The following is a 55,322-nucleotide window of genomic DNA, read 5'->3' on the forward strand; positions in this document are numbered from 1 at the left end:
ATCTCGGGCAGCGCGGGCACGTCCACCTTTTCGGAGGTGGAGCAGGTGCTGCTCGGGTCGGGGAATGACACGGTCAATGCCTCGGCCCTGACGCAGGATGTCACGCTGGATGCGGGCGCGGGCAATGACAGCATCGCGGGCGGCAGCGGCAACGACCTGCTGGTCGGCGGGGCGGGCAATGACACGGTCGCCGGAAACGGGGGCGACGACACGATCCGCGGCGGGGCGGGCAATGACAGCCTTGCGGGCGGGGCGGGCAGCGACCTGCTGGATTATTCCGACGCCACGGCGGGCGTGTCGGTCGATCTGTCGACCGGAGCGACGGGCGGCGGCGCGCTGGGAGATACGATCGGCGGCTTCGAGAACATCCTTGGCAGCGGGCTGAACGACACGCTGGCGGGCGGGACGGATGCCAATATCCTGTATGGCGGGGCAGGTCGCGACTCGCTGTCGGGGCGGGCGGGCAATGACACGCTGTTCGGCGGGGCCGGTGTGGATACGCTGGTCGGGGACGAGGGCGACGACCTGCTGTCGGGCGACAATGACGGCGACTCGCTGTTCGGCGGGGCAGGCAATGACACGCTGATCGGCGGGCTGGGCCTTGATACCCTGTTCGGGGGCGATGGCGACGACCGCTTCGTCTACGAGCCGGGCTATGGCATCGACACGATCGTGGGGGGCAACGGCGGCGAGACGCTGGGCGACACGATCGACATGAGCGCCTTCACCACCGGGGTCACCTTCACCTCGAGCGGGCCGGGGACCGGATCCGTCACGGCGAGCGGCAACACCGCGAGCTTCAGCGAGATCGAGCGCTATGTGATGGGCTCGGGCAGCGACACGTTCAACGGCGGGGCGGCCAACGACCATGTCGAGGCGGGCGACGGCAATGATACGATCCTGTCGGCGGCCGGCGATGACACGATCTATGGCGGGGCAGGCAACGACCGCGTCACCGCGAGCTTTGGCAATGACGTCGTCTATGGCGAGGGCGGCAATGACACGCTGGGCGGGAACGAGAACAACGACCTGCTTTACGGGGGGGACGGGTTCGACTCGCTGGATGGCGGGGACGGGGACGACACGGCCTATGGCGGGGCCGACAATGACAGCTTCATCGGCGGGATAGGAAACGACCGGCTGTTCGGCGAGGATGGCGACGACAACATCACCGCCAATGCGGGCTTTGACTGGCTGGAAGGCGGGGCGGGCAATGACCGGCTGTCCGGCGGACTGAACAATGACAGCGTCTTTGGCGGCGACGGCAACGACACCGTCGCGGGCAACGAGGACGATGACTGGCTGGAAGGCGGGCTGGGCAATGACTCGCTGGATGGCGGGACGGGGAATGACACGCTTTATGCGGGCGAGGGCAATGACACCCTGAACGCGGGAGCGGGGGCTGACCTTGGCTATGGCGATGTCGGGGATGACCGGTTTCTGGGCAGTTTCGGCAATGACACGTTCTATGGCGGGGACGGGGCCGACACGCTGGCCGGGAACGAGGATGACGACGCGCTCTATGGCGGGACCGGCGCGGATTCGCTGGATGGCGGCAGCGGCAATGACGCGCTTTACGGCGAGGACGGCATCGACACGCTGGTGGGCGGGGCGGGCGATGACGGGCTGTGGGGGGGCGAGGGCAACGATTCCTTCCGCGCCGATGCGGGGGATGACAGCGTCTATGGCGGTATCGGGGACGATCTGGTCTTTGGCAGCGACGGCAGCGATTATGTCGAGGGCGGCGAGGGCAATGACGTCATCAACACGCGCCCGACGGTGGGCGTGCCGGATATCGGCTATCCGGGGGCCTTCGACGGTGACACCGCGCCAGAGGACGACCGCGACACGGTCTATGGCGGGGCGGGCGATGACTTTGTCCTGACGGGGGATGATGCCGACCTTGTCCATGGCGGGGATGGCAACGACACGCTGGATGCGGGGTTCGATGCCGACACGGTCTATGGCGGCGCGGGCAATGATTCCATCGGCGGGCACGAGGGGGCGGACCTGCTGGACGGCGGGGACGGGGACGACATCCTCTATGGCGGCACCCTGCCGGGCGAGACGGATACGACGCTGATCCCCGACGACACGGACCTTGCCCCCGGCAATGACCGCGACACGATCCTTGGCGGGGCGGGCAATGACACGGTCTTTGGCGGTGACGATGCCGATGTGATCGCGGGCGGGGCCGGCGACGACCAGCTTTCGGGCGATATCGACAATGACAGCATCGACGGCGGCGAGGGCGCGGATGCGCTGTCGGGGGGCGATGGCGATGACAGCCTGACCGGCGGGACGGGCAATGACACGCTGAGCGGCGGGGCGGGGCGCGACCGGTTCGTGGTGACGGCGGGCGGGGGCGAGGACAGCATCCTCGACTTCGAGCGGGCGGTTTTCGGGTCGGGCGTCATGGCGACGGACCTGCTGGATGTGTCGGGGCTGGTCGACGCGCAGGGCAATCCGGTCGACTGGGCGGATGTGACCGTGTCCGACGACGGGTCGGGCAATGCGGTGCTGACCTTCCCGATGGGCGAGCGGCTGGTGCTGGTGGGGGTGGCGCCCGCGCAGGTGACGGGCAAGCACAAGCTGGCGCGGATCGGGGTGCCCTGTCTGGCCACGGGCACGCTGGTCCTGACGGACCGGGGCGAGGTGCCGGTGGAGGCGATCCGCGCGGGGGACCGCGTGATGACGCTGGATCACGGGGCGCAGCGGGTGGTCTGGGCGGGGGGGCGGCATCTGGACCGTGCCGCGCTGGAGGCGGAGCCGCTGCTGCGGCCGGTGGTGATCCGCGACGGGGCGCTGGGCAACCGCGGCGACGTGCTGGTGTCGCCCAACCACCTTGTCCTTGTCGAGATCGAGGGGGTGGAGATGCTGGTCAGGGCCAAGCATCTGGCCGAGACGGGCGATCCGCGTTTCCGCATCGCGAAGGGCAAGCGCGAGGTGGGCTATCACCATCTGCTGCTGGAGCGGCACGGGATCATCTTCGCGCAGGGCATGGCGACCGAGAGCCTGTATCCCGGACCCGTGGCGGTGGCCGCGCTGGGGCCCGCGCTGGCGGCCGAGATCGCGGCGGCCTTCCCTTTGCTGGGGCCGGTGCTGGCGGGGCTGGTGGCGGCAGAGGGGCTTTACGGTCCCACCGCAAGACCTGTGGCGCGACGGCGCGACCTGTTTCCCGCCGCGCAGGGCGAGCGGCGGCAGAGGGCGGCCTGAGGCATTCTGACGCCCCTGACGCTGCGATGCGGCAAGAATGTCGGGTCCGGTTGACGTAACGGCAGGCGGATTTCCCGCACGGCAGGCGCGACCTGCCGCTTTGAACGGCGAATGGGTCGCAAACCGGCCTATTTTCCCGCATTGGCGAATGTTACCCGCAGAAGGATACAAGCCGGTTGCATTGCCGGAGTGCTTTGGCTTTAGTCAGGGCAAGACGAGCGGGCAAACCGCCAGAAAGACCGGGGAGAGTGCATGGCCGCTGCCAGCCACAACGACGCATTCGTCGTTTTCGATCACGTACAGAAAAGCTATGACGGCACCTCGCTGGTCGTGAAGGATTTGAACCTGAACATCGGCAAGGGCGAGTTCCTGACGATGCTCGGGCCGTCCGGATCGGGCAAGACGACCTGCCTGATGATGCTGGCCGGGTTCGAGACGGCGACCAACGGGGAAATCCTGCTGGACGGGCGCCCCATAAATCAGGTGCCGCCGCACAAGCGCGGCATCGGGATGGTGTTCCAGAACTACGCGCTGTTCCCGCACATGACGGTGGGGGAAAACCTGTCCTTCCCGCTGGAAGTGCGCGGCATGGGCAAGTCCGAGCGCGAGGCGAAGATCATGCGCGCGCTGGACATGGTCCAGATGGGCAAGTTCGCCAACCGCCGCCCTGCCCAGCTTTCGGGCGGGCAGCAGCAGCGTATCGCGCTGGCCCGCGCGCTGGTGTTCGATCCCAAGCTCGTGCTGATGGACGAACCGCTGGGCGCGCTGGACAAGCAGTTGCGCGAGCATATGCAGTTCGAGATCAAGCACCTGCATGAATCGCTGGGCATCACCGTGGTTTACGTGACCCACGACCAGGGCGAGGCGCTGACCATGTCGGACCGGATCGCGGTGTTCAATGACGGGCGCATCCAGCAGCTTGCCCCGCCGGCGGACCTGTACGAACGGCCCGACAACAGCTTCGTCGCGCAGTTCATCGGCGAGAACAACCGGCTGGAAGGCACGGTCGAGGAGATCAAGGACGGGCGCGCGCTGGTGCGGCTGAACACGGGCGAGCTGATCGATGCGACGCCGGTGAACGTGTCGAACAAGGGTCAGAAGACGCTGGTGTCGATCCGGCCCGAGCGGGTGGAGTTCAAGGCCGAGCTGCTGCCCGCCGATGCCCACCTGATCGAGGCGGAGGTGATCGAGGTCATCTATATGGGCGACCTGTTCCGCACGGTGCTGAAGGTGGCGGGCCATGACGACTTCGTCATCAAGAGCCGCAACACGCTGGGCCAGCGGGTGCTGACCCCCGGCGAAAAGATCAAGATCGGTTGGGCGCCGCAGGATGCGCGCGCGCTGGATCCGGTCTGACGGGATGCCGGGCCGCAAGGCCCGGTTGCCGCGTCCGCAAAAGGGCGCGGCCAACAAGACAGAGCAGTCTGTTCAACATGGGAGCGTTTACGCAATGAAGAAGATCCTGATCCTGACCACCGCCCTGACCGGCATGGCCTTCTCGGCCGCCGCGCAGGAACTGACGGTGATGTCCTGGGGCGGCGCCTATGGCGAGGCCCAGACCGAAGCCCACGTGAAGCCGTGGTCGGCCGCGACCGGCTTTGCCGCCAAGATGACCGACAGCGACAACCCGGCGACCCCGATCAAGGCGATGGTCGAAGCGGGCAACGTCACCATCGACGTCGCCTCGATCGAATATGCCGACGCGATCCGCCTGTGCGACGAAGGCATGCTGGAGCCGATCGACATCAACGCGCTGCCGGCCGGTGCCGATGGCACCCCGGCCGCGGAAGACTTCATTCCGGGCGCCGTGACGGAATGCGCCGTGTCGACCGACATCTGGTCGAACGTCTTTGCCTATGACACCTCGAAGCTGACCGGCACCGTTCCCACGACCGCCGCCGACTTCTTCGATCTGGAGAAATTCCCGGGCAAGCGCGGCCTGAAGAAGGGCCCGAAGGCCGTTCTGGAATTCGCGCTGATCGCCGATGGCGTGCCGGTTGCCGAAGTTTATGACGTGCTGGGCACCCCCGAGGGCGTGGACCGCGCCTTCGCCAAGCTCGACACCATCAAGTCGGAAGTCGTGTGGTGGGAAGCCGGTTCGCAGGCGCCCCAGCTGCTGGCAGATGGCGAAGTCGTCATGACGACCGCCTATAACGGCCGTATCTTCAACGCCGCCATCGCCGAGAACAAGCCCTTCCAGATCGTCTGGGACGGCCAGATCTACGAAAACGAAATGTACGCGATCCCGAAGGGCGCGCCGAACAAGGACAAGGCGCTGGAATTCATCGCCTATGCCACCTCGACCGAAGGTCTGCGCGCGCAGGCGACGTACATCTCCTATGGTCCGGCCCGCAAGTCGGCGCTGAAGGATGAGCTGCTCTACAAGGACGGCAAGACCGTCATGGGGCCGCATCTGCCGACCGCGCCCGAGAACATGACGAACGCGCTGGAAACCTCGGCCGACTTCTGGGTCGACCGCAACGAGGAACTGAACGAGCGCTTCAACGCCTGGCTCGCCCAGTGATCTGATACGGGGGGCGCGGGCATTCCGCGCCCCCTTTTTCTGCCGATTTTCCCAAAGAACAGAGACCGACCGATGGCCGATGTGACCGCTGCCCTCCTGACCACGGCTGACGGGCGCCCGCTGAAGGCCGCGCTGGCCGAGGCGCAATCGCGCGCCCGACGCCGCGCCTTCCTGCTGGTGGCGCCGCTTCTGGCCTTTGTCGTGCTGACCTTCATCATCCCGATCGGGCAGATGCTGGACCGCTCGTTCCACCATGACGGCTTTTCGGCCAATGCGCCGAATCTGGTGGAATGGTTCGACGCCAATCCCGAAGGCACCGTGCCGGACGAGGCCGCCTTTGCCGCGCTGGCCGCCGACATGAAGCTGATGAAGGAAAACAAGACCGCAGGCGAGGCGGGCACGCGCGTGAACTACACGCTGGCCGAGACGCGGTCGCTGATCACCAAGACGGCGCGCGGGGCGGACAAGCTGGCCCCGCCGTTCAAGGAGGCGCTGCTGGCCATCGACGACCGCTGGGACGATCCGGCGGTGTGGCAGGCGATGCGGTCCTCGGCCAGTGCCTATACGGCCGATTTCTACCTGTCCGCGCTGGATATGGAGCGGGCCGAGGATGGCAGCATCCAGCGGGTGGAGGAGCAGGGGCGCATCTATGTCTACCTGTTCTTCAAGACCTTCCTGCTGTCGGGCATCATCACGCTGGTCTGTCTGCTGCTGGCCTTTCCGGTCGCGCATCTGCTGGCGACGCTGCCGATGGCCAAGGCGAACCTTCTGATGATCCTTGTGCTGCTGCCATTCTGGACCTCGCTTCTGGTCCGGACGACAAGCTGGATCGTGCTGTTGCAGGGCGAGGGGGTGGTCAACGACATCCTTCTGTCGCTGGGCTTCATCGGGGACGACGGGCGGTTGAAGATGATCTACAACCAGACCGGCACGATCATCGTGATGACCCACGTGCTGCTGCCCTTCATGATCCTGCCGCTCTATTCCGTGATGCGGGTGATCCCGCCCAGCTATGCCCGCGCCGCGCGGTCGCTGGGCGCCACGAGCTGGACCACCTTCCGCCGTATCTACCTGCCGCAGACGCTGCCGGGGATCGGGGCGGGGTCGCTTCTGGTCTTCATCCTTGCGGTCGGCTACTTCATCACGCCCGCGCTTGTGGGCGGGGCCGACGGGCAGCTGATCTCGAACCTGATCGACTTCCACATGCGGAACTCGAACTGGTCCATGGCGGCGGCGCTGTCGGCGATGCTGCTGGCGGGGGTGCTGGTGCTCTACTGGCTCTATGACCGGCTGATCGGCATCGACAACCTGAAACTCGGCTGAGGATACGCGACAATGGCCCTGCCCATCTATGCAAGCCCGCTGGAGCGCATCTGGCACTACAGCTATCTGGTGATCTGTACGGCGATCTTCGTCTTCCTGATCGCGCCGATCCTTGTGGTGATCCCGCTGTCCTTCAACGCGGAGCCCTATTTCACCTTTACCGAGGCGATGCTGACCTTCGATCCCGTGGGCTATTCGCTGCGCTGGTACGATGCGCTCTTGACGCTGGGGATGCTGGCGCCTGAAGCGGCGCGGGACAATGCCTGGTGGTCGGACATGTGGGCCAATTCCACTTGGGTGCGGGCGGCGAAGAATTCGATCATCATCGGCTTCTGGTCGACGATCCTTGCCACCGTCCTCGGCACGCTGGCGGCGCTGGGGCTTAGCCGGCCGGAGATGCCCTATCGCCGCGTGGTGATGGCGATCCTGATCAGCCCGATGATCGTGCCGATCATCATCATCGCGACGGGTCTGTTCTTCTTCTACTCGAACCCCTGTTCCATCATGGGCTTCGAATGCGGACGGCTGACCAGCACTTATCTGGGGGTGATCCTTGCCCATACCACGCTGGGGATTCCCTTCGTCATCATCACGGTGACGGCCACGCTGTCGGGGTTCGACCAGTCGCTGATCCGCGCCTCGGCCAGCCTTGGCGCGTCGCCGTCGCGGACCTTCTTCAAGGTCATCATGCCGCTGATCCTGCCGGGGGTGGTGTCGGGTGCGCTGTTCGCCTTTGTCACGTCCTTTGACGAGGTGGTGGCGGTGCTGTTCATCGCAGGCCCCGACCAGCAGACCATCCCGCGCCAGATGTGGAACGGCATCCGCGAGGCGATCAGCCCTGCGATCCTTGCCGTGGCGACGATCCTTGTGATCATCTCGATCGCGCTCTTGGCGACGGTGGAGCTGTTGCGGCGGCGGTCGGAGCGGTTGCGGGGCGTGACGCCGCACTGAGCGGGCGTTCCGCCGCAAGGGACAGGGCCGCGCCGGAGGGCGCGGCCTTTTCCATTGGCGGGTCAGGGCAAGGGATCAGGGCAGGGGAACGGGGCGCAGCGGGGCGTCGAGCCGTTCGGACAGACGCGCGCGTTCGGCTGCGAGGTCCGCTTCCGGCGGGGCGGTCCAGCGGGCGGGGTCGGTGATGTAGCCCGCCGCCGCAAGGGCCGCGCCGGTCGCGGGAAAGTCCAGCGTGGCGTAGATTTCCGACATCTGGGCAAGGCGGGCAGTCTCGGTCGCGTAAAGACCGGTGAGGTGGTCGATCACCAGCGGGTCGATCCCGGCGAAGGCGCGGTATTGCGTGGTGAATTCGTGGATCGTGGGGCCGGGCCTGCGGGCGATGATGGCGACGCTGTCGCCCGCGCGCGCGAAGAAGGCGGCAAGGTGCAGGGCGGAGCAGTCGGTGGAGATGACGGTCCGCGCGGCCTTGTAGCGGGCGATCTGGACGGCGATGTCGTGGTCCTGCGGGTGGAAGACCTCATACCCTTCGGCGGCGAGGGCGGCTTCGATCCTGTCCTCGGCCAGTATCCGGCCGCGTTTGGAGAAGAGCCGCGTGCGCGAGATGTAGAGGCGTTCGGGGCCCTCGGCGGCGATGTCGCTGCCGAAGGCGCGGCGCATGTAGGCATGGTATTCCGGACGGCCCGCGATCATGGGACCGGTGCCGAAGCCCTGTTCGGGGATCACGAGGCGGTCCACGGTCACGGTGTCGACCGGCGCCTCGACCGGAACGCGGACGCCCGCGCAGGCCAGCCACGGCTGGGTGGGGCCGGTCAGGCGGCGGGTCTTGCCGTCGGTCGGCTTGGGGTGGAAGATCACGCCGTCGATCTTTTCGGGCAGGTCGAAGCCCCAGAGCCGTGCGGTGGATTCGCACAGGAAATGGCCGAAATGGGCATAGAGCATCCCGCCGAAGAGCCATGTGCCCGACAGGTGCCGCGTGGCGGCCGGGGGCGGGGCGGGGGGCGGCGTGGTGACGCGCTGGCGGCCGTCGCGGCTGCATTGGGCAAGGGGCACGGCATTCCCCGCCGCGTCGAAGACGCCGGCGGGGCGGCTGACGCCCTTGGTCTTTCCCTCGACCAGCGACACCACCGTGGCGCCGTCTACCACCAGATGCGACAGGGGCATGGTCACGCGCGTGTCTTTGCCGGAGTGACGCAGGTTTCCTCCGGCAGGCGGACGGTGGCGACCTGCACGTCGCAGTTCTTCTTCGGTGTCCGGTTTGACGGCGAGACAATGCGGGAAAGGGCGATGGCCCTGCCCCGCAGGGGGCCGAAGGTCCGGCCGGTGCGACAGCCCAACGCGAGATGCCCGTCGATCGGATGTGCGGCGTGGGGGCCGTCGGGAAAACGGGCGCTTTTCTGGCCCGCGGCACGGATAAACATGGTGATCGTCCCTGTGGTCGGTTTCGCCCGATTTGTTGCGGGGCAGGTTGGCAGGACGGTCCGCCTGCGTCAATGGCGGCAGGGGTCAGGGCAGGATCTGGAGCCAGACCCAGATGGTGCCGATGGACAGCGCGGTGGCCACCAGCACGGTCGAGGCCGCGACGCGTTTGGCGACGCCGTAGAGGCTGGCAAAGATATAGGCGTTCACCCCGGGCGCCATGGCTGCGGTCATCACGGCAGAGCGTAGCCCGTCCGTGTCGAGGCCGAGGGCGAAGCGGCCCAGCAGGTAGGCCAGCGCGGGGTGCAGCACGAGCGAGCAGCCGCAAAGCAGCGCGATGATGCGGAAGTCGCCATCGGGGCGATAGCGCAACAGGACGCCGCCCAGCCCGAAGAGCGCGGTGGGAATCGCGGTGGCGGCGACAAGGCCGATGGCGGACCATGCCACGGCGGGCAGGGGAAGGCCCGTCAGGTTGACGACGAAACCCGCCGTGATGCCAATGACCAGCGGTTGCGCGAAGATTGCCCTGACGATCTGGCGCATCAGGGCGGCACCCGACAGCCCCGTGCCCCGCGCGCGTGCCCATTCCATCAGCGCGATCCCGAAGCCGTAGAACAGCGGCGAATGGATCGAGATGATGGCGAAGTTGCCCGCAAGGGCCGCAGTGCCATAGGCGCGTTCGGTGATCGGCACGCCGAGCAGGAGCGAGTTCGAGAAGAGTGCCACGAAACCGATTGCGGTGGCATCGGTCACGGGTCGGCGGAAGATCAGGATGGCCGCGCCGAAGGCCGCGAAGAACGAGGTGAAGGCGGCGGTGTAGAAGGACAGGAACAGCGCGGGCTGGAAGGTCGCGGCAAGGTCGAGCCGCGCGATGGAGGAGAACAGCAGGGTCGGGGCCGCGAAGTTCTGGGCATAGCGCATCAGCGCGTCCACCGCGCCTTCGTCAAAGAGCCGCGCGCGGGCGGCGGCATAGCCGAAGCCGATGACAAGGAAGACCGGCAGGATGACGTCGAGCAGGGCTTCCACGTGCGTCAGGCCAGATTGTCGTAGGTGATCACCATGCCGTCATGGGCGGGCCGGATATGGGGTGGCAGTTCGGCCGAAAGCTCTGCGAAGTCGAGGTCGTGGTGCATGTTGGTGATGACCGCGCGGGCGGGGCGGGCGCGGGCGATCCAGTCCAGCGTCAGGGCAAGGTGGGCATGGGTCGGGTGCGGCTTGCGGCGCAGCGCGTCGACCACCCAGCAGTCGAGGCCCGACAGGTGGGGCCAGCTTGACTCCGGGATGTCCACCGCATCGGGCAGATAGGCGAGCGGGCCGATGCGGAAGCCCAGCGCGTCCATGCTGCCGTGATTGGCGCTGAACGGGGTCAGGCGGATGGTGCCGCCAGCGCCTGCGATGTCGATATCCCCTTCGATCGCGTTGAGGTCGAGGATGGGCGGATAGGGGCTGCCTGCGGGCTGGACGAAGGCATAGCCGAAGCGGGCGATGAGCGCGTCCTGCGTGGGGCTGTCGGCCCAGACGGGCAGGCGGCGGCGGATGTTGAAGACGATCTGGCGCAGGTCGTCGAGGCCGTGGACGTGGTCGGCATGGGAATGGGTGTAGACCACGGCGTCCAGCGTGCCGACGCCTGCGTCAAGCAGTTGGTCGCGCATGTCGGGCGTGGTGTCGATCAGGACGCGCGTGATGCCGTCGGGCGTTTCGCGTTCGACCAGCATGGAACAGCGGCGGCGGCGGTTCTTGGGGTTCCTGGGGTCGCAGGCGCCCCAGTCGCCGCCGGGGGGGCCAAGGCGGGGCACACCGCCCGACGATCCGCAGCCGAGAATGGTGAAGCGCAGCGTGGCCATCAGGCGGCCCATGCCTTGCGCGCGGCGCGGGGGAAGAGGCGGTCGAAATTGGCGCAGGTTTGCGCGGCAAATTCCGTCTCTGTCATGCCGTAAAGCGCGGCGCCGGTTTTTGCCGTGAAGGCGGTGTAGGCCGGTTCGTTGCGCTTGCCGCGATAGGGGACAGGGGCCAGATAGGGGCTGTCGGTTTCCAGAAGGATGCGGTCGACGGGGGCGGCGGCGAAGATGTCGCGCAGGTCCTGCGATTTTGGGAAGGTCGCGATACCCGACATCGAGAGGTAGAAGCCCAGATCGAGCGCCGCGCGCGCCAGCCCCGCGCCGGAAGAGAAGCAGTGCATGACGCAGGAATAGGGCTTTTCGCGGTAGCCTTCGCTTAGGATCGCGGCCATGTCGTCATCCGCCGCGCGGGCGTGGATGATGAGGGGCAGGCCCGTTTCCTGTGCCGCCGTGATGTGCAGGCGGAGCGAGGTCTTCTGGATGTCGGCACTGTCGGCGGTGTAGTGGTAGTCGAGGCCGGTTTCCCCGATGCCCACGAATTTCGGGTGGCGGGCAAGGGCCACCAGTTCGTCGACGGTGGCAAGCGGTTCTTCGGCCGCGCTCATCGGGTGGGTGCCTGCGGCGTAGAAGACGCCCTCATGTGCCTCGGCTATGGCGCGGACGGCGGGTTCGTTCTTGAGGCGCGTGCAGATCGTGACCATGCGGGTGACGCCTGCGGCGCGGGCGCGGGCGATGACGTCGGGCAGTTCATCCGCAAAGTCGGGGAAGTCGAGGTGGCAGTGGCTGTCGACGATCTCGGGGGGCGTTTCGGGCATCATCTGCTCACCTTGGGGCGAGCGTTCCCGCCGTCTCTTCGAGTTTGAGAACCATATCCATGAGAAGGGCCGCAGGGTCAAGGTTGACCGCCTTGCCCTTGCGCGCGCGGGCGGAGAGGGATTGCGCGGCCTCGGCCCAAAGGCGGGCGGCGTGGGGGTGGTCGGCAAGGCGGGTGATGAGCTGCGCCTCGCCCTTGGCCGCCTCGGGCGGGAGCTGGCGGGTCGCGGCGGCGCGGGCCAGGCGGGTGAGGAAGAGGTCGAGGAGGGTGAGGATCAGGTCGAACTGTTCCTCGGCCCCGCGACCGGCGCCGGTTTCGGCAAGGGCCAGAAGGCGCGGGCGATCAAGGCGGGGCAGGGTGGAGAGGAGGCCGGTGATCGCGGCATAGAGTTTCAGGCCGTCGAGATTGGTCAGGCGGAACGCCTCGCCCACCGAACCGCCGGCAAGTTCGGCCAGCGCCTGCGCGTCCTCGGGCGCGGTCTCGCCCCCCGCCTGTTCCAGTGCGGCGGCAAGGGCATCGGGGGGCAGGGGATAGAGGCGCAATTCGCGGCAGCGCGAGCGGATGGTGGGCAGCAGGCGGAAGGGCTGGTGCGAGATCAGGAAGAAGGTCGCGCCCGCGGGCGGTTCTTCCAGCAGTTTCAAGAGCGCGTTGGCGGCGTTGGGGTTCATCTCGTCCGCGTCGTCGATGATGGCGGCGCGGCGGCCCCCGTCGGCGGCGGAGAGGGAGAAGAAGGATTTCATCCGCCGCACCTCGTCCACGGTGATGACGGATTTCAGGCGCTTCTTTTCGTCATCCCATGCGCGGCGCAGCAGGAAGAGGCGCGGTTCGGCCAGCGCGCGGAGGCGGCGGGCGGTGGGGTCGTCCTCGGGGATGTCCAGCGTCGCGGGCGGTTCGGGTGCGCCGAAGAGGCCGCCATCGGCATCGGGCGTGGCAAGGAGGAAGCGGGCAAGCCGCCATGCGAGCGTGGCCTTGCCCACACCGCGTGGCCCCGTCACCAGCCAGCCGTGATGCATCCGCCCGCCGGTGAAGGCCGACAGGAATTCGGCCTCGGCCCCTGCATGGCCGAAAAGGCGCGGGGTTTCGCGGGGGTGGGGGGCGCCCTCGATCCGGTCGGGTTCGGGGATATCTTCGGGAAGGGCTGCGGCCATCGGTCAGCCCAGATGCGCGAGGGTGGCCGACAGGATGTCGGCGGCGACGCTCTCGGGATCGCGGGCGCCGTCGATCACGCGGAAGCGGGGATGCGTGGTGGCCAGCGACAGGAAGCCCGCGCGCATCCGTGTCTGGGTCGCCAGCCCCATATCCTCGAACCTGAGTTCGGTTCCGGCGCGGGCGCGGGCGCGGGACAGGCCGGTTTCGGGGTCGATGTCGACAAGGATGGTCAGGTCGGGATCGGTGCCGATCATCAGGTCGTGCAGGCGGTCCACGGTGGCGGCCAGATCGCCGCGGGTGGTGCCCTGATAGATGCGGGTGGAATCCGCGAAACGGTCGGTGATGACGATGTCGCCGCGGGCAAGGGCGGGGCGGATGGTCTTTTCCAGATGGTCGCGGCGGGCTGCGGTGAAGAGCAGGAGTTCGGTTTCCGCCGACCAGCGGTCGGGGTCGCCTTCCAGCACCAGACGGCGGATCTCCTCGGCCCCCGTGCTGCCGCCCGGTTCTCGGGTCAGGGTGACGGCATGGCCGCGGGCGCGCAAGGCATCGGCCAGACGGCGGGCCTGCGTGGATTTGCCCGAGCCGTCGATGCCTTCGAAGCTGATGAAGCGGCCGGACATGGGCGGAGCGCCGGTCACGAGGCCGGTGCCGGATCGCCGCTGCGGCTGTCCAGATAGCGCCGCATGAGCACCTGTGCGGCCGTCGTGAGCCGTTTGGTGAACCCGCCTGCGGCAACATCGGCTTCGGCCACCAGCGGCACGCGCGCGTCGGGCAGGTCGGGGACATGGACGATCAGTTCGCCCAGTTGCTGGCCAGCCGTGACGGGGGCGGTGACGGGGCCGGTATAGATCACCTCGGCCGTGACGCCCTCTTGCACCTGCGCGGGGACGAGCAGGCTGATATCCTCGGCCGGAACCAGACCCACGGTATCGGCCGCGCCCATCCAGACCGGCGCCTCGGCAAGGCGGGTGCCCGCCTTGGCGATGGTCTTTTGCGTGAATTGCCGGAAGGCCCAGTTCACGATCGCCTCGGATTCCTGCGCGCGGTCGGTGTCGGAGGCGAGGCCCGTGATGACGAAGATCACGCGGCGGTCGCCCATGACGGCAGAGCCGACAAGGCCGTAGCCGGCCTCGGAGGTGTGGCCGGTCTTGAGCCCGTCTGCCTGCCAATCTGCCGCCGAAATACGCAGGAGCGGGTTGCGGTTGCTGGCATTTGCCGGTGCGCGGTCCTGATAGTTGAACTCGGTTTCCGAGAAGATGGGATAGTATTCGGGGAATTCCGAGATCAGCCGCTTGGCAAGGATGCCAAGGTCGCGCATCGACATGCGGTGGTCCGGATCGGGCCAGCCGGAGGAATTCCGGAAGGTCGAATTGGTCATGCCCAGAGCCTTGGCCCGTTCGGTCATCAGTGCAGCGAAGGCGTCCTCGGTGCCGGCCAGCCCTTCGGCCACCACGACGCAGGCATCGTTGCCGGAATTGATGATCATGCCGCGGATCAGGTCATGGACGGTGGGGCGGTCCATCTCGTTTAGGAACATGGTCGAACCGCCCATCGCCTTGGCCCGCGAGGACACGGCAAAGGTGGTGTCAAGCGTGACGCGCCCGTCGCGCAGCGCCTCGAACAGCATGTTGATCGTCATCAGCTTCGACATGGACGCGGGCGGAAGGGCCACGTCGGCGTTCTTGTCCAGCAGGACCGTCTGGGTCGACATGTCATAGACCCAGGCCGCGGTGGCGCGCGTCTCGAAGGCGCGGGCGGGAGCCGCGGCCAGAAGGGCAAGGGCGACGATGGCGAATGCGCGGCGCAGGAAGGTCATGCAATGTGGTCCTTTCGTCTGGGTCGCGGCGGGCGGCGCGGGCCGCCTGCCGGAAGGCCGCGGTCAGCGGATGGCATAGGCATCGGCAAAGCCGAGCCCCTTGACCTTGGCAAGCAGCGCGGCGCGGTCGCCGCCGGTGGCGGTCACGCTCCACCATGTCTTGCCCTGCGTGGTCTCCTTGCGCGAAGTGGCGGATATGCCCGCCTTCTTCAGCGTCTCGACCGCGCGGTTGGCATTTGCCTCGACCGAGAAGATGCCGATCTGGAGCGTGGTCGAACCGGGCGCGGCGGCGGCAAGTGCCGGCGCGGGGGATGCGGCGGGGGCCGGGGCGGCGGCGGGTCTCGGGGCCGTGGCGGCGGGGGCCGTGGCGGCGGGCGCGTCGAGCGGCGCGCTGGCGATGGCGGCGGGGGCGGCCGTGGTGGCGGTTGCGGGCTTGCCCTCTGCCTCGTCGATGGCCGCGCCCGCGACGGTGCCCAGCGTGGTGGCGCTCACCCCTTCATTGGCGTCGAGGATGGGTTTGCTCGCGTCGGTCGCGGCGGGGGCTTCCTCGCGGCGCAGGGCGGTCACGCTGATCTTTGCGGGCTGGCCTGCGAGCAGACCCAGCGCCTCGGCCGCGTCGGAGGAGATCTGCAGTTTCGGTCCGGGGTTGAAGACCTCGCGCTGGAAGAGCGCGCCGATGACGAACTTGCCGTTCGCCGGATTTCGCATGATGACGCGTTCGGGATTGGAGGCATCGGGCGAGGCGACCCAGACCCCGCCCAGCGAGGGACGACCGTCCCAGAGCGCCTGGTCGGTGACCTGGAAGACCTCGGGCGCCTCGACGTCGCGGTCGACGAGGGTGACGGAGGTGGCCGAGGCGGTGGTCGCGCCTTCGGGCTTGTCCTTGCGGGCAAAGGGGTTCTGGCCCTGCTGGCAGGCTGCCAGAACGAGGATTGTCGTGATGAGGAGCGCCCTGCGCGCCGTCGGAAGTCCTGCCATGATCGCCTCGCTGCCGCGCGATTTTCCCGCGCTGTTGTCGGCCCGTGTCCGGTCCGTTCCTGTCTGTCCGTTGCCCTGCCCGCCGGTGCCGCGCGGTGCGGCGCGGTCCCTTGTCGCGCGGATCATACAGTCGCGTCCGAGCGGTTGGAAGTGCGGGCAGGAGGATGGGCGGAAATCTCACGCCATCGTGGCCTTTCAGAATCGGTCGCCGCCGGATAGGAGCGGAGCGTCGGAGGAGTGGCCGAGCGGTTTAAGGCACCGGTCTTGAAAACCGACGTAGGGGAGACCCTACCGTGGGTTCGAATCCCACCTCCTCCGCCACATTCAGATGCCGAATCCGTACAAAGGCCCCGATTGGGGCCTTTTTTCTTTTTGTTTCAAAGGGAGTTGGCAGGGCCATCCGCCCTTCGGAGACTGGGCGCTTGACGCGGAATTGGTCTCCGAATGGCCTGCGTCTCTCTTCGAGCGCCCCTCGACTGTCACGGGACGGCGTGAAACATCCTTGAAATTCCAATGGGTTGCGGCGCTCATGGGGTCGTCCCGTTCGCGAGTTAATCCGGTGACGGAGACGGACACGAAGGCGCAGGGCGGCCAGAAGGACGGTTCCGTGGCGGCCGATCCCGAAGTCCGGCGGAAGCGTCCGAAGCGAGCCAGAACCCTGCCGGAAGTCTCTGATGACAAACACACTTCGTGCCCATAGCCTGGCGCAATGTCGAACGGGCCCTGGACGGATGAAGAGAACGACCTGATCGTCGCGGATTACTTCGCGATGCTGGCCGACGACATCTCGGCGCGCCGCTACAGCAAGGCCGAACACCGCCGCGCGCTTCTGCCGCTGCTGAACGCCCGGTCGGAGGGATCGATCGAGTTCAAGCACCAGAACATCAGTGCGGTGCTGAAGGGCCTCGGCGAGGACTGGATCTCCGGTTACAAGCCCGCGTTCAACTTCCAGATGACCTTGGTGGATGCCGTGGCGCGTTGGCTGGCGCTAAACCCGGCGTGGCTCGGGCGCCAACCGGGGCTGCAAACCGTCGCTGGCCTGCGCGAGGCGGCGCAGATTTGGATCGGGCCGCCTCCGACGCTGTCGAACCAGCCGCCCCCGCAGGAGCTGGACCAGATGCTGCACATCGCCCGCAAGTTCGACGTGGCGGGCCGGGACGAGCGCAATCGGGCCCTCGGACGCGCGGGCGAGGAGCGCGTGCTGGCGCATGAGCGCGCGGCATTGCGGACGGCAGGACGGGACGATCTGGCCCGCAAGGTGCGCTGGGTGTCGGAGGAGGATGGCGATGGCGCAGGCTACGACATCGCGAGTTTCGCCCCGGACGGTCTGCCCCGGCTAATCGAGGTCAAGACGACGAACGGATGGGAGCGCACGCCGTTCCACATCACCCGCAACGAACTGGCCGTGGCCGAGGAGCGCCGGTCGGAATGGCGCCTGTTCCGGCTCTGGAACTTCTCCCGCGAGCCGAAGGCGTTCGAACTGCACCCGCCGCTCGATGCACACGTTTCACTGACCGCAACGACGTTTCAGGCGAGCTTTCACTGAGGCTCAGTCGAACACCCGCTCCGGCTGTTCGTGCCATGGCAGGGCCGCGACATCGGTCAGTTTCAACAGGGTCACGGCGGGCACCTCACGCTTGTAGACGAGGCGCTTGAGGACTCCCGGCGCGAGATAGGCGAGCCGCAGCTGTCGGCTGACATGGCGTTCGGCCAGCCCTACAGCTTTCGCCAAATCGGTCACCGTGTTGAATTCACCAGCCTCCACGCGTCGCCGCCAGCCCCACGCCCGGCCGATGGCGCGCAGGATATGCGGATCCTGCGTCCGGTCTTCGCTGGGCAGATAGGTGGCGGGCGGCATGATCTTCGGCCGCCCGTTCTGTTTGCGCACCTTGAGCGGCACGAAGATCTGGATGGACTCGTCGGGTTTCATCATTCCGCCGCCACCTTCTTTCGTGGGGCCATCATGTCGCGCATGACGCCCGAGACGCTGTCGGTCCGGACATCGATCACCAGCCCTTCGGACGTAACGGTGACCCGGCGCACCAGCAACTGCACGATCCGGGTCTGCTCTGCAGGGAATAGCTGGCCCCAGACGTCTTCGAACGTCTGCAGCGCGGAGATCACATCGGCCTCGGCGAAGGCGTGACCCTCGCGCGCCAAGTGGGCGATGACCTGTGCCGTGATCGACGGGGCGCGCATCACCCGCCGCAACTCGGTCACCACGGCCGCTTCCACGAGGTCGGCAGGAAGGCGGCGCGGGATGCCTGTATCGCTGGGTTCGCGATTTTTGATGACGTCCATCGAGACGTAGTACCGGTATCGCCGCGCGCCCTTCTTCGTGCTGCTCGGGGTCATGGCGGCACCCGTGGCCGTAAAGATCAGCCCCTTGAGCAACGCAGGCGCCTGCGCGCGGGTGTTGTTGGCGCGCTTTCGTGGGCTCTCGCGCAAGATGGCATGGACCTGATCCCATAGCTTCTGGTCGATGATGGCCTGATGCTCGCCGGGATAAGCCTTGCCCTTATGGACGGCGTCGCCGCGATAGACGCGGTTCACCAGCACCCTGTAGAGGTATCCCTTGTCGACCAAGGTGCCCTGCTTGTTGCGGAACCCTTTGCGGCGCAGTTCACGGGCCAGCACGGTCGCTGATCCGACCTCGACGAACCTCTCGAAGATGCCCCGCACGGTGGCGGCCTCGTCCTCGTTCACCACGAGCTTGCGATCCTTCACATCGTAGCCGAGCGGGACATAGCCGCCCATCCACATGCCCTTCATGCGGGAGGCGCGGACCTTGTCGCGGATGCGCTCGGCTGTGACCTCACGCTCGAACTGGGCGAAGCTGAGCAGGATGTTCAGCGTCAGACGCCCCATGGACGTTGTCGTGTTGAATGACTGCGTGACCGACACGAAGGTTACGCCGTTGCGGTCGAAGACCTCGACCAGCTTCGAGAAATCCATCAGCGACCGCGACAGTCGGTCGATCTTGTAGACGACCACCACATCGATCAGGCCGTCCTCGATGTCGGCCAGAAGCTGTTTGAGGCCGGGCCGCTCCAGCGTCCCGCCCGAGATGCCGCCGTCGTCATACTGGTCGCGGACCAGCACCCAGCCCTCGGATCGCTGGCTGGCGATGTAGGCCTCACAGGCCTCCCGCTGGGCGTGCAGGCTGTTGAACTCCTGCTCCAGCCCTTCCTCGGAGGATTTGCGCGTGTAGATGGCGCAGCGTTGGCGGCGGATGGGATTTGCGCGCTGATCCATCAATCATTCCCCCGCTTGCGCTCGCGCAACCCGAAGAAGCGGTAGCCATTCCAGCGCGTCCCGGTGATGGCCCGCGCGATCGCGGACAAGGATTTGTAGGGGCGGCCTTGCCAATCGAAACCGTCTCGCAAGACGGTGATCGTGTGCTCGACCCCGTTCCATTCGCGGATCAGCCGCGTGCCGACCACAGGATTGCGAGGATCGGCGATCTGGCTCTTGCGCGTCAGGGTGCCGCTGACCTCGTCGGCCAGCAGGTCCAGCATGCGTCGGGTTTCGCGATCAGGACCGCCATACGTCAGTTCCTGGATGCGGTAGGCCAACCGGCTCTCAAGGAACGCCCGGCTGTTGTTCGGCGCTGCCGAGGCGAAGATCGTCTGCCACTCCGACTTCAACTGGGTGACGGACATGGACTTCAGCGCTGCCAGGCGCGCAGGGATTGGATCGGGCTTCGTCATGCGTTTCTCCGATGAGTTGGAGCTGCATGACGGCATTGGTCGTCGGGATAGTGTAGGCAACGTTCTCCAGTATTGTTAGATACTTCGACCCCATCCTGCCCGAGCAGCCGAACCAGCCCGAACGCCAGCAGGCCGCACAGTTCGGCACGGCGCTCAGCGGCGCTCATCTGATCGGGAGGGAGCGGGTTCGGGCGGTTCATGTCTCGTAGCCGTATTCGGTGATGGATACCGAACAAAAGCCACCCGGCCGCCCGGGATGGGACATCTCACGAAAGCGGGATCCGGAAATGCGAACAGGGAGAGAACGTCAGGGCTTGCCGAGCACGGATTTGTCCATGATTATCGGAGGTTGAAGCAGAGGTTGAATCAATCGAGTGCAGTAGTTCATTGAGGTAAGTTCATGGCGCGCAAAGCATCCCCGATCGGTCCGCATGTTCACTGCCTGATTGAGGATGCCCGCATTGACCTTGCTCGCGCTGTCCTCGCGATGAGGGAGGGTGAAAACGAACCAGATTTCGACCTACCCGCTGAGCCTCCCGATCCAACGAATGAAGATGCGGTCAATGCATTTCGGCAAGGCGTTCTAGAGACATTGGCGGCATTCGACGCTGATGAGTTGCGGCCCGCAGAGCAACGATCACGTCGCGTTCTGGCGTTGGCCGAAGGCAAGGGTATCGATTCCCTAACGGCAATCACCGAACAACAACTCGACGACGAGCAAACGCTCGAGTTCGATCGGCAACCCGATCCGCTCTGCAAGAGCATCTGGGCATTTCTGAACGTCCGCCAGACATTCGAGGACGCCGAGAGTTTCCACTTCGCCCGCAAATTCAGGGACTATGGCAAGCTCTACGATGCCTTTGAGGTGGAACTCGAAAAGGCGGTCAACCTCAATTCGGGGTCGATCGACGAGAAGGCTCTGGCCGCGAAAATCACGTCGGTTTTGCAACTCAAAACCGCTTGCACGGTGAAGGCACTGGATTTGCCCGCCACTGCCGCGCACCCAGCCTCGATTATGCTGATTGTTCGCCATGGCGGGCCGCTGTCGAGCGTCCATGATCATCGTGACGACGGACACCGGGGCACGATCTATTATCGTCCGCCGAACGAGGCCACTCTCATCTACACGCCCGCCATCCGACAGATCGAGGTCTGCGCAGACAGTCCGGTGGTGCGGCAGGGCGTTGCCGGGTCATTCGCCGAGGAGGCGCTGGGGCACGACGTTTCGCAGAAACCGTTGACTTGGAAACGCTACAACCTTTCGCGTTTCCGCAGTTCGCTGCGGCTCGATCTGCCGCGTATCCCAGGCTACGAGATCACGGATGCGCGTGTCCTCGAAGCCGAAATCCGCCTTGGCTCATGGAGCCGGAAGCTTCTTCTGAAGGTGGCGGCCGACGACGACATCGAGGAGGTCGCCGACCGCTATCTGAAGCCCAACAACATCTTCCGCCGCGCCGACGGCTTCAGCCGCGTGGGGATTGCCGTCAGCTACAATCGCATAGGTGACGCCAAGGTGCGCACGCTCAACATCACCATTTCCAGCTCGAAGAGCTGCAACCTTCAGAGCAACAAGGATCCGGATGAACGGAACCTCGGGTTCGCGCTTCTCGATGCCTGGGGCATTCTCAGCGCCTTCAAGCAGATTGAGCCCACCGACCTTCGCGGGATCTTCCCGCAACTGGTCATGCTTCACGACCGGATCGAGGACTATGTCAGCGGTGAGTATCTGCGCGAGCTCGGTCTCGATCCGGACCGCATGATTCAGGGCGGTCTTCTCGACCGGCGGGGGCGCCAGGACATCGTGCTTATCGACGATGACGACATGGGCAGCGAAGCCGAGGTCAAGCCATCCGGCATCGAGGGCATGTCGCGCGTTGTCGGTGCCTTCGGAAAAGACGGGGGCCTGAGGCCGACATCAGATCTCGAGATGTACGAGATCAACCGCGAATGGCTGCACGAAACCGTGGTTGGGCTTCTGAAACCGATGCTGAACAAAACCGCGGCGCAGGTGCTCGATCCGGACCTATCAATGCTCGGCTCCATGCGGATCGACGGTGCCGATGTTCCAATCTACTTCGCCCGCCGCCTTCACGACCTCAAGACGATTTCGCGCCTTGATCAGCTGATGCGCGCGCGCAACGCGGCCGGTGTCGGGATCGTGCTGTCGGCAAGCACAGACGGTCATGGATACCTTGGGCCGAACCTCGTCGTCCCCGTTTCTGGCTGCATGTCAACGGACGCCGACAATCTTCTTCTCTCCCGAGATGCGCTTGAGCTCGCCTACCGAACCAATCGTTCTCTGGCGCGGGGCGGTGCGACGCCGCAGGTCCTGCGATCGGGCACGCAATCGGCAACATTGCACATCCCCGGCAAGACATCGCTCGCGCTGACTGGGGCGGATCAGATCACGATCTTCGACCGTCTGGTCGCCGCCGAAAAGACTGGCAGCCCGGATGTCCAAGTCAAGCAGTTGATGGACGGGCTTGGGTCGCGCAGTCCCCAACAGGCCTTCCGCAAGGAAACCTGGGACAGCATCCGCGACGTCTACATCGGCGCGGGCGCGAAACGGGGCTACTGGCGCCTGCTGGTCAATGCACTGCCAGCCAAAGACGTGGCCGAAGCCCCGGTCGAGGAACCCGTCTAACAGCGGTCTAACATGCGGCGGGAGACGGTCTAACAAACCGCTGATTACTGGAAGGGCTCCACATAGAGGAGCACTTCCATGCCGACTCCCTTTTACTCGCGCCAGGCAGCCCCGACGAGCTGGTCCGTCGCCGCGAACACCAAGCCCACCACCCACAACTCGGAATGGCGCTGCACGCGCTGTGACAAGCTGCTCGGCGTCTGCCGGGACGGCCGCATGCACCTGCGCTTCGCGCGGGGGCACGAGTATCTCGTGGGCTTTCCGGTGCAGGCCACCTGCCGCGGCTGCGGCTCGCTGAACAACGCGACCGCAGCCGCGCGCTGACGCGCGCATTCACCCAACCCCCTGAAATCGCAGAGACGCGCGACGTCCTGACTTGGCCACGAGAAGGCGCCGGACGCCTGGCCGCAAGGCAGGCGTCCGATGTCCTTCGCGTGGCACGAGATCCGTGATCACCTCATGCAATCTTCCTCCAACCTTCACTTCCAGCGCAGTTTCGACGCCGTCAGGCGTACGCAGGCCGCCCTCGCACCGTTCCGGGATCCGGCGGCCCTGCTGGACGGGCTGCACCGCACCACCGGCGATCATGGCCAGAAGAACGTGATCCTCTCCGCGCTCGTCAGGGCGGCGCAGGGCGACGGGCCCACGTCTGACTGCGCGCTGACTCTCCTGCTGTTGGCGCTCTGGCCCGGCCTCGACGGCATCCGGCGCCGGTCGATCTGGCGCAGGCTCGGCATCGCCGACGAGGTCGCGTCCGACGTGCTGGCGCGCACCACTGAGGCGGTCCGCAGCCTCGACCTCGGGCGCGTCAACTGGATCGCGGCCACGGTGCTGCGAAATGTCGAGCGCGACATGATCCGCGTGCGCCAGCGCGACATGGCGCGCGAACATCTCGCCAGTGGCGCCGACCCCGACGAGGTGGCGGACAGCGGCGAAACCGGCATCGGCGCAACCGGGTACGCACGGCTGAACGGCGCCGTGCGGAAGCTGCTCGGCGATGACGCCCTGCTGGTGATCCGCGTGGCGATCGAAGGCTTCTCGCAGGCCGAGGTCGCGGTCGAACTGGGTCTGACCGAGGCCGCCGCCCGCAAGCGGTACCAGCGCGCGATGCGCCGGCTGCACGACGCCCTCGAGGAAATCCCCTGAACCGATGTCCCGATCCGGTCCCGCCGGTGGCTTTTCCCATTCGAGCGCCCCGAGCGCCTTCCCTCCAACCGAAAGCAGACACGCATGAACCGCACTGCCGATCTGTCGCTCGAGGATTTCAGGCGTCTCCCGGGGCTCTATCGCCGCTGGGAGCTGACCGAGGTCTGCGAGCCCAACCGCAACTATCAGATCGAGGACGCCGGCGCCCATGCCGACGGGACGCCGCTGCTGGCGATCTACGTCGCCGAGCCCGCGCCCGACGTCCGCGAGGCCGCCTGATGCGCCTCCTCGATCACATCATCCCACGGAGAACAGCCATGCCGGACCAACCGGACGACATCACCTGTCTTCGCAAGGCGAGCTACGCCCTTGAAGACCTCCCCGAAACTATTTCCCTGCCGCAGCGCGCCGGTGACGAGCCGCACGAGCCGCTGCCGGTCGTCGAGGCGACCGTCGACGAGATCGCCTTCGCGATCGTGGAGGCTGAGCGGGAGAGTACCGCCGCCTACCGCCGCGCCGACGCGCTGAAGCGCCTCTACAAGCTCGCCCGCGAGGCCGGGTGCATCGGCGCGGATCGCGCCGCCGCGGCAGTGATGAAGAAGGAGGGCCAGTGATGGCCCTTCCCATCATCGGCGCTGACGAACGGCTCGCTCAGCGCAAGGGTATCAAGGGCGTCATCTTCGGCCGGTCCGGCATCGGGAAGACCAGTCTGCTCTGGACGCTAAACGCCCCGACCACGCTCTTCCTCGATCTCGAGGCTGGCGATCTGGCGGTCGAGGGGCTGGAGATCGACACGCTCCGGCCCCGCACATGGAAGGAATGCCGTGATTTCGCGGTGTTCATCGGCGGGCCGAACCCGGCGCTGCGCGAGGATCAGCCCTACAGCCAGGCGCATTTCGACGAGGTCTGCGGGCGGTACGGCGATTCCACAGTGATCGGCAAATACGAGACCGTCTTCATCGACTCGATCACGGTGGCCGGGCGGCTCTGCTTCCAGTGGTGCCGTGGCCAGCCCGAGGCGTTCTCCGAAAAGACCGGCAAGCCCGACATTCGTGGCGCCTACGGTCTGCATGGCCGCGAGATGATCGGGTGGCTGACCCACCTGCAGCACACGCGCGGCAAGCATGTCTGGTTCGTGGGCATCCTCGACGAGCGGCTCGACGACTTCAATCGCAAGGTCTTCCAGCCGCAGATCGACGGCTCGAAGACCGGGCTCGAGCTGCCGGGGATCGTCGATCAGGTCATCACCATGGCCGACATCCCAGACCCGGGCGGCCAGCCGCAGCGCGCCTTCGTCTGCCAGACGCTGAACCCCTGGGGCTATCCGGCCAAGGACCGCTCCGGTCGTCTCGACAGGGTCGAGGCCCCGCATCTCGGCCGATTGATGGAGAAGATCCAGCGCCCTGCGGTGCCGGCCTCCGAACGCCTGACCTGGCCGCCGGTGACCCCGGCCGATCCCGCCCCCGCGCAGGAGCCCGGCCATGGCTGAGCGCCTCTCGCCATGCCCGGTGTCCCGATCCGGTCGCCGGGGTGGCTTTTCCCATCTGACGCCGCTGCGCGTCCCATCCTCCAACTGAAAGGAGCCGCGCAATGTCCGGACCCTGGAACGACTTCAACTCCGCCCAATCCAATACCAACGTCATCCCCAAGGGCACGCTCGCCAAAGTGCGTCTGACGCTCCGCCCCGGCGGCTTCGACGACCCCTCGCAGGGCTGGACCGGTGGCTGGGCGCGCCGCGCCACCACCGGCGCTGTCTATCTCGACGCCGAATACACCGTCGTCGAAGGGCCCTATGCCCGGCGCAAGATCTGGTCGCTGATCGGCCTCTACAGCCCGAAGGGCCCGGACTGGGCCAACATGGGGCGCGGCCTGATCCGCGGCATCCTCAACTCGGCGCGCGGCGTGTCGGACAAGGACAACTCGCCCGAGGCGCAGGCCCGCCGCCGCATCAACGGGTTCGGCGATCTCGATGGGGTCGAATTCGTCGCCCGCATCGACATCGGCCAGGACACCAACGGCGAGGACAAGAACGAGATCCGCGCCGCGGTCACCCCCGATCATCGCGACTATGCCGCGCTAATGGGCACGGTCGCGCCGCAGTTCGCCGCCGCCCCGGTGCAGGGCCACGCCCCGCAGCAGCCCACCACGGCCACCCAGCCCAGCCAGCCCGCGTCCGCCCCCGGCGCCGCCGGTCGGCCGAGCTGGGCGCAGTAAGAGGGAGACCGGCCATGCGCCTGCGCCCCCGCCAGAAAACCTTCGTCGAGCGCAGCGTGGCTGCGCTCGCTTCCCGCGGCAACACGCTGGGCGTGGCGCCCACCGGTGCGGGCAAGACCATCATGCTCTCGGCAGTCACCGGCGAGATGATCGCAGACGGCGCGAAGGCCTGCGTGCTCGCCCATCGCGACGAGCTGACGGCGCAGAACCGCGCAAAGTTCCAGCGCGTGGTGCCGGGCGTCGCCACCTCGGTGATCGACGCCACGGAGAAGTCCTGGAGCGGCCAGGTCGCCTTCGCCATGGTACCGACGCTGGCGCGAGCCTCGAACCTCGCGGACATGCCGCGTCTCGACCTGCTGGTCGTGGATGAGGCGCACCATGCCGTCGCCGACAGCTACCGCCGCATCATCGACCGGGTGCGCGAGGCCAATCCCGACGCCCGCATCTTCGGGGTCACGGCGACGCCGAACCGGGGCGACAAGAAAGGTCTGCGCGAGGTCTTCGACAATGTCGCCGATCAGGTGCGGCTGGGCGAGCTGATCTCCTCGGGCCACCTGGTGCCGCCGCGCACCTTCGTCATCGACGTGGGCGTGCAGGACGAACTGCGCTCGGTCCGCAAGACCATGTCGGATTTCGACATGGCGGAGGTGGCGGGCATCATGGACCGCGCCCCCGTCACCGACGAGGTGATCCGCCACTGGAAGGAGAAGGCGGGCGACCGGCAGACCGTGGTGTTCTGCTCCACCGTCGCGCATGCCGAACACGTCACCGACGCCTTCAGGGCGGCGGGCGTTTCCGCCGCGCTGATCCACGGCGATCTGGCGGCCGAGACTCGCAAGGCGATCCTCGCCGACTACGCGGCGGGCGACATCCGCGTCGTGGTCAACGTGGCGGTGCTGACCGAGGGCTGGGACCATCCGCCCACCTCCTGCGTCGTGCTGCTGCGGCCCAGTTCCTATAAGTCCACCATGATCCAGATGGTCGGGCGCGGGCTGCGCACCGTCGATCCCGAGGAACACCCCGGCATCGTCAAGACCGACTGCGTCGTGCTGGATTTCGGGACGTCGAGCCTGATCCACGGCACGCTGGAACAGGATGTCGATCTCGACGGCAAGACCGAAACGGGCGAGGCGCCGACCAAGACCTGTCCGGCCTGCGAGGCGGAGATCCCGCTGGCCGCCACCGAATGCCCGCTCTGCGGTGAGGCGTTCCCCCGCGAGGATCTGGATGCGGGCGAAGGCGGGGCCGCCGCGCCGCTCTCGGGCTTCATGATGACCGAGATCGACCTGCTGAAGCGGTCCAGCTTCGCGTGGGTCGACCTCTACGGCACGGACGACGCGCTGATGGCCACGGGCTTCGCCGCCTGGGGCGGCATCTTCTGGCTGGACGGAGTCTGGTACGCCATCGGCGGGGCGAAGGGCGAACGCCCGCATCTGCTGGGCGTGGGCGAACGGACCGTCTGCCTCGCGCAGGCCGACGACTGGCTGAACACGCACGAGACCGACGAAAGCGCCTTCAAGACGCGCTCCTGGCTGCGCCAGCCGCCGACCGAGAAGCAGTTGCAATACCTGCCGCCCGAGTGCCGCCACGACTTCGGCCTGACGCGCTACCGCGCCTCGGCGCTGATGACCTTCGGCTTCAACAAGCGCGCCATCCGCCAGCTGATCGACACGGCGGCCTCTCCCGAACGGAGGGCGGCATGACCCATGTACACATCCACGCCCATCACGGCCGAGGACCGGCGGCGGCTCTGGCATCCGCGTGGAACGCTCTGTGCTGTCTGCCGGCAACCCACCCGTGGTTTTGGCTGGTTCGATCCGCACCGCCCGGCGGCTTCGCCGCCACGATCATCGAAATGTGCGCGTCCGCGCACGGGGCGGCCCCGGCCATCGGTCTGGTTCTGCTCGATGCCCTGCCAGTCCTTATGGACGCGCTTGGCCAGGGAGCGTTTCGCCATGGTTGACCTGACCGAGGAAGAGCGCGCCGCGATCACCTCCACCATGAAACGCGTCGCCCTGCTGATGGAGGAGATCGGCTGGGCCACCCCGCTTTCCGATCTGACCGAGGCGCAGGTGCGCGCGCTGATCGAGGAAGCCGTCGAGGGCTTCCGCGAGGCCATGTCCGATATCGCCCGGGCGCAGTCGCCGGAGGTGCCGTTTTGAACCTCGATTACAATCATCGGCCCAGCTTCGCCGACCGGGTCAACGCTGCCGTCGATCAGGGGCTGAACGCCGATCAGGCGACGCGGCCGCCCCGCGACTACCTCGGCGGCTCGCGCCTCGGCCATGCCTGCGAGCGGGCCCTGCAGTTCGAGTTTACGGCGACGCCGAAGGACGAGGGCCACGACTTCAGCGGCCAGTCGCTGCGCATCTTCGCGATCGGCCACGCGCTCGAGGATCTGGCCGTCGCCTGGCTGCGCGGCGCCGGGTTCGACCTCTACACCCGCAAGGGCAATCGGCCTGATGGCGGCCAGTTCGGGTTCTCGGTCGCGGGCGGGCGCATTCGCGGTCATGTCGACGGCATCATCGCCGCGGGGCCAGAAGGCTTCGATCTCGCCGTTCCCGCGCTCTGGGAATGCAAGACGATGAACGCGAAGAACTGGCGCGCCTGCGTCAAGGACGGCGTGACGAAATCCAAGCCGGTCTACGCCGCCCAGATCGCGGTCTATCAGGCCTACATGGAATCCAGCGTGCCCTGCATCAGCGCCGCGCCCGCAGTGTTCACCGCGATCAACAAGGACACGGCCGAGATGCACCACGAAATGGTGCCTTTCGACGCTGATCTGGCGCAGCGCATGTCCGACCGGGGCGTGCGGATCCTGCAGGCGACCGATGCGGGCGAGCTTCTGCCGCGCGTCGCCACCACGCCCGACTTCTTCGAATGCCGCTTCTGCTCGTGGTCCGCGCGCTGCTGGAGGCTTCCCGCATGAGCGACAACGGCATCCTGCACTTCAACCCGTGGATGGACTTCAACGACGGGCCGCCGTCCGAGAACCCTTTCGGCTGCGACCCCGACCCCGGGCAGATCGCCGTCTTCCTCGATACCGTGTTCAGCTGGTGCGAGGGGTTGATCCCGCTCCGCGGCTTCGTCGATAAGGGTCAGGGCCGGGACGGCAAGCCGCACAACATCTGGATCCCCGCCGACGACACCGCGCCGGGAAAACTCGCGACCTTCGCCGCGTGGGCGAACCGCGAGGGCGCCGCCGTCTATGTCATTCCCGGCACCGTCGCCGAGCAGGGTCAGGCCCGCGCCGCCGATGTGCTGCAGATGCAGGCCATCGTCGTCGATCTCGACGCAGGCGATATCCCGGCCAAGCTGGACCATGTCACCCGCCACCTCGGCGCGCCCACGCTCATAATCGAAAGCGGCGGGCGCACGCCCGAGGGCGCCGCGAAGCTCCATGTCTGGTGGAAACTCACCGAGCCGGCCGAGGGCGAAGAGCTGGCCACCCTCTGCCGCCTGCGCGGCGAAATCGCCGTGAAGGTCGGCGGCGACACGCATTTCCGCTCGGCACATCAGCCGATCCGGGTGCCCGGCACGGTCTACCACAAGCATGGCCACCAGCGTCTCGTGCAGATCCGCGAGCATCGCGACGTCGAGGTGGATCTTGCGGATTTCGCCGAGAGAGCCGCGGAGATGCCGCCGCTGCCCGGCGTGGGCTTCGCCAGCGATGTTGCCGCACCAACATTGAAGCCCGGCATCGACGCGGTGCTCACCACGCCGGTGCGCGAAGGCTCGGTGGACGACTGGTCCCGGTTCCAGGGGGCCAGCGCCGCCATCGGCCATTACGTACGCCTCGTCCACGAGGGCCGCCTCGATCCCTTCGCGGGCTGGGAGGCGATCTGCGGTTACAACGCCGCCATGCTGCGCCCGTCCTGGCCGCTCGATCGGCTGCAGGCCGAGTCCGAACGCCTCTGGGCGCTGCATGTGAAGCGCAACGGTCCGCCGCTCCTGCGCGCGGCCCATGTCGATGCTCCGGCCAGCCCGCTGCCGACATTCAGCCTCGGCGCGCTGCTCGACGACACCAGTCCGATGCCGGAGGACATCATCGGGCCGCGCGTGCTGACGCCGGGCGGGCTTCTGGTGCTGGGCGGCGCGCCCAAGGTCGGCAAAAGCGACTTCCTGATCTCATGGCTCGTGCATATGGCCGCTGGCGTGCCGTTCCTCGGCTTCACGCCGCCCCGGCCGCTGCGCGTGTTCTATCTGCAGGCCGAGATCCAGTATCACTATCTGCGCGAGCGCACGCAGCAGATCGCGCTGCCCGCCGCCGTGATCGCCGCCGCGCGCGACACCTTCATCGCCACGCCGAAGCTGAAGCTGCTGCTCGACGCGGAGGGCGTCGCCCGCGTGGCCGAGGCGATCCGGGCCGCATTCCCCGACGCGCCGCCCGACATCATCGTCATCGACCCGATCCGCAACCTCTTCGATGGCGGACCTGAGGGGGGCGGCGAGAACGACAACACCGCCATGATGTTCTTCCTGAAGGACCGGGTGGAGCTCCTGCGCGAGGCGGTCAATCCGGATGCGGGCATCATCCTCGCTCACCACACCCGCAAGGCCACCAAGCACCAGGTCAAGGACGATCCCTTCCTCGCGCTCTCCGGCGCCAGCGCGCTTCGGGGTTTCTATACCTCCGGGCTGCTCATGCACCGACCCGACGAGGACAGCACCGTCCGCAGGCTGGAGATCGAGCTTCGAAACGGGCCCGCGCTGCCGGGGAAGCTGATCGACAAGGTGAAGGGAGAGTGGGTCGAGCTGAACCCGATGAACGAGCGCCTGGTGCGCAAGGAGGTGGGCGCCAAATTCGATGCCGAGCGGCTGCGCAAGCACGATGTCATCCTCGGCATGCTGCTGGATGAGGCGGCGAGCGAGCGCCTCTACACCGCGATGCAGTTCGCCGAGACCTTCGAGAACCGGGGCGGGCTGGGCAGCAAGCACACCATTCGCGAGCGCCTCAGCGTGCTGGCGACCAAGGGCTTCGTGAAGTTCCTGCGCGACCCCTCGGGGTTCGGCTTCCCCGTCACCCGGTCGCGGTTCGGCTACCTCTGCGTCGAGGGAATGCAGTTCGGCGCGCCCGTCGAGGAGGTCGATCCGGACACCGGCGAGGTCACCACCCAGGCCCGTCCGGTCCTGCCCAGCCACTTCAAATGCCCCCAATCCGGGCTCTGCCTGCAGGTCGAAAACCCCGCCGTCTGGGTCTACCCGGAGGGGCTCGAAGACGACCTAACTCATATGAGTGAGGCCTGACTCATATGACAGCGCCAACTGTGCACTCAATGAAATCAACGGGTTACGGGCAAATAAGAGTTAGGTCCCTTACTCATGCCCGAAGACTTCATGAAGTCTTATTCCGCAATGATTTCAGCCACTTGAACACCTCTGAACAGTTAGGTGTCAAACCCCCATACTACGTATGGGAGGGCCACCCCACAGGGTTGGCCACTCCTCCCATACGTCCGGGCCAGCCGCGCGCGCCGCCGTGACGCTCCCTTGTGCTTCCCGATCCGACGACGGCGGCCCCGTACCGCCAAGCACCAGACCGCCGTCGTCTTCCACCACCACAGGCCACCGACAAAGGAGACCCATCATGGCTCAGCCGACTCTGATCCCGAATTGCGACGGCGCAAGGTTTGAATCGCTGCCGCTCGACACCCCCCGCAACCGCTGCATCCTCGCCCTCGACCTCGGCACCTCGACCGGCTGGGCGATCCGTGGCCATGACGGCCTGCTCACCAGCGGCACCGTCTCGCTGCGCCCGGGCCGCTTCGACGGCGGCGGCATGCGCTACCTGCGCTTCACCAACTGGCTGACCGAGATCGACCGGCTGTCGGGGCCGGTCGCCACCATCTGGTTCGAGGAAGTTCGCCGCCACGCAGGCACCGACGCGAGCCATATCTACGGCGGGCTCATGGCCACGCTGACCGCATGGGCCGAGCTGCGCGGCGTTCCCTACGAGGGCGTTCCGGTCGGCACGATCAAGCGTCACGCCGCAGGCAAGGGCAACGCCGACAAAGCCACGATGGTCGCCGCCGTCCGCGCCCGCGGCTTCAGCCCGGCCGACGACAACGAGGCCGACGCCATCGCCCTGCTGCTCTGGGCGATCGAGACAAAGGGAGGTGTCGCATGAGATGGCATCCCCACGGCTACGGCGGCCGACGCCGGGATCCCGAGCAGGTCAAGCGCGAGGGCTGGCGGGAACAGGGCGTCCTCGCGGTCTCCGCTGATGACGACCGCCTCACCTGGCCCGAGCGTGAACTGGTGCGCCAACTCGGCGAGAAGCTCTACGGCCCGCGCCCGTCCGACAGGGAGGCGCGCCATGGCTGATCGCGAATGGACCGCCGACTGCGTCGCCGATCATTTCGAGGAGGCGTTCCGCACGCTGCGCAAGCTGCCGCCCGTGAAGGCGCAGGGCTACTTCAACACCTGGCCCGACATCGTGCGGACCAGCCGCGAGATCGCGGCGATGGAACCGCAGCCGATGCGGGTCTGGCCGTCGGCCGCCGCGATCACCCGGCTCGAGCAGACCTTCGACTGGGTGCTCTGGATCGAGGAGGCGGAACGCAAGCTGGTCTGGTCGCGTGCGGCCCGGGTGCCGTGGAAGCAGATCAGCGGGGAACTCGGCTGCGACCGCACGACCGCCTGGCGTCGCTGGCAGCTGGCGCTGACCAAGATCGCCGCGCGCCTGAATGCGCAGTGACTCCAATGTGTTGCAACACTTTTTCCTTCGACATTTGCAACAGATCCATGCTATTCCGAAGGCAAGATGGGGAGAGTGCGCTGGAAGGCTCGCTCTCCCCTTTGCGTTGATGGGGACCTTCTGGACCCCGGTATCCAGCGAGGGTCCGGCCGGGGTCCAGCCCGAGGCAGTTTCCGGTTCCTTCCTGGGCGTTTTCGTATGCTGGCGGGCGAAGCGCGGCGCATCGCCAGCGACAGGACCGGATTTTTGGGAAGCCACCCGAAAGCCGGATCCACCTGATCCCGCGCAAACCTCAATAAACGCTGGGCCGTGGGCCGGACACCCTGGAAGCCACTGGACCCCACTTGGAGTCCAGTGCGGCATCCGGTGTCCAGAATCCGGCCAGCATCCACCACCACATCGGAACCCACCCGCCCATGACACTGAGCTTTGCCCCGGACCGGATCGAGACGTGGCCGCTGGCCAGGCTGCAGCCATACGCCCGCAATGCGAAGGCGCACGGGCCGGACCAAGTCGCGAAGATCGCCGCCAGCATGGCCGAGTTCGGCTGGACCGTGCCCTGCCTCGTGGCCGAAGACGGAGAGTTGATCGCGGGGCACGGGCGCGTGCTGGCCGCCACGCAGCTCGGGCTGACCGACGCGCCGGTGATTGTACTCGGGCACCTGACGGAGGCACAGCGCCGGGCCTATCGGATCGCGGACAACAAGCTGACCGAACTCGGCACCTGGGACGAGGCGCTGTTGTCGGCCGAACTGAACGATCTGCTGGCCGAGGATTTTGACCTGTCGCTTGTCGGCTTCTCTGACGGCGAGTTGGACAAGCTCTTGGCCTTCGTGCCGGAGGGGGGCGGGGAAGAAGAAGGTCGCGCCGGGGGCTCCGTGCCGCCGGTGACCATCCCCGAACCACCCCGCAATCCGGCCTCTCGGACTGGCGATCTCTGGATTCTCGGCGACCACCGCCTGCTTTGCGGCGACAGTACCAGTCATGACGATGTCCGCCGCCTGATGAACGGGGAGCGGGCAATCCTGTTCGCAACCGACCCGCCGTATCTGGTGGATTACGATGGCTCGAACCATCCAACGCGGAACAAGGACTGGTCGCAGTCCTATGGCGTAACTTGGGATGACAGCAGCCAGGGTGCCGAACTCTACGATGGCTTCATCGCCGCCGCCGTAGCGGAGGCGATCACCGATGACGCCGCCTGGTACTGCTGGCACGCCTCGCGCCGCCAGGCGATGCTGGAAGCCTGCTGGGAAAAAGCGGGGGCCTTCGTCCATCAGCAGATCATCTGGGTCAAGGACCGCGGGGTTCTGACTCGGTCGCATTATCTGTGGAAGCACGAACCCTGCTTCATGGGCTGGCGCCGCCCGAACCGCCCGCCAAAGGTGGCCGAACAGACGCTTCCCTCGACATGGGAGATGCCGTCCTTCACGAAGGACGAACGCCCCGACCACCCCACGCCGAAACCCCTCGACGCCTTCGGGATCCCGATGCGCCAGCATGTGGCGCGGGGCGGCCTCTGCTACGAGCCGTTCTCCGGCTCGGGTTCGCAGATCATGGCGGGCGAAGCCAACGGCCGCCGCGTCTTTGCGATGGAAATCAGCCCGGCCTATGTCGATGTCGCCGTTGAGCGTTGGCAGGCTGAGACCGGCAAGGACGCGATCCTCGACGGCGATGGTCGAACCTTCGCGCAAGTAAGAACTGAGAGGCTGGGCGAAACCCCGGCCGCACCCGAAACCCTTCCCGAACCCGCCGCGTGACATGCATGACCTGGCTTTACCTTCCTCCGGACGCGTTTCCGGGGCCGGAGACGCATGCCTGTTCGGCCTCTCCCTCTGCTCCGGCGCTGGCGGGTTCGACCTCGGCCTCACCATCGCCATCCCCGGATATCGTTCTGTGGGCCATGTCGAACGGGAAACCTTCGCCGCAGCCACTCTCGTGGCGCGGATGGAGGACGCGGCCCTGGATCCAGCGCCTGTCTGGGACGACGTTGCCACCTTCGACGGCCGCCCTTGGCGCGGCGCGGTGGATATCATCACTGCGGGCTATCCGTGCCAGCCGTTCTCGGTCGCGGGAAAGCGCCGGGGTGCGGACGATCCGCGCCACCTCTGGCCGCATGTCGCCCGCATCATCGGCGAGGTCGCGCCGCCCTTCGTCTTCCTCGAGAATGTCGCCCATCATCTCCGCCTCGGCTTCCCCGAAGTCGCCAGCGGACTGGTCGGCATGGGCTACCGCCTTGCGGCAGGACTCTTCACGGCGGCGGAAGTCGGCGCGCCCCACAGACGTGAGCGGCTGTTCATCCTCGCCATCCGCGAGGCGGACGAGCTGGCCGACCCCGCGCGCCTGCTCTGGCACCCGGTCGAGTGGCGGGAACCGGACGGAACTGCTGCGGCTCTGGCCGACACCGAGGGCCAGCGCCAACGAGAACCGGCAGACGAAACCCACGCCATCGCAGGAGGCGGGGCAGCACGGCATGAACCTGGCGACGACAGCAGCACTTTGGCCGACGCCGCAGATCGACAGTTTCCGCAGCCGGGGCGGCGAGCGGAAGGACGAGAAGGGCCTGGACCGCATGGCGCGGGACTGGCCGACGCCGATGGCGAACGATGGCTGCAAGCCGAGTGCGGGCAATCGCCTGTCGGCCGATCTTACCCATGCGGCGGGGATGTGGATGACGCCGACGGCACGCGATCACAAGGACGGGGCGACGAGCCTTGCCAACACGCCGGTGAACGGTCTCCTTGGCCGCCAGGTCCTGGTGACGCCGATGGCTGGGCGCGATACCTCCGAGCCGCGCCGAACCTTGAACCCGCTGTTCGTCGAGGCGCTGATGGGCTGGCCCACCGGGTGGACCGGCTTCGCCTCTGTGGAAATGGAGTGGTACCGCTGGTTGCGGCGCATGCGCTGCGAACTCTGGCAGCTGAACTGCTGGCCGATGGATGACGCGGTGCCAGCATGAAGCAGTCCTGTTTCATGTCACTGGTCGAGGCCGTCGCCAATGTGATCGTCGGCTATTGCGTCGCGGTCGGCACGCAGATCCTGATCTTCCCGATGTTCGGGCTTCACACGACGCTGGCGCAGAACCTCAAGATGGGCGCAGTGTTCACCGTTGTCAGCATTGCGCGTTCCTTCGCCTTGCGGCGGGTGTTCGAGGCGATCCGTTGCGCGATGAACAAGGAACACCAGCGTTAGGCTGATCACCATCAAGCGGTTTCGAAGTTGCCGCAATAAAACTCAGATCCTATGGTTTCTCCGAGTTGGAGGCGGCGGCTGATCTAATTTGCTGCCCAGAGATTTGGATCGAGATTGTAGTGCTGCAGAACCAAGAAGAAGGAAAAAGCGACTCCGCCGACTTGCTTCCAGACGGCCTAGAAGCGTTACGGCGAGAGCTCGGCCTCAGGGATGTGATGGGGTTGATCGAGAGGACTGCGCGATGGGTCGATCCGCGAACATTCGAGTATCTTCCCGTCTGGTATCCAGAACACGCGCGACGCGCCCTTTTCTATAAGGCGAACTGGTCTGAGCCGCAGATGAACCGTAATCGGCAGACGGGCGCGATCATCCACAAATTCGAAGGAAACATTCACGCGAACAAGGCTCTAACGCTTGCACTGGGCCTTCGTGCCGAGGAAAGGCCGAACTGGTCATGTTGCCACATATGGGGTGTGGATGATGCCGCTTATCAGATCAGCAACGCCGTGGTGCAGGATCGGCGCTTCTTTTCCTGCGTGGCGAACATGGTCCTTCTCCCCACGCCGCTAAAGGCATTCACGGACGTCATGACCGAAGTAAAGATGATGCTGCGCGTATGCGCGTTGCAACTCTACGGTTGGTCTTGTGACCATGAGGAGGTCGCAGACAACGCGCGGCAGGTGGCGGAATGGTTGGATTGGGAGGCTTACCCGGAAAGCTGGCCGAAGCCTGATCGGCCCTCGCGCCCTCTCGGCATGGCCAGGTTCTCGGCGAGGATCAAGGACGCGGCAGACCGCAGGAAGGCCGCCATTCGCAACGATCTAGCATCTGCAGGCCCGCACTATCCTCGGGATGATGTCCGCAAGGTGCTCGACTACTGGAACATCTCGCTTTGAGACAAGGAGGCCGCCGCCCCGAGGGACGGCGGCATTTCGACTTGCATGGCGCGCGGCGCTAGTCGCGCGGCAGGCTATAGACCCGTCCGCGCCCCTCGACCTTCTCCGAGGTCACCTCGAGTCCGAGCTTCTTCTTCAGTGCCCCGGCCATCGCGCCGCGCACCGTGTGCGACTGCCAGCCCGTGGTGGCGATGATCTCCTCGATTGTCGCGCCCTCTGGCGCACGCAGCATGGCGATCAGCGTGGCCTGTTTGGTGCCCTCGCGCAGCGTGCGCGCCTTGGGCGTGGCTTCGGGCGCGGTGGTGGTGTCCGTCGCGGACACACCCCTCGGCGCCTCGTCGGTGCCCGTGCGCGCGCTGTGCGTGTCGTCGGGCTCGATGCCGATCGCTGCAAGCCCTGCGTCGGTGGCAATCAGCGTTACGCCATGGCCGTCGCCGGTTTCGCGCCACATGGGTTCGCCCTTGCGAAGGTCGGCGTCGACCTCCTGCAGCAATCCCTTGCCGATCATCGCGCCGACCACCTTTGCAGCGGCACCGCCGCGCAGGCTCTCGGGCAGCGGCAGGGCGATGTGCTCGGGACGCTGCGCGGCCGCGCTCAGGATCAGGGCTTGGGTGTCGGAAAGCTGTGTCATTGTCGTCTCCCGTATCGGGGCGCGCGGAATGCGGACCCTTCTACGAGGCCGAGCCCCGCAGGGCGGAGCTGGCGCGATGAATGCGTTGGTTATTCGGCGTGCTCGCCTTCCTTGAACGCGCTGTCGGTGATCTCGCGCAGACGGTCGCGGTAGTGATGCAGGGTACCGACATGCCCCCAGTTGATCTCGTCGGGGCTGGTCTCGAAATGGTCCGCGCTGAGGGCGGCGAGGCGTTCCAGCATCGCGTCGATCTCGGCCTTGGCGGCGATGAAGGCGTTGATGGCTTTCGTGTTGTCGGTCGCGCGGTGGGTCATCTTGGTGGCTCCGAGGTGAGTTGCATCGTCCTTCTGGAAACACGTTCCCTCTGTCCGCGATGCTTATCAACGAGATAAGTGCATGATTTGGATTGATAATCGGAGCGAACGATGCAGGGCATGAGTGAGCGCCAGTATGCCGCGCATGTCGGGCTGTCCCGTGGCGCGGTCCAGAAGGCAAAGCTTGCCGAACGGCTGGTCCTCTATCCCGACGGCAGCATCAACGCGGCCGCCAGCGACGCACGGCGGGCAGACACCACGGACCCGTCCAAGACCCGCAAGCCGCCCGAACCGAAGCTGAAACCCGTCCCCGAGGCGGCGGTCGCCTCAGTCGGCGAAACCCTGCGCGAGGAGGGTCTGCCCGCCCCGGTCGCGGCCGGTGGGACCACCTTCCTGCAGGCGAAGACCGCCAACGAGGTGCTGAAGGCGCAGGAACGGCGTATCCGGCTGCAAAAGCTGAAGGGGGAATTGATCGAGCGGGCGCGCGCGCTGGCGCTGGTGTTCCGCCTGGCCCGCGAGGTCCGGGATGCATGGGTGAACTGGCCCGCGCGGTCAGCAGCGCTGATGGCGGCCGATCTCGGCGTGGAGCCCGCTGTGATGCAGAAGGTTCTGGAAACACATGTACGCGCCCACCTCGACGAGCTTGCCGAGGTCCGGCCCGACTTCCGGTGATGATGAAGGCTTGTCGGATTTCGACGGCGCGGCAGAAATCCTCCGCATCTGGGGCGCGGGGCTAACGCCCGATCCGGATCTGACGGTTTCGGAATGGGCAGACCGGCACCGGATGCTCTCTGGTCGCGCCTCGGCCGAGCCGGGGCGGTATCGCACAGGGCGCACGCCCTACATGCGCGAGATCATGGACCGGCTGAGCCCCGGCGATCCCACGCAGCGGATCGTGTTCATGAAAGCTGCACAGGTCGGCGCGACGGAAGCCGGCAACAACTGGATCGGCTTTGCCATCCACCAGGCGCCGGGTCCGATGCTTGCGGTCCAGCCGACGGTGGAACTTGCCAAGCGCAACTCGCGCCAGCGGATCGACCCGCTGATCGAGGAAAGCCCGGAGCTTCGGGAGCGGGTGAAGCCGGCCCGGTCGCGCGATGCAGGCAACACGATGCTGTCCAAGGAGTTCGCGGGCGGCATCCTGATCATGACCGGGGCGAACTCGGCGGTCGGACTGCGGTCCACCCCTGCACGGTACATCTTCCTCGACGAGGTAGACGCCTATCCGGCCTCGGCCGACGAAGAGGGCGACCCAGTCACGCTGGCCGAGGCCCGGTCACTGACCTTCGCCCATCGGCGCAAAGTGCTGTTGGTATCGACGCCCACGATCCGGGGGCTGTCCCGCATCGAGCGGGAATACGAGGCGAGCGACCAGCGCCGGTTCTTCGTGCCGTGCCCGCTTTGCGGCGCGATGCAGTGGCTGAAATTCGACAGGTTGCGCTGGCAGAAGGGGCGGCCGGAAACGGCGGAATACAATTGCGAGGGTTGTGATCAGCCGATCGCGGAACACCACAAAACAGCGATGCTGGAGGGTGGTGAATGGCGGGCGACCGCCACGGCCGCAGATCCCACAACGGTCGGCTACCACCTTTCGGCGCTCTATTCGCCGGTGGGCTGGCTCAGCTGGCAGCGCATTGCCCGCGGCTGGGAGGCGGCCCAAGGGTCGGACGAGGCGATCAAGGCTTTCCGCAACACCATCCTTGGCGAGACCTGGGTCGAAACTGGGGAAGCGCCGGACTGGCAGCGGCTCTACGACCGGCGCGAGGCGTGGAAACCCGGCACCGTTCCCGCGGGTGGGCTGTTCCTGACGGCCGGGGCCGACGTCCAGAAGGACCGGATCGAGGTCGATGTCTGGGCCTGGGGCCGCGGACTTGAGTCCTGGCTGGTCGATCACATCGTGATCGAGGGCGGCCCCGACCGACACGACGCGTGGTCGGAACTGACCACGCTGCTGGACCGGTCTTGGCCGCATGAACGCGGCGCGCATCTGCGGATTGCTCGGCTGGCCATCGACACGGGCTACGAGGCTCCGGCGGTCTATTCCTGGTCGCGGGCGCAGGGCTTCGCGCAGGTCTCGCCGGTCAAGGGCGTCGAGGGGTTCAACCGCTCCAGTCCGGTGTCTGGCCCGACCTTCGTCGACGCGACCGAGGGTGGCAAACGCTTGCGGCGCGGGGCACGGCTCTGGACCGTGGCGGTCTCGACCTTCAAGGCCGAGACCTACCGCTTCCTGCGGCTGGCGCGGCCGACCGAGGAGGAGATGGCCGAGGGGGCGGCGTTTCCGTCCGGCTCAGTGCATCTGCCGCACTGGGTCGAGAACGAATGGCTGAAGCAGTTCGTGGCGGAACAGCTGGTGACGGTGCGCACGAAGCGCGGCTTCGCCAAGCTCGAATGGCAGAAGCTGCGCGAACGCAATGAGGCGCTGGACTGCCGGGTCTATGCCCGCGCAGCCGCCTGGATCGCGGGTACGGATCGCTGGACCGACGAGAAATGGCGCGATCTCGAGGATCAACTCGGGGCCGCGCCCACGGAAATGGATGGTGCGGGGCGGGTCAACCGGCCGCAGTCCGCACCCCAGGGAAAACGGCAGTCGGACTGGCTTGGCCGACGCGGAGGATGGTTCTGACATGACGGATTGGACGGAGACAGAGCTGGCTGCATTGCGCCGGGCCTATGCCTGCGGCACGACGCGGGTCAGCTATGATGGAAAATCCGTCGACTATGGCTCAGCCGAGGATCTGCTGGGCCGCATCCGCACCATCGAGCGGGCCATCGCGGGGACGACCCGACCTCTGCCGGTCGCCGGGCTGGCGGGCTTCTCGCGCGGGGATCGCTGATGTCGGCCAACTGGTTCGATCACGCTATCGCGACGATCGCGCCTCGGGCTGCCGCCCGTCGCGTGCTGGCGCGACAGGCATTCGAGACCCTGACGCGCGGCTATGACGGTGCGTCAAAAGGGCGGCGCACGGACGGTTGGCGCGCGTCGGGATCCTCGGCCGACACCGAAATCGGCGTGGCAGGGGCGCTGCTGCGCGACCGGATGCGCGATCTCGTCCGCAACAACCCGCATGCAGCCAAGGCCGTGGCGGTGCTGGTGAACAACATCGTCGGTTCGGGCATCATGCCCCGTGCAGCCAGCGGCGATGACAAGCTCGACCGTAAGGTGGACGCGTTGTTCGCTCGCTGGACGGCGGAGTGCGATGCCGATGGCCAGCTCGACTTCTACGGGCTGCAGACGCTGATCTGCCGCGAAATGATCGAAGCGGGCGAGGTGTTGATCCGTCGCAGGCTCCGGAGGGCCAGCGACGGTTTGCCAGTGCCGCTGCAATTGCAGGTGCTGGAGGCCGACTTCCTCGACGCCACCAAGTCCAGTTACACGGGCGCGGGCCGCATCGTGCAGGGCATCGAGTTCGACCCGGTCGGCAAACGCCGGGCCTACTGGCTGCATGCCGCGCATCCCGGCGATGCCTGGGGTGCGCTGCAGGGCAGGCTCGGATCGCGACCGGTCCCCGCGACCGAAATCGCCCATGTCTACGAGAAGCAGCGCACGCAGGCGCGCGGCGTTCCCTGGGGCGCACCGGTGATCCGCAGCTTGCGCGACCTCGACGACTACGAGGTGGCCGAACTGGTGCGCAAGAAGACCGAGGCCTGCGTCACGGCCATCGTCTTCGCCGACGACGAGGCGCAGCAGGGCATCGCGCCCGCCGTGGTCGATGCCGATGGCAACAGGGTCGAGCAGTTCGAACCGGGGCTGATCGCCTATGCGCGCGGCGGCAAGGACATCCGGTTCAACCAACCCGCTGCCACCGGCGGCTACGGCGAATACAAGCGGGCCAGCCTGCACACGATCTCGGCCGGGTTCCGGGTGCCCTACGAGCTGCTGACTGGGGACCTGTCCCAGGTGAACTATTCCTCGATCCGGGCGGGGCTGGTCGAGTTCCGGCGCATGATCGACGCCGTGCAGTGGCAGCTCTTCATTCCGATGCTCTGTGCGCCGGTGTGGCGCTGGTTCACGGAAGCCGCATGGGCGGCGGGGCAGATCCCGACACCGGACGTGCCGGTGGAATGGTCGCCGCCGAAGTTCGACGCGGTCGATCCCTACAAGGATGCGATGGCCGACCTGCTGGCGATCCGGACAGGCACGATGACGCTGGCGCAGGCCATCGCCCGGCAGGGCCACAACCCGGACGCGGTCCTCGCGGAAATCGCCGCGACTAACGCCAAGCTCGATGGTCTCGGCCTCGTGCTCGACAGCGACCCGCGCCGCGTCACCAAGACCGGCAGCGCGCAGGCGGGCGACCCAACCAGTGACCCGGCCGCCCCCGCATCCGAACCAGAGAAGGAATAGGGCCATGCCCGATACGATCATCGCGGCCCCGGTCGCCCTGCCAATGCAGCTTCGGCGCGCACCCATCCTGCCCGCGACCGTCAATTCCGAGGCGCGCTCGGTCGACGTGGTCTTCACCACCGGCGCGGCCGTCCGGCGGCGGCGCTGGACCGGCTGGGACACCTCCGTCCCCTTCGACGAGATCCTCGAGGTGAGCGACAGAGCCGTGGACCTGACGCGCCTCAACGCCGGGGCCCCGGCGCTCGACAGTCACTCGGTCTGGTCCTCGCATTCGCAGGTGGGCGTCGTCGAGCGCGCCTGGATCGAGGGCAAGGAAGGAAAGGCCACCATCCGCTTCCCCCGCGAGGGTCTGGACCAGGCCGCCGACCGCATGTTCGGGCTGATCAGCGACGGTATCATCCGCAACGTCTCGGTCGGCTATTCCATCGAGCGGGTGAAGGTGGTCGAGCCCGCAGCCAAGGGCGAGGTCGAGCAGCGCATCGTCGAACGCTGGACCCCGCTCGAGGTCAGCTTCGTGACCGTTCCCGCCGATCCCCGCGCGCAGGTCCGCGCCGCGGATCAGGCCAGCTATCCCGTCGAGATCATCGACACCCGCATGCAAAAGGAGGCATCCATGCCTGAGAGCACGACCACCGTGGCTGGGGATGTCCCCGCCTTGACCGAGACCCGCCATCAGCCCGTCGCGGCCCCGGCACAGCCCGAACAGACGGCCGCGCGGATGCCGGAACCGGCGCCTGCGCCCGACAGCGAGACCATCGCGACCCGCGCCCGCGAGGCCGAGCGTGATCGCGTGTCCACCATCTACGATCTGACCGGCCGTCTGAACCTCGAACGCAGCTTCGCAGAGGATCTGGTCAAGCGCGGCGTCAGCGTCGACGAGTCCCGCCGCCTGATCCTCGACCAGGTCGCAGCGAAATCCGACGAGACCCGGACCTTCCCCCATGTCTCGATCCCCCTCGGTGGACGCGACGAGCGGATCACCCGCCGCGACGCGGTGGCGAATGCGCTCCTGCACCGCTACAGCCCGACGCTGTTCCCGCTCGAGGATGCCGCGCGCCAGTATCGCGGCATGACGCTGCTGGAATTGGCCCGCGAAAGCCTCGGCAATGCGGGGGTCAACACGCGGGGGCTCTCGCGCGACGAGGTGGCGACGCGGGCGCTGCACTCGACCTCGGACTTCCCCGAGATCCTGTCGGCCGTCACCAACAAGACCCTGCGGCAGGCCTATGACGCCTATCCCCGGACCTTCGCGCTTTTCTGCCGCCAGGTGCTGGCCACCGACTTCAAATCCATGCACCGCGTCCAGCTGGGCGAAGCGCCGCAGCTTCTGGAGGTCGGCGAAAGCGGCGAGTTCAAGCGCGGGACGCTCGGGGAGAGCAAGGAGAGCTACAAGGTCAAGACCTATGGCCGGGTCGTCGCCATCACCCGGCAGGTGCTGATCAACGACGATCTCGATGCCTTCACGCGCATCCCGGCGATGTATGGCAACTCCATCGCGCAGCTGGAATCGGACGTGGTCTGGGGCATCATCACCTCGAACCCGGCGATGGCCGATGGCAACGCGCTCTTCCACACCACGCACAAGAACCTGGCAGGCACCGGTGCGGCGCTGGATGTGGCGAGTGTCGGCGCGGCCCGCGCTGCGATGGCGCTGCAGTCGGGCCTCGACAAGAAGACGGTGCTGAACATCCGGCCCGCCTTCCTGATCGTCCCGGCAGCCCTGGAACTGAAGGCCGAACAGCTGGTCGCGCAGAACCTTGTCCCCACCGACAGCGCCAAGGTGGTGCCGCAGTCGATCCGGACGCTTTCGCCGATCAGCGAGCCGCGCCTCGACGCCGCCAGCGCCACCTCCTGGTATCTGGCAGCCTCGCCCAACCAGATCGACACCATCGAGTACGCCTATCTCGAGGGCCAGCAGGGTGCCTACATCGAGACCCGCAACGGCTTCGATGTCGACGGCGTCGAGATCAAGTGCCGCCTCGATTTCGGCGCCAAGGCCATCGACTGGCGCGGCCTCTACAAGAACCCCGGCGCGTGACCAGCGCGCTGAAATGCTGAACCCCGACATGCGGGCGGTCCTGATGGGCCGCCCTTCGTCTTTCCACGAGGATCCTCCCCATGAAAACCTACGTCCAGCCCGGCAATACCATCACCTTGACCGCACCCTATGCCGTCGCCTCTGGCGATGGCCTGCTTGTCGGTGCCATCTTCGGCGTTGCAACCGGAACCGTCGCCATCAGCGAGCCCGTCGAAACCGCGCTCACCGGCGTATTCGATCTCACCAAGGTCGGCTCCCAGGCTTGGACCGTCGGTGCTAAGGTCTATTGGGACAACACCAACAAGCGCTGCACTACGGTCCCGACCGACAACACCCTCATCGGCGTGGCTACCTATGCCGTGGCGAGCGGCGCGGGCGACACCGTCGGTCGGGTGCGGCTGAACGGCGCCTTCTGATGAGCGCCTTTGCCGCCGCCTTGGGTGCGCTCTTTGCCGATCCGAACATCGGCCGGGACGCGGTCTACATCACCGACGGCGGCGCGCCCGTGCTGGTGCGCGTCGTCGCCCGGCGTGCCGATGCCATCACAGACTACGGCGATGCGCGGCTCTGGTCCGAGACCACCCGGATCGACCTGTGCGTCGCCGAGGTGCCAGCCCCACGCCCGGGCGACCGCATCGAGATCGAGGGCGAGGCGTTCCTCATCCAGGGCGAACCGGTCCGCGACCGCGAGCGGCTGGTCTGGACCGTAGATCTGCGCCCGACGTGACTGCGATGAAGCTCAAGCTCGACATTGATCCCGACATCGTCGCGATGATGGCGGCCGAGGTGGCGGCTGGCGAGCGGGCCGTGTCGGCCGCAATCCGCGAGGCCGGGACCGGGCTCAAGGCGGCGTGGCGCACGCAGATCACCGGCGCGGGGCTCGGGCCACGCCTTGCTCGCACCATCCGGTCGGAGCAGTTCCCCAAGGCCACGCCCAGCCTCAACGCGGCGGCCGTGATCTGGTCCAACGCCCCGGTCATCGTCGGCGCCCACGACACCGGCCCGCTGATCCGCTCGAAGAACGGCTTCTGGCTGGCGATCCCGACCGCTGCCGCTGGAAAGTCCGCCCGTGGCGGTCGGATCAGCCCTGGCGAGTGGGAACGCCGCACGGGGTTGCGCCTGCGGTTCATCTATCGCCGCAGGGGCCCGAGCCTGATGGTAGCCGAGGGGCGGCTGAACACGAAGGGCCGCGCCGTAGCGTCACGGTCGAAAACCGGCCGGGGCCTCGTGACCGCGCCGATCTTCCTGTTGGTGCCGCAGGTCAAGTTGCCTAAGCGCCTCGACCTCGCGCGGGATGCAGAGCGGGCGCATGACGCGTTGCCGGGGCTAATCGTGGCGAACTGGGTCGGCGACTTGGGAGTTCGTTAGATACCAGAGCGATCAGCGGTGATCAGGCAGGATGGGTGCGGCCCGCCCAGCCAGTTTCTTCCATTCCTGGTTGTCTATCAATGTCGACCTGTAGATCTTCAAATTGGAACAGCCGTCGATCGACTTCAGGGTCTTCTTAACAGACTCGGAAAGCGCATTCGCCAACCAAGGGCCCAAAGTGACACGCCTTACATGGCTCAAGCTGATTGGCACGTCATGAAATGGCTTTGAATTGTGCGGGTCTACGTGGACGACGCGGTACTCTGCTTCATCGCCATAGGGCCACCTTTTCAGGAAGGGAAGCTGCTCGACATCGATGTCAGCCATCTTTTTCGCCTCCTTCAAAAGGGTGTAATTCATAGTGCCATGCCGAGTGCCCGGATCTTGGTTGAATGCTTCCAGAAGTCCTTCCTTGTCGAACTCGATGCACACGCCGTCTGAGCCGTGAGAAAAAACCCGCCAGTGGTGGTAGGTTTCGTGGCTTTCTGCGAAGCAGAGAGCCAAGACAGAAGCAGCATTCGTGCGCCGCTTGTACTCTGACATGAAGAACGCGTCATTCCTGTCATCCCAAGTTGACGGGTCAAGAAGCGTGATCTTTCGTTGCTGCAGAAGATGGATGGCAGCGGCCAAGTTCGTGTAGCGCCGAAATGTCGTGCTTGTCATTTTCTCGGGCGCCCTCGTCAAAACCCCGCAAATCATATGCATTAAGCGCAGCATCGCAGTGAAGGTAAAGCATATCCTCAGTGGCTGTGCTCGTGGATAGGACGAATGCCGACCCCCCGCGAAATCATCCTCGCAGCGCTGCACGCGCGGCTTTTGGCGCTGCCTGCCACCGCCCTGCGCGGTGAGGTGCTGCCCGAGCGCGTGCCAGCCGGGGGCCTGCTGATCCTGCGCGACGGCGAGCCGGGGGAGCCCGAGGTCACACTCTCGCCGCTGCGCTATCACTACCAGCACCGGGCCGAGATCGAGGCGGTCGTGCAAGGGGCCACCCGTGACGCCGCGTTTGACACCCTTTGCGCTCATGTCGGTGCGGTGATTGCCGCCGACCGCACACTAGGCGGGCTTTGCGACTGGATTGAGGCGATGGCGCCGCGCCCGGTCGATCTGCCGGTGGAAGGTGCCGCCAGCCTGAAGGCGGCGGTGATCCCGGTCGTATTGCATTACTCCACAGCCGATCCGCTCGCCTGATCAGTTCGCATTCAGCCCGAAGGGTGCCCGCGTATGCAGGCGCGACTTCCAGCTGTTCTCTCGGGCGATCACCTCCTCCGCGGGCAGGTCCGGTGCGAGCCGTTCAAGGATTGTGAAGCGAAAGCTCCGCGCGTCCCTCTCTCGAAGTTCGCGGTTGCCGCCGTGTCCGTCGCGCGCGTAGGTCAACCAGCGGCCGAGCAGGTTGTCCCGACCGTAGGCCGAGCCAACATAGGATCTTCCATCCCGCTCGTCGAAGATGAGATAGATGCCGCGCCACTCCGACAGACGGGCACGCCAGCTCTTAGGTAGCACTGCAAGCTGCGCGACGTTCAGATCGATCTCGTGCCAATCCGGCGGGGGGGAGGAGAAGGCGCTTTCTTCAAGAATGGCGCGAACCGGAAAGTTGTTGCGGTCCACGAGACGGAACCAGGAGCGTTCCGGCGGTGGGAATTCGATGACCAGCTTTCCCCGCCAGTTTGCATATGCCTCCAAAGGCTCAAAGGAGAACTGCCGAACGGTCCCGACCTCCGCTGCATATTGCTCAGTGAAGCCTTCATAACCAAAACCGCGCAGGGACTGGTTCTCGGGAATGGTCCAGAAACCATTGAGGTCGACGTCGCGGCTTTCGCCGATGCGGTACAGGCCCACGAAATGTGCCGTGCCAGGGCGAAGGCCTAGGAAGCTGGCCATGTAGTGGGCGCGGCGGAGCGCCGTCTCCGGTCGCCCGGGAACCGACTGGTAGGTCTCGAAGAGCTCAGGGCGTTCACTGATGAGCCACGGCATGACTCTGGCGAGCTGCGGCTCAAACGGGCGATGTCGAATGAGTACGACGTTGTCCCTCAAATCGGGATCGATGCCAGCAATCCGCAAAATGTCTTTGAAATCCATGGCCCCGCTTTCCGATCCTGGCTCGCGCCCAAGCCTAACGGGACCAATTCGCTGAAACAACGCGGCTTTCCAACCGCTCATATCTAGGGAGACCTCCATGGCACGTGCGCAAGGCGCGCGGGCGCAGATGGCGCTTGCGTTCGAGACCACCTATGGCACTCCACCCGCGAGCGGGTTCACGAAGATGCCGTTCGCCAGCACCACGCTGGGTTCGGAGCAGCCGCTCCTGAACAGCGAACTCCTGGGATATGGCCGCGACCCGCTGGCACCTATCAAGGATGCGGTGACAGCCGACGGCAACGTGGTCGTCCCGATCGATGCCGCGGCCTTTGGCTTCTGGCTGAAGGCGGCCTTTGGGTCGCCCGTGACGACGGGCGCGGCGCCGGGCCCCTTCACGCATGAGTTCCGCTCCGGTGCCTGGTCCTTGCCGTCGATGTCCATCGAGACCGGCATGCCGGAGGTGCCGCGTTATGCGATGTACTCGGGCTGCGTCCTCGACAGCCTGAGTTGGCAGATGCAGCGATCCGGCCTGCTGACCGCGACCGCGAGCCTCGTGGCGCAGGGCGAGGCCATCGCGAGCACCTCCGCCGCGGGCACACTGGCCGATCTCGACCTCCAGCGCTTCGGGCATTTCAACGGGGCGATCACGCGCAACGGCCAGCCGCTCGGCAACATCATCTCGGCCGAGATCACCTATGCCAACAACCTTGACCGGGTGGAGACCATTCGCTCCGACGGCCGCATCGACGGGGCGGATCCCTCCATTGCGGCGCTGACCGGCAAGATCGAGGTGCGCTTCGCCGATCAGGTGCTGGTGAACCAGGCCATCGCGGGCGATCCCTGCGCGCTGACTTTCGCCTATGTCCTGCTCTCGGGCGAGAGTTTCACCTTCACGGCGCATGCCGTCTATCTGCCGCGCCCCCGGATCGAGATCCCGGGGCCGCAGGGCATCCAGGCCACCTTCGACTGGCAGGCCGCGCGCGATGCCACACTGGGTCGGATGTGCACAGCTACGCTCGTCAATGACATCGAGGAGTACTGATGATGCTGCGCCTGAACCTCGCCCGCGAAGCCGTTTGGCTCGACCTCGCACTGGGCGTGCGCGTGAAGGTCGAACCGCTCACGACGGCCATCATGGTCGCGGCCCGCACCGATCCGGCCGTGCGCGCCATCGCCCCCGGCACGCCCGATGACAGCATCGCGGTCATCTTTGCCAAGGCCATCGCGGCCCGTGCCATCGTCGATTGGGAGGGTGTGGGCGACGCAGACGGTACGCCCATTCCGGTCAGCCCCGAGGCCATCGACGCTCTTCTCGATCTCTGGCCGATCTTCGAGAAGTTCCAGACCGCCTATGTCGCCAAGGGTCTGGAGCTCGAGGCGGAAAAAAACGTCTCAGCGCCCTTGCTGACTGGGTCTTCGGTGGGGGCGACGGATACTGCAAAGCCTGCGAAGGGCGCTGCCCGGACTGCCCGCAAATCCTGAACGCGCCCCTGAGCCATGAGGGCTGGCAGGTCTGGGATCTGGCGCAGCGCATGGGTGGGCAGATCCGCGCAATCCCCGGCGCCGTCCTCGGCTGGGACATGACGGCAGCACTAGCCATGGCGTCTGCCTTGGGCATTTCCCCGCGCGCCGTCGTCGAACTGCTGCCGGTGATCGAAGCCGTGATGGTTCGCAGGTTGAACGAAGAGAGAGAAGGTCGCCGCGATGGCTGAGAAACGGGTCTCTGTCCGCCTCGCGGCCGTCGGCGGCCGCCAGGTGCGCGCCGAGCTAGAAGGGATCGGCGAGGCAGGGACGCGCGGCTTCGGCCGTCTGTCGCGTGAGATGGAGGCCGCGAACACCCGGCTTGCTGCCTTCGCGCGCCGTGCCGGGATCGCTATGGCTGCGGCGGCCTCTGCCGCGACGGCAGGGCTTGGCATCATCGTGCGCAATGCGGCCCAGAGCGCCGACCAGATCCGGCAGTTCGCGCAAGTTGCCAATGCCACGCCCGAGAGCTTCCAGCGCTGGGCGGCCGGAGCACGCACGGTTGGGGTCGAGCAGGAGAAGCTGGCCGATATCCTGAAGGACGTGAACGACCGGGTCGGGGATTTCCTGCAGACCGGTGGCGGGCCGATGAAGGATTTCTTCGAACAGATCGCCCCGCGTGTGGGCGTCACGGCCGAAGAGTTCGCCCGCCTCTCGGGGCCAGAAGCGCTGCAGCTCTACGTGACCTCGCTCGAGAAGGCGGGGCTCAGCCAGCAGGAGATGACCTTCTATCTCGAGGCCATGGCCTCAGACGCCACGCGCCTACTGCCGCTCCTGCGCGATGGCGGGGCTGAGATGACCCGCTTCGGCGATCAGGCGCGTTCCGTCGGTGCGATCCTCGACGGCGAGGCACTGTCCTCGCTGCGCCAGACCCAGATTGCGCTGGGCAGTCTCGGCATGGTCTTTGACGGGATCCGCAACCAGATCGCCGTCGCCGTAGCACCTGCCGTCACCTGGCTTTCCGAAGCCTTCGTGGCGCTGGCCTCCGAAGGCGGCGCGCTTCGGACGGCGCTCGATGCGCTGGGCGAGAACCTGGGGCGCATGGCGTCCTATGCCGCGGCCGTTGTGGGCGTCATGGCGGGCCGCTGGGTCGCGGGGCTAGCCGCGGCGGCACTTTCGGTCCGGGGTCTCGCGACCGCGCTTGTCGTCCTGCGCGGCGCGCTGATCCGCACCGGCATCGGGGCGCTGATCGTCGGCGTGGGCGAGTTGATTTTCCAGTTCGGGCGGCTGGTGCAAGGCACCGGCAGCGTTGGCGCCGCGCTGGGCCTTCTGGGCGACGTGGCTCGCGAGGTCTGGGATCGAATGAAGCTTGGCATGGTGGCACTGGGCCTCTCGATCACGGCGGGCTGGGCCGAGATCAGCGCGGGTATCGCCGCCGCCTTGCAAACCGGGCTCGAGGCGGTGGTGGGGTTCGGCAATGCGACGCTGAACACGTTCCAAGGGGCAATAGAGGCGGTGAAGGTGCTCTGGTCGGCCCTGCCTGCGACCATCGGCGAGTTCGCCTATGGCGCGGCCAACGCGCTGATTGGCGGGGTCGAGGCCATGCTGAACGGCGTAGCGGCACGGATCGACGGATTCCTCGAAGGGATCAATGCCGGTCTCGATGTGCTGGGCATCGAGAAACGCGTGCCGCTGATCGGGACCATCGAGCTTGGCGGGATCGAGAACCCGTTTGCGGGGGCTGCGGCCAATGCCGGTGCGGAGGCGCGCGCGGCCTTTGAGGCGGCCTTCAACAGCGATCCTATCGCGCCGCCCGATCTGGGCCTGACGGCAGCAGCCGAGGCGGCGCGTGGGGAGGCGGCGCGTCTGCGCGACATGATGGGTGAGGTCGCGACCGCCGCCACGGCGCCTCTGCAATCCCTGGCCGCGTTGCGAGAGGCCGTCTCGGCGTCCAGTACCGAAGCAGCGGCTGGGCTCGAGGACGCACGCACGGCCGCGACCGGCCTTGGTACCGCCCTGCAGGGGGCGGGCGACGCCGCGGACGCCGCTGGCAGTTCGGGGCGTGGTGCAGGCAACGCGCTGCGTGAGGGGGCGGACGCGGCAAAGAATGCCTGGGAGGCCACGGCCGATGCTGTTCGCAAGGCGCAGGAGAAGTCCCGCGAGATCGCCCAGGGTCTCGCGCAGGACATCACCGGACCCATCAAGGAAGCCCTGACCTCGGGCGAGTTCACCTGGGAGACATTTGCCGGGGCGATTTCGCGGATCGCGCAGAATCTCGCGACCCGGCTGATCGATCTGGCCTTCAAGCCGATCGAGAACGCCTTGATCAATGCCTTCTCGGGCGGAGGCGGGTTCTTCGGCGGCCTCTTCGGCTTTGCCAAGGGTGGGGTCTTTGCGGGTGGCGCGGAACTGACGGCCTTCGCCCGGGGTGGTGTGGTGAACCGGCCGACTGTGTTTCCCTTCGCCAAAGGCGTCGGCCTCATGGGCGAGGCCGGGCCCGAGGCCATCCTGCCCCTCCGTCGTGGCAAGGGCGGAAGGCTCGGGGTGGAGATGAATGGTGATGGCCCGGCTGCTGCATCTTCGATGTCGACGCGCATCATCAATGTGCTCGACCCGTCTGTGGTCGGCGACTATCTCGCCACGCCTTCGGGCGAGCGGGCCATCCTTAACGTCATCCGCCGCAATCGGGGTGCCATCAATGCATGAACCGGATGGCCAGCAACCCCTCTGGCCCTTTGCGGCTGCGCTGGAAATCACCGAGGTTCTGGAATGGCGCACGGATGTGTTGCAGTCCCGCGCGGGCGAACAGCGCATCGCGCTCCGCTCCACCCCGCGGGAGATCGTCACCTTCCAGCATCGCTGCGACGCGCTGGGCATGGCGCGGGCGGCGGAGCTGGTGCGCGCGGGGTTCGCAGAGGAGTGGTCTGTCCCGCTGTGGCACATGGCTCTGCAGCCCACAGCGGACGTGGCGCAAGGAGCGACCGAGATTGCCGTCGACACCACGGCGGCGGATTTCCGGGCGGGGGATGCTGTGGCTATCGCGGTGGATGGCCGCGAGGCATCTCTTGCGGAGATCGCTGACGTCGAGGCGGATCGGCTGATCCTGGTGGAACCACTTGGCGCACAGCTGCTTGCAGCAACAGTAGCTGCAACGCGCATCACCGTTGCACCCGTCCGTTCCGGCCTACTGACTGCCCCGGTCGAGATCGCCCGTCGCCGCCAGAATGACGGCATGGTCACGGCTACCTTCCTGCTGCGCGATGCTCCCGATCTGTCAGAACCGGTCATGCCGACCTATCTCGGCCGTCCGGTCCAGACCGACCCGAGCCTGACCCGTTCGCCGATCACTGCCAGCCTGCGCCGCGCCGTCGAATACGTCGACAATGGCTTCGGGCCGGTCGTGGTCGAACTACTGCGGGATCTGTTCGAGAGGGGCGAGGCGATTACCCTGAAGGCGCAGGGCGCGGCGGAGCGTTGGGCACTGCGTCGCTGGCTGTGGTCGCTGCGCGGCAGGCAATCCAGCTTCTGGTTGCCATCCTGGGGGCGCGAGCTGCAGCTGCGCGCGGCCATGACCTCGGGATCCACGCTGATGCGCGTCGTGCCCATCACGGACCTGGCGGCCTATGTCGGGCGCGCGATCCTGCTCGAGATGCCAAGCGGGTTGCGCTTCCGGACGATCACCGCGGCTGTGGTGGAGGGTGCGGATCATCGGCTGACGCTGTCGTCCAGTCTCGGCGAGCCGGTGGCCTTCGGGACGAAGGTGCATTTCCTGACACTGGTGCGGTCGGATGCGGATCGGATCGAGATCCGGCACGGGGCTGTAGCAAGTGAGGTGACCCTGCCTGTCGTGGAGGTTCCGGAATGACCTACACCACCATCGAGTCCTCGACCGCCGAGGGCCGCCCCTACTACCTGTACCAGTTCGTCGAAGGCGATCAGGTCTGGCGCTTCACCAGCCGGGCCATGGATTGGACCAGTGCAGCCAGCGAGGGCGACACAATCAGCTGGGAAGCCGCCGCCATCTCCCATGGTGATGTCGTGCAGACGAGCGAGATCGAGCGCGGGCGGCTGGAACTGACCTGGCCGACCTCGCATCCTTTCGCACGCCGGTTCCTCGCGCCCTTGGGCAACACGCCAGTGACGCTGACCATCTTCCGCGGCCACGAGCAGGTGCTGGGTGAGACCGTGGCGCATTGGAAGGGCCGCGTGGTCGGGGCCGAGGTCGAGGGCGTCCAAATCCTTCTGAACTGCGAATCCGTCTTCAGCACGCTCCGCCGGGCAGGTGTGCGCGCAAAGTACCAGCGCCTCTGCCGCCACGCGCTCTACGGGCGCGGCTGTGGGCTCGATATCAGCTTCCATTGGCAGACCGGAACCGTGACGGCCGCCTCGGGCAATTCCCTGACAGTCCCAGAGGCAGGTGGCCAGCCCGATGGTTGGTTTCGCGGTGGGGTGCTGAGGTTTGGGGTCCAACTTGGGTTCATCACTGGCCATGTCGGGACGACCCTCACGCTATCTCGGCCGATGCCTGAGGTGGGAGCAGCGCTGGCCGCACCCGAGCTCGACCCCGAGACTGGCGATCCGCTCCCCGTGGTAGCTGATATCGCCCCAGGCTGTGACCTGCGCGCGGCGACCTGTGCGGCCAAGTTCGGCAACCTCGCGAACTTCGGCGGCTTCCCCGAGATCCCCGGCCGCAACCCCTTCGGCGGCAGTTCAATCGTCTGAGCATTATCCATGGTCTGGACCTTCATCGCGCGGCTCGTTCTCGGGCTCGTGCTCTCTGCGATTTCCTATGCGCTGAGCCCGCGGCCCAAGGTCGAGAAGCCGCAGGCTGCGGGGCTCGACGATTTCACGCTGCCGACGGCTGAAGAAGGACGTCCGATCCCGGTCGTCTTCGGCACGGTTCTGATCACCGGCCCGAATGTCGTCTGGGCCGGAGACCTGAAGGTCGATCCCATCAAGAAGAAAGGCGGCAAGAAGTGACCCGCGTGACGATCCAGGACCTGCGTGCAGCACGCTACTGCCTCGCGGGCGTGCGGCCATGGTTTCGGCGGCATGGGCTGGACTGGCAGGCGTTTCTCGACGGCGGCATCGACGTCGAGACGCTCCGCGCCACGGGCGACGCCTTGGTGGAACCGGTGATCCTGCAGGCCGAAGCACGTGCGGCGATGATGCCGGAGGCCAGCGATGGGCGGTAGGAGCAAGGCCCAAACCGTCGGCTATCGCTACTCGCTGGGCGTGCATCTGGCGCTCTGTCACGGGCCGGTCGACGCCATCCGCGAGATCCTCGTCGACCGTCGCACCGCATGGTCCGTCACGACCGGTGGGGGCTCCACCGGAGGCGGGGGCGCGGCGGTCGAGACGCGCATCGGCACTGTCGCAGGGATGGCCGCCACCGCGGCGCTGGCAGGCGACAGCGGCGCAACCATCAGCTTCCCCGGTACCCGTGCTGGGGTGCGCATCGGACGCGATTACCGCCTGGCCCTCGCCAACGGGTCGAGCCAGACCATCACCCTGCAAGCCGTCACCTTCGATGCCGCGACCAACGTCACGCGCTGGACGGTCCTGCCCGAGGCGCTGAGCTTCCCGGCGCAATCGGTCGAGGTGTTCGAGGCCACGACCGGCGCCAGCAATACCGGCGCAGGTGGCGGCCGCATCCGTATCGACAAACCCGACCTCTTCGGCGGCGAGAGCCGCGAAGGTGGCATCCGCGGCGATGTCGATGTACTGATGGGCGGGCCAGGCCAAGGGCTGAACGACTACCTCACCGCGCGCATGGGCGGGGACGTACCTGCTTATCGCGGCCTCTGCAGCCTCGTGCTGCGGCAGGTCTATCTCGGCATCAACCCGTATCTGAAGCCATGGGCGGTGCGGGTCACCCGCGTGCTGACCGGCGAGGCAGGCGCGGCGCAATGGTATCCCGAGAAGGCGGCCATCGTGCCGGAGGCCAATATCTCGGATGCGGCGATCTACATCGCGCTCGACGTTTCGGGCTCAATGTCCGGAACCCGCATGTCGGCCCAGAAGGCGGGCGTCGCGGCGCTGATCCGCGAGATCGCGGCGGGCGTGGATCCCGACCGGCCGAACGATATCCGCATCGTCCTCTGGAACGCGGCAGTCGCCGGGTCCATCGAACGGCGCAACACGGGCCCTGACGATTATGCCGCGCTCGAGGCCTGGATGCTGGGGCTCTCGAACTTCACCAACGGAGGCACGAGCTTCAACACGGCCTTCGCGGAAGCAAATGCCTTCTTCGCGGGTGGTGGGTCCAAACGCCGGATCGTCATCTTCGTGACCGATGGTGAGCCATCGCCCGTCTCCTCGGTCGATGCGGCGCTGGCGATCATCCGCACCCTGCCGCCCGCCGACATCTTCGGCTTCAACATCTCGCTCGCGAACACGTCCTACACCGCCCAGATCGACAACACCCCTGTCGATGGCGTGCCGGTGATCCCACCCGGCAACCCGCAAGCACTGGTCGCCTCCCTGCGCGGCGCCTTTGGCAACGGCCCGGACATGAACCCGGCGCACATCATCCGCGAATGCCTGACCAACCGGGACTGGGGTC

The 55,322-nt window shown here is 66.7% G+C and carries 59 protein-coding genes, 1 tRNA gene and 1 pseudogene (2 of these 61 only partly in view); 45 read left to right on the forward strand and 16 right to left on the reverse strand.

From position 1 onward, the window contains the following. The 5 genes from GU927_RS15780 to GU927_RS15800 all read left to right on the forward strand — a co-directional run. Window positions 1-3,216 carry the 3' portion of a Hint domain-containing protein gene (locus GU927_RS15780; protein WP_161763425.1) on the forward strand. It extends 1,131 nt beyond the left edge of the window, so only the last 3,216 of its 4,347 coding nucleotides appear in the window; the start codon falls outside the window, past its left edge; it ends in the stop codon at window positions 3,214-3,216. Window positions 3,217-3,468: 252 nt separating this feature from the next. Beyond that, on the forward strand, window positions 3,469-4,572 hold the full coding sequence (locus GU927_RS15785) for an ABC transporter ATP-binding protein (protein WP_161763426.1): 1,104 nt from the start codon (window positions 3,469-3,471) through the stop codon (window positions 4,570-4,572). A 94-nt stretch (window positions 4,573-4,666) separates the two neighbouring features. Beyond that, window positions 4,667-5,740: an ABC transporter substrate-binding protein gene (locus tag GU927_RS15790; RefSeq protein ID WP_161763427.1), complete on the forward strand. Its 1,074-nt coding sequence runs from the start codon at window positions 4,667-4,669 to the stop codon at window positions 5,738-5,740. Window positions 5,741-5,812: 72 nt separating this feature from the next. Continuing rightward, window positions 5,813-7,063, forward strand: coding sequence for an ABC transporter permease (locus tag GU927_RS15795; RefSeq protein WP_161763428.1), 1,251 nt, complete (start codon window positions 5,813-5,815; stop codon window positions 7,061-7,063). Between the two features lie 12 nt (window positions 7,064-7,075). Further along, window positions 7,076-8,014 carry an ABC transporter permease gene (locus GU927_RS15800; RefSeq protein WP_161763429.1) on the forward strand — a complete coding sequence of 313 codons (939 nt, stop codon included), beginning with the start codon at window positions 7,076-7,078 and terminating at the stop codon, window positions 8,012-8,014. A gap of 75 nt (window positions 8,015-8,089) precedes the next feature. Here GU927_RS15800 and GU927_RS15805 read toward each other — a convergent pair whose 3' ends face one another. From GU927_RS15805 to GU927_RS15845, 9 genes are all read right to left on the reverse strand, one after another. Continuing rightward, on the reverse strand, window positions 8,090-9,175 hold the full coding sequence (locus GU927_RS15805; protein WP_232489241.1) for a glycosyltransferase family 61 protein: 1,086 nt from the start codon (window positions 9,173-9,175) through the stop codon (window positions 8,090-8,092). Window positions 9,176-9,177: 2 nt separating this feature from the next. Further along, complete coding sequence (locus GU927_RS15810; RefSeq protein ID WP_161763431.1) at window positions 9,178-9,432, reverse strand: hypothetical protein; 255 nt, start codon at window positions 9,430-9,432, stop codon at window positions 9,178-9,180. Window positions 9,433-9,517: 85 nt separating this feature from the next. Further along, a complete protein-coding gene (locus GU927_RS15815) occupies window positions 9,518-10,456 on the reverse strand; it encodes an AEC family transporter (protein WP_161763432.1) in 939 nt (312 codons plus the stop codon). 5 nt (window positions 10,457-10,461) lie between these two features. Beyond that, on the reverse strand, window positions 10,462-11,274 hold the full coding sequence (locus GU927_RS15820) for an MBL fold metallo-hydrolase (RefSeq protein WP_161763433.1): 813 nt from the start codon (window positions 11,272-11,274) through the stop codon (window positions 10,462-10,464). Continuing rightward, the gene (locus tag GU927_RS15825) at window positions 11,274-12,083 is read right to left on the reverse strand and encodes a TatD family hydrolase (protein WP_217765705.1); all 810 of its coding nucleotides are present in this window, start codon (window positions 12,081-12,083) and stop codon (window positions 11,274-11,276) included. Before GU927_RS15825 ends, GU927_RS15820 begins: the two co-directional genes overlap by 1 nt. A gap of 7 nt (window positions 12,084-12,090) precedes the next feature. Further along, window positions 12,091-13,230: a DNA polymerase III subunit delta' gene (locus tag GU927_RS15830; RefSeq protein WP_161763435.1), complete on the reverse strand. Its 1,140-nt coding sequence runs from the start codon at window positions 13,228-13,230 to the stop codon at window positions 12,091-12,093. 3 nt (window positions 13,231-13,233) lie between these two features. Continuing rightward, window positions 13,234-13,851, reverse strand: a complete 618-nt coding sequence (gene tmk / locus GU927_RS15835; protein WP_161763436.1) for a dTMP kinase — start codon at window positions 13,849-13,851, stop codon at window positions 13,234-13,236. A gap of 14 nt (window positions 13,852-13,865) precedes the next feature. Then, window positions 13,866-15,047 (reverse strand): D-alanyl-D-alanine carboxypeptidase family protein, encoded by a 1,182-nt coding sequence (locus GU927_RS15840; RefSeq protein ID WP_161763437.1) that lies wholly within the window; start codon window positions 15,045-15,047, stop codon window positions 13,866-13,868. Window positions 15,048-15,110: 63 nt separating this feature from the next. Continuing rightward, a complete protein-coding gene (locus GU927_RS15845; protein WP_232489236.1) occupies window positions 15,111-16,151 on the reverse strand; it encodes an SPOR domain-containing protein in 1,041 nt (346 codons plus the stop codon). A gap of 105 nt (window positions 16,152-16,256) precedes the next feature. On the opposite strand from GU927_RS15845, the gene GU927_RS15850 reads away from it, so the two are divergent. After that, window positions 16,257-16,346, forward strand: a tRNA-Ser gene (locus GU927_RS15850). 388 nt (window positions 16,347-16,734) lie between these two features. Next, the gene (locus GU927_RS15855) at window positions 16,735-17,571 is read left to right on the forward strand and encodes a DUF3883 domain-containing protein (protein ID WP_161763439.1); all 837 of its coding nucleotides are present in this window, start codon (window positions 16,735-16,737) and stop codon (window positions 17,569-17,571) included. Between the two features lie 3 nt (window positions 17,572-17,574). On the opposite strand, the gene GU927_RS15860 is transcribed toward GU927_RS15855, so the two are convergent. Genes GU927_RS15860 through GU927_RS15870 form a run of 3 tightly spaced genes read right to left on the reverse strand, consistent with a single transcriptional unit; the run spans window position 17,575 to window position 19,735 of the window. Continuing rightward, window positions 17,575-17,958 carry a hypothetical protein gene (locus GU927_RS15860; RefSeq protein ID WP_161763440.1) on the reverse strand — a complete coding sequence of 128 codons (384 nt, stop codon included), beginning with the start codon at window positions 17,956-17,958 and terminating at the stop codon, window positions 17,575-17,577. Beyond that, entirely contained in the window at window positions 17,955-19,280 is a 1,326-nt protein-coding gene (locus GU927_RS15865; RefSeq protein ID WP_161763441.1) for a recombinase family protein, read from the reverse strand. The genes GU927_RS15860 and GU927_RS15865 overlap by 4 nt, the downstream gene beginning before the upstream one ends. Next, a complete protein-coding gene (locus GU927_RS15870) occupies window positions 19,280-19,735 on the reverse strand; it encodes a DUF2924 domain-containing protein (RefSeq protein ID WP_161763442.1) in 456 nt (151 codons plus the stop codon). The genes GU927_RS15865 and GU927_RS15870 overlap by 1 nt, the downstream gene beginning before the upstream one ends. A gap of 400 nt (window positions 19,736-20,135) precedes the next feature. On the opposite strand from GU927_RS15870, the gene GU927_RS15875 reads away from it, so the two are divergent. The 20 genes and pseudogenes from GU927_RS15875 to GU927_RS15970 all read left to right on the forward strand — a co-directional run bounded on the left by GU927_RS15875 (window position 20,136) and on the right by GU927_RS15970 (window position 36,524). After that, window positions 20,136-22,379 (forward strand): hypothetical protein, encoded by a 2,244-nt coding sequence (locus tag GU927_RS15875; RefSeq protein ID WP_161763443.1) that lies wholly within the window; start codon window positions 20,136-20,138, stop codon window positions 22,377-22,379. A 78-nt stretch (window positions 22,380-22,457) separates the two neighbouring features. Further along, window positions 22,458-22,703 carry a hypothetical protein gene (locus GU927_RS15880; RefSeq protein WP_161763444.1) on the forward strand — a complete coding sequence of 82 codons (246 nt, stop codon included), beginning with the start codon at window positions 22,458-22,460 and terminating at the stop codon, window positions 22,701-22,703. A 99-nt stretch (window positions 22,704-22,802) separates the two neighbouring features. After that, window positions 22,803-23,525, forward strand: a complete 723-nt coding sequence (locus tag GU927_RS15885) for an RNA polymerase sigma factor (protein WP_161763445.1) — start codon at window positions 22,803-22,805, stop codon at window positions 23,523-23,525. An 84-nt stretch (window positions 23,526-23,609) separates the two neighbouring features. Beyond that, on the forward strand, window positions 23,610-23,804 hold the full coding sequence (locus GU927_RS15890; protein WP_018303655.1) for a hypothetical protein: 195 nt from the start codon (window positions 23,610-23,612) through the stop codon (window positions 23,802-23,804). Between the two features lie 38 nt (window positions 23,805-23,842). Continuing rightward, window positions 23,843-24,139, forward strand: coding sequence for a hypothetical protein (locus GU927_RS15895; protein WP_161763446.1), 297 nt, complete (start codon window positions 23,843-23,845; stop codon window positions 24,137-24,139). After that, entirely contained in the window at window positions 24,139-25,014 is an 876-nt protein-coding gene (locus tag GU927_RS15900) for an ATP-binding protein (protein ID WP_161763447.1), read from the forward strand. Before GU927_RS15895 ends, GU927_RS15900 begins: the two co-directional genes overlap by 1 nt. A 101-nt stretch (window positions 25,015-25,115) precedes the next feature. After that, the gene (locus tag GU927_RS15905) at window positions 25,116-25,739 is read left to right on the forward strand and encodes a hypothetical protein (RefSeq protein WP_161763448.1); all 624 of its coding nucleotides are present in this window, start codon (window positions 25,116-25,118) and stop codon (window positions 25,737-25,739) included. A gap of 14 nt (window positions 25,740-25,753) precedes the next feature. Next, window positions 25,754-27,442 (forward strand): DEAD/DEAH box helicase, encoded by a 1,689-nt coding sequence (locus tag GU927_RS15910; RefSeq protein WP_161763449.1) that lies wholly within the window; start codon window positions 25,754-25,756, stop codon window positions 27,440-27,442. Further along, window positions 27,439-27,702, forward strand: coding sequence for a hypothetical protein (locus GU927_RS15915; RefSeq protein WP_161763450.1), 264 nt, complete (start codon window positions 27,439-27,441; stop codon window positions 27,700-27,702). Before GU927_RS15910 ends, GU927_RS15915 begins: the two co-directional genes overlap by 4 nt. Then, on the forward strand, window positions 27,695-27,901 hold the full coding sequence (locus GU927_RS15920; protein WP_161763451.1) for a DUF6511 domain-containing protein: 207 nt from the start codon (window positions 27,695-27,697) through the stop codon (window positions 27,899-27,901). The genes GU927_RS15915 and GU927_RS15920 overlap by 8 nt, the downstream gene beginning before the upstream one ends. Continuing rightward, a complete protein-coding gene (locus GU927_RS15925; RefSeq protein ID WP_161763452.1) occupies window positions 27,898-28,668 on the forward strand; it encodes a hypothetical protein in 771 nt (256 codons plus the stop codon). The genes GU927_RS15920 and GU927_RS15925 overlap by 4 nt, the downstream gene beginning before the upstream one ends. Continuing rightward, complete coding sequence (locus GU927_RS15930; protein ID WP_161763453.1) at window positions 28,620-30,986, forward strand: AAA family ATPase; 2,367 nt, start codon at window positions 28,620-28,622, stop codon at window positions 30,984-30,986. Before GU927_RS15925 ends, GU927_RS15930 begins: the two co-directional genes overlap by 49 nt. A 340-nt stretch (window positions 30,987-31,326) precedes the next feature. Continuing rightward, complete coding sequence (locus GU927_RS15935; RefSeq protein ID WP_232489237.1) at window positions 31,327-31,866, forward strand: crossover junction endodeoxyribonuclease RuvC; 540 nt, start codon at window positions 31,327-31,329, stop codon at window positions 31,864-31,866. Next, entirely contained in the window at window positions 31,863-32,063 is a 201-nt protein-coding gene (locus GU927_RS15940; RefSeq protein WP_071796301.1) for a hypothetical protein, read from the forward strand. Before GU927_RS15935 ends, GU927_RS15940 begins: the two co-directional genes overlap by 4 nt. Further along, window positions 32,056-32,436: a DUF6362 family protein gene (locus GU927_RS15945; protein ID WP_018303644.1), complete on the forward strand. Its 381-nt coding sequence runs from the start codon at window positions 32,056-32,058 to the stop codon at window positions 32,434-32,436. Before GU927_RS15940 ends, GU927_RS15945 begins: the two co-directional genes overlap by 8 nt. Window positions 32,437-32,852: 416 nt before the next feature. Then, the gene (locus GU927_RS15950) at window positions 32,853-34,196 is read left to right on the forward strand and encodes a site-specific DNA-methyltransferase (protein ID WP_161763454.1); all 1,344 of its coding nucleotides are present in this window, start codon (window positions 32,853-32,855) and stop codon (window positions 34,194-34,196) included. A 1-nt stretch (window position 34,197) separates the two neighbouring features. Further along, window positions 34,198-34,704 (forward strand): annotated as a pseudogene (locus GU927_RS15955) (DNA cytosine methyltransferase); the annotation flags it as partial. Between the two features lie 205 nt (window positions 34,705-34,909). Then, complete coding sequence (locus tag GU927_RS15960; protein ID WP_232489243.1) at window positions 34,910-35,395, forward strand: hypothetical protein; 486 nt, start codon at window positions 34,910-34,912, stop codon at window positions 35,393-35,395. After that, window positions 35,392-35,628, forward strand: a complete 237-nt coding sequence (locus GU927_RS15965) for a DUF7220 family protein (protein ID WP_101918941.1) — start codon at window positions 35,392-35,394, stop codon at window positions 35,626-35,628. Before GU927_RS15960 ends, GU927_RS15965 begins: the two co-directional genes overlap by 4 nt. 119 nt (window positions 35,629-35,747) lie before the next feature. Further along, window positions 35,748-36,524, forward strand: a complete 777-nt coding sequence (locus GU927_RS15970; RefSeq protein WP_232489238.1) for a hypothetical protein — start codon at window positions 35,748-35,750, stop codon at window positions 36,522-36,524. Window positions 36,525-36,582: 58 nt separating this feature from the next. On the opposite strand, the gene GU927_RS15975 is transcribed toward GU927_RS15970, so the two are convergent. Both GU927_RS15975 and GU927_RS15980 read right to left on the reverse strand, forming a co-directional pair. Further along, a complete protein-coding gene (locus GU927_RS15975) occupies window positions 36,583-37,155 on the reverse strand; it encodes a DUF3489 domain-containing protein (protein ID WP_161763456.1) in 573 nt (190 codons plus the stop codon). Between the two features lie 89 nt (window positions 37,156-37,244). Further along, window positions 37,245-37,469, reverse strand: coding sequence for a hypothetical protein (locus GU927_RS15980; RefSeq protein WP_161763457.1), 225 nt, complete (start codon window positions 37,467-37,469; stop codon window positions 37,245-37,247). Window positions 37,470-37,580: 111 nt separating this feature from the next. On the opposite strand from GU927_RS15980, the gene GU927_RS15985 reads away from it, so the two are divergent. The 8 genes from GU927_RS15985 to GU927_RS16020 all read left to right on the forward strand — a co-directional run bounded on the left by GU927_RS15985 (window position 37,581) and on the right by GU927_RS16020 (window position 45,220). Beyond that, window positions 37,581-38,141 (forward strand): hypothetical protein, encoded by a 561-nt coding sequence (locus tag GU927_RS15985; protein WP_101918938.1) that lies wholly within the window; start codon window positions 37,581-37,583, stop codon window positions 38,139-38,141. After that, window positions 38,089-40,092, forward strand: a complete 2,004-nt coding sequence (locus GU927_RS15990; RefSeq protein WP_161763458.1) for a phage terminase large subunit family protein — start codon at window positions 38,089-38,091, stop codon at window positions 40,090-40,092. The genes GU927_RS15985 and GU927_RS15990 overlap by 53 nt, the downstream gene beginning before the upstream one ends. A 1-nt stretch (window position 40,093) precedes the next feature. After that, complete coding sequence (locus GU927_RS15995) at window positions 40,094-40,303, forward strand: phage head-tail joining protein (protein ID WP_161763459.1); 210 nt, start codon at window positions 40,094-40,096, stop codon at window positions 40,301-40,303. Next, complete coding sequence (locus tag GU927_RS16000; RefSeq protein WP_161763460.1) at window positions 40,303-41,814, forward strand: phage portal protein; 1,512 nt, start codon at window positions 40,303-40,305, stop codon at window positions 41,812-41,814. The genes GU927_RS15995 and GU927_RS16000 overlap by 1 nt, the downstream gene beginning before the upstream one ends. 4 nt (window positions 41,815-41,818) lie before the next feature. Then, entirely contained in the window at window positions 41,819-43,852 is a 2,034-nt protein-coding gene (locus GU927_RS16005) for a prohead protease/major capsid protein fusion protein (RefSeq protein WP_232489239.1), read from the forward strand. A gap of 80 nt (window positions 43,853-43,932) precedes the next feature. Then, the gene (locus tag GU927_RS16010; RefSeq protein WP_161763461.1) at window positions 43,933-44,268 is read left to right on the forward strand and encodes a DUF2190 family protein; all 336 of its coding nucleotides are present in this window, start codon (window positions 43,933-43,935) and stop codon (window positions 44,266-44,268) included. Beyond that, window positions 44,268-44,579: a head-tail joining protein gene (locus tag GU927_RS16015; RefSeq protein ID WP_101918934.1), complete on the forward strand. Its 312-nt coding sequence runs from the start codon at window positions 44,268-44,270 to the stop codon at window positions 44,577-44,579. The genes GU927_RS16010 and GU927_RS16015 overlap by 1 nt, the downstream gene beginning before the upstream one ends. Window positions 44,580-44,584: 5 nt before the next feature. After that, window positions 44,585-45,220, forward strand: coding sequence for a DUF6441 family protein (locus GU927_RS16020; protein WP_161763462.1), 636 nt, complete (start codon window positions 44,585-44,587; stop codon window positions 45,218-45,220). Window positions 45,221-45,232: 12 nt separating this feature from the next. Here the strand turns inward: GU927_RS16020 and GU927_RS16025 are convergent, their stop codons facing one another. Next, window positions 45,233-45,850: a DUF2971 domain-containing protein gene (locus GU927_RS16025; protein ID WP_143710362.1), complete on the reverse strand. Its 618-nt coding sequence runs from the start codon at window positions 45,848-45,850 to the stop codon at window positions 45,233-45,235. A 138-nt stretch (window positions 45,851-45,988) separates the two neighbouring features. On the opposite strand from GU927_RS16025, the gene GU927_RS16030 reads away from it, so the two are divergent. Continuing rightward, a complete protein-coding gene (locus GU927_RS16030; protein WP_161763464.1) occupies window positions 45,989-46,408 on the forward strand; it encodes an acyl-CoA transferase in 420 nt (139 codons plus the stop codon). Here GU927_RS16030 and GU927_RS16035 read toward each other — a convergent pair whose 3' ends face one another. Further along, a complete protein-coding gene (locus GU927_RS16035) occupies window positions 46,409-47,296 on the reverse strand; it encodes a GIY-YIG nuclease family protein (protein ID WP_158241751.1) in 888 nt (295 codons plus the stop codon). A 97-nt stretch (window positions 47,297-47,393) separates the two neighbouring features. On the opposite strand from GU927_RS16035, the gene GU927_RS16040 reads away from it, so the two are divergent. The 9 genes in view from GU927_RS16040 to GU927_RS16080 are tightly spaced (at most 50 nt apart) and all read left to right on the forward strand, a layout consistent with a single transcriptional unit that may run on beyond the window. Then, window positions 47,394-48,338, forward strand: a complete 945-nt coding sequence (locus tag GU927_RS16040; RefSeq protein ID WP_161763465.1) for a phage tail tube protein — start codon at window positions 47,394-47,396, stop codon at window positions 48,336-48,338. Between the two features lie 2 nt (window positions 48,339-48,340). After that, a complete protein-coding gene (locus GU927_RS16045; protein ID WP_161763488.1) occupies window positions 48,341-48,778 on the forward strand; it encodes a hypothetical protein in 438 nt (145 codons plus the stop codon). Between the two features lie 50 nt (window positions 48,779-48,828). Then, window positions 48,829-49,008, forward strand: a complete 180-nt coding sequence (locus GU927_RS16050) for a DUF7697 family protein (protein ID WP_161763466.1) — start codon at window positions 48,829-48,831, stop codon at window positions 49,006-49,008. Beyond that, complete coding sequence (locus GU927_RS16055) at window positions 49,001-51,463, forward strand: phage tail tape measure protein (RefSeq protein WP_161763467.1); 2,463 nt, start codon at window positions 49,001-49,003, stop codon at window positions 51,461-51,463. Before GU927_RS16050 ends, GU927_RS16055 begins: the two co-directional genes overlap by 8 nt. Then, window positions 51,456-52,622, forward strand: a complete 1,167-nt coding sequence (locus GU927_RS16060; RefSeq protein ID WP_161763468.1) for a hypothetical protein — start codon at window positions 51,456-51,458, stop codon at window positions 52,620-52,622. The genes GU927_RS16055 and GU927_RS16060 overlap by 8 nt, the downstream gene beginning before the upstream one ends. Continuing rightward, entirely contained in the window at window positions 52,619-53,479 is an 861-nt protein-coding gene (locus GU927_RS16065) for a phage BR0599 family protein (RefSeq protein ID WP_161763469.1), read from the forward strand. The genes GU927_RS16060 and GU927_RS16065 overlap by 4 nt, the downstream gene beginning before the upstream one ends. Window positions 53,480-53,488: 9 nt before the next feature. Continuing rightward, window positions 53,489-53,737: a hypothetical protein gene (locus tag GU927_RS16070; RefSeq protein ID WP_089905543.1), complete on the forward strand. Its 249-nt coding sequence runs from the start codon at window positions 53,489-53,491 to the stop codon at window positions 53,735-53,737. Then, window positions 53,734-53,952: a hypothetical protein gene (locus GU927_RS16075; protein ID WP_161763470.1), complete on the forward strand. Its 219-nt coding sequence runs from the start codon at window positions 53,734-53,736 to the stop codon at window positions 53,950-53,952. Before GU927_RS16070 ends, GU927_RS16075 begins: the two co-directional genes overlap by 4 nt. Next, window positions 53,942-55,322, forward strand: partial view of a phage tail protein gene (locus GU927_RS16080; RefSeq protein ID WP_161763471.1) — the start only. It continues 1,754 nt past the right edge of the window; only the first 1,381 of its 3,135 coding nucleotides appear in the window; its start codon is at window positions 53,942-53,944; the stop codon falls past the right edge of the window. Before GU927_RS16075 ends, GU927_RS16080 begins: the two co-directional genes overlap by 11 nt.

Origin of the sequence: Paragemmobacter amnigenus (assembly GCF_009908265.2) — a bacterium.
GTDB classification, from domain to species: Bacteria; Pseudomonadota; Alphaproteobacteria; order Rhodobacterales; family Rhodobacteraceae; genus Paragemmobacter; species Paragemmobacter amnigenus.

Coding starts and splice junctions, on each gene's coding strand:
- GU927_RS15785 (WP_161763426.1), top strand. CDS start 3,469: ATGGCCGCTGCCAGCCACAACGACGCATTCGTCGTTTTCGATCACGTA.
- GU927_RS15790 (WP_161763427.1), top strand. CDS start 4,667: ATGAAGAAGATCCTGATCCTGACCACCGCCCTGACCGGCATGGCCTTC.
- GU927_RS15795 (WP_161763428.1), top strand. CDS start 5,813: ATGGCCGATGTGACCGCTGCCCTCCTGACCACGGCTGACGGGCGCCCG.
- GU927_RS15800 (WP_161763429.1), top strand. CDS start 7,076: ATGGCCCTGCCCATCTATGCAAGCCCGCTGGAGCGCATCTGGCACTAC.
- GU927_RS15805 (WP_232489241.1), bottom strand. CDS start 9,175: ATGCCCCTGTCGCATCTGGTGGTAGACGGCGCCACGGTGGTGTCGCTG.
- GU927_RS15810 (WP_161763431.1), bottom strand. CDS start 9,432: ATGTTTATCCGTGCCGCGGGCCAGAAAAGCGCCCGTTTTCCCGACGGC.
- GU927_RS15820 (WP_161763433.1), bottom strand. CDS start 11,274: ATGGCCACGCTGCGCTTCACCATTCTCGGCTGCGGATCGTCGGGCGGT.
- GU927_RS15825 (WP_217765705.1), bottom strand. CDS start 12,083: ATGCCCGAAACGCCCCCCGAGATCGTCGACAGCCACTGCCACCTCGAC.
- GU927_RS15830 (WP_161763435.1), bottom strand. CDS start 13,230: ATGGCCGCAGCCCTTCCCGAAGATATCCCCGAACCCGACCGGATCGAG.
- tmk (WP_161763436.1), bottom strand. CDS start 13,851: ATGTCCGGCCGCTTCATCAGCTTCGAAGGCATCGACGGCTCGGGCAAA.
- GU927_RS15840 (WP_161763437.1), bottom strand. CDS start 15,047: ATGACCTTCCTGCGCCGCGCATTCGCCATCGTCGCCCTTGCCCTTCTG.
- GU927_RS15845 (WP_232489236.1), bottom strand. CDS start 16,151: ATGATCCGCGCGACAAGGGACCGCGCCGCACCGCGCGGCACCGGCGGG.
- GU927_RS15855 (WP_161763439.1), top strand. CDS start 16,735: ATGTCGAACGGGCCCTGGACGGATGAAGAGAACGACCTGATCGTCGCG.
- GU927_RS15860 (WP_161763440.1), bottom strand. CDS start 17,958: ATGATGAAACCCGACGAGTCCATCCAGATCTTCGTGCCGCTCAAGGTG.
- GU927_RS15865 (WP_161763441.1), bottom strand. CDS start 19,280: ATGGATCAGCGCGCAAATCCCATCCGCCGCCAACGCTGCGCCATCTAC.
- GU927_RS15870 (WP_161763442.1), bottom strand. CDS start 19,735: ATGACGAAGCCCGATCCAATCCCTGCGCGCCTGGCAGCGCTGAAGTCC.
- GU927_RS15875 (WP_161763443.1), top strand. CDS start 20,136: ATGGCGCGCAAAGCATCCCCGATCGGTCCGCATGTTCACTGCCTGATT.
- GU927_RS15880 (WP_161763444.1), top strand. CDS start 22,458: ATGCCGACTCCCTTTTACTCGCGCCAGGCAGCCCCGACGAGCTGGTCC.
- GU927_RS15885 (WP_161763445.1), top strand. CDS start 22,803: ATGTCCTTCGCGTGGCACGAGATCCGTGATCACCTCATGCAATCTTCC.
- GU927_RS15890 (WP_018303655.1), top strand. CDS start 23,610: ATGAACCGCACTGCCGATCTGTCGCTCGAGGATTTCAGGCGTCTCCCG.
- GU927_RS15895 (WP_161763446.1), top strand. CDS start 23,843: ATGCCGGACCAACCGGACGACATCACCTGTCTTCGCAAGGCGAGCTAC.
- GU927_RS15900 (WP_161763447.1), top strand. CDS start 24,139: ATGGCCCTTCCCATCATCGGCGCTGACGAACGGCTCGCTCAGCGCAAG.
- GU927_RS15905 (WP_161763448.1), top strand. CDS start 25,116: ATGTCCGGACCCTGGAACGACTTCAACTCCGCCCAATCCAATACCAAC.
- GU927_RS15910 (WP_161763449.1), top strand. CDS start 25,754: ATGCGCCTGCGCCCCCGCCAGAAAACCTTCGTCGAGCGCAGCGTGGCT.
- GU927_RS15915 (WP_161763450.1), top strand. CDS start 27,439: ATGACCCATGTACACATCCACGCCCATCACGGCCGAGGACCGGCGGCG.
- GU927_RS15920 (WP_161763451.1), top strand. CDS start 27,695: ATGGTTGACCTGACCGAGGAAGAGCGCGCCGCGATCACCTCCACCATG.
- GU927_RS15930 (WP_161763453.1), top strand. CDS start 28,620: ATGCCGCTTCTGCTCGTGGTCCGCGCGCTGCTGGAGGCTTCCCGCATG.
- GU927_RS15935 (WP_232489237.1), top strand. CDS start 31,327: ATGGCTCAGCCGACTCTGATCCCGAATTGCGACGGCGCAAGGTTTGAA.
- GU927_RS15940 (WP_071796301.1), top strand. CDS start 31,863: ATGAGATGGCATCCCCACGGCTACGGCGGCCGACGCCGGGATCCCGAG.
- GU927_RS15945 (WP_018303644.1), top strand. CDS start 32,056: ATGGCTGATCGCGAATGGACCGCCGACTGCGTCGCCGATCATTTCGAG.
- GU927_RS15950 (WP_161763454.1), top strand. CDS start 32,853: ATGACACTGAGCTTTGCCCCGGACCGGATCGAGACGTGGCCGCTGGCC.
- GU927_RS15960 (WP_232489243.1), top strand. CDS start 34,910: ATGAACCTGGCGACGACAGCAGCACTTTGGCCGACGCCGCAGATCGAC.
- GU927_RS15965 (WP_101918941.1), top strand. CDS start 35,392: ATGAAGCAGTCCTGTTTCATGTCACTGGTCGAGGCCGTCGCCAATGTG.
- GU927_RS15975 (WP_161763456.1), bottom strand. CDS start 37,155: ATGACACAGCTTTCCGACACCCAAGCCCTGATCCTGAGCGCGGCCGCG.
- GU927_RS15980 (WP_161763457.1), bottom strand. CDS start 37,469: ATGACCCACCGCGCGACCGACAACACGAAAGCCATCAACGCCTTCATC.
- GU927_RS15985 (WP_101918938.1), top strand. CDS start 37,581: ATGCAGGGCATGAGTGAGCGCCAGTATGCCGCGCATGTCGGGCTGTCC.
- GU927_RS15990 (WP_161763458.1), top strand. CDS start 38,089: ATGTACGCGCCCACCTCGACGAGCTTGCCGAGGTCCGGCCCGACTTCC.
- GU927_RS15995 (WP_161763459.1), top strand. CDS start 40,094: ATGACGGATTGGACGGAGACAGAGCTGGCTGCATTGCGCCGGGCCTAT.
- GU927_RS16000 (WP_161763460.1), top strand. CDS start 40,303: ATGTCGGCCAACTGGTTCGATCACGCTATCGCGACGATCGCGCCTCGG.
- GU927_RS16005 (WP_232489239.1), top strand. CDS start 41,819: ATGCCCGATACGATCATCGCGGCCCCGGTCGCCCTGCCAATGCAGCTT.
- GU927_RS16010 (WP_161763461.1), top strand. CDS start 43,933: ATGAAAACCTACGTCCAGCCCGGCAATACCATCACCTTGACCGCACCC.
- GU927_RS16015 (WP_101918934.1), top strand. CDS start 44,268: ATGAGCGCCTTTGCCGCCGCCTTGGGTGCGCTCTTTGCCGATCCGAAC.
- GU927_RS16020 (WP_161763462.1), top strand. CDS start 44,585: ATGAAGCTCAAGCTCGACATTGATCCCGACATCGTCGCGATGATGGCG.
- GU927_RS16030 (WP_161763464.1), top strand. CDS start 45,989: ATGCCGACCCCCCGCGAAATCATCCTCGCAGCGCTGCACGCGCGGCTT.
- GU927_RS16035 (WP_158241751.1), bottom strand. CDS start 47,296: ATGGATTTCAAAGACATTTTGCGGATTGCTGGCATCGATCCCGATTTG.
- GU927_RS16040 (WP_161763465.1), top strand. CDS start 47,394: ATGGCACGTGCGCAAGGCGCGCGGGCGCAGATGGCGCTTGCGTTCGAG.
- GU927_RS16045 (WP_161763488.1), top strand. CDS start 48,341: ATGCTGCGCCTGAACCTCGCCCGCGAAGCCGTTTGGCTCGACCTCGCA.
- GU927_RS16050 (WP_161763466.1), top strand. CDS start 48,829: ATGGGTGGGCAGATCCGCGCAATCCCCGGCGCCGTCCTCGGCTGGGAC.
- GU927_RS16055 (WP_161763467.1), top strand. CDS start 49,001: ATGGCTGAGAAACGGGTCTCTGTCCGCCTCGCGGCCGTCGGCGGCCGC.
- GU927_RS16060 (WP_161763468.1), top strand. CDS start 51,456: ATGCATGAACCGGATGGCCAGCAACCCCTCTGGCCCTTTGCGGCTGCG.
- GU927_RS16065 (WP_161763469.1), top strand. CDS start 52,619: ATGACCTACACCACCATCGAGTCCTCGACCGCCGAGGGCCGCCCCTAC.
- GU927_RS16070 (WP_089905543.1), top strand. CDS start 53,489: ATGGTCTGGACCTTCATCGCGCGGCTCGTTCTCGGGCTCGTGCTCTCT.